This is a genomic window from Pseudomonas corrugata, assembly GCF_001269905.1.
Lineage (GTDB): Bacteria > Pseudomonadota > Gammaproteobacteria > Pseudomonadales > Pseudomonadaceae > Aquipseudomonas > Aquipseudomonas corrugata.
In genome coordinates this window covers 114157-171676 of record NZ_LHVK01000005.1, presented here as the reverse complement: position 1 = coordinate 171676, position 57520 = coordinate 114157, and the positions used below count along the sequence as shown (strand labels likewise).

The 57520-nt window shown below is 61.3% G+C and carries 53 protein-coding genes (2 of these 53 running past the window's edge); 24 read left to right on the top strand and 29 right to left on the bottom strand.

Translation table 11 applies throughout. The features are described from left to right. Both lexA and AD665_RS07550 read right to left on the bottom strand, forming a co-directional pair. Positions 1–208: the 5' end (the start) of a transcriptional repressor LexA gene (lexA, locus tag AD665_RS07555; protein ID WP_024781376.1), read on the bottom strand. The gene continues 410 nt to the left of window position 1, outside the view; the window shows 208 of its 618 coding nt (coding positions 1–208); it begins with the start codon at positions 206–208; the stop codon falls past the left edge of the window. Between the two features lie 132 nt (positions 209–340). Further along, positions 341–1378 carry an AraC family transcriptional regulator gene (locus AD665_RS07550; RefSeq protein ID WP_024781375.1) on the bottom strand — a complete coding sequence of 346 codons (1038 nt, stop codon included), beginning with the start codon at positions 1376–1378 and terminating at the stop codon, positions 341–343. Between the two features lie 206 nt (positions 1379–1584). On the opposite strand from AD665_RS07550, the gene AD665_RS07545 reads away from it, so the two are divergent. Then, entirely contained in the window at positions 1585–2529 is a 945-nt protein-coding gene (locus AD665_RS07545) for a SphA family protein (RefSeq protein ID WP_053191569.1), read from the top strand. Positions 2530–2675: 146 nt separating this feature from the next. Here AD665_RS07545 and AD665_RS07540 read toward each other — a convergent pair whose 3' ends face one another. From AD665_RS07540 to AD665_RS07525, 4 genes are all read right to left on the bottom strand, one after another. Beyond that, positions 2676–3884 carry a DSD1 family PLP-dependent enzyme gene (locus AD665_RS07540; RefSeq protein WP_162232178.1) on the bottom strand — a complete coding sequence of 403 codons (1209 nt, stop codon included), beginning with the start codon at positions 3882–3884 and terminating at the stop codon, positions 2676–2678. 74 nt (positions 3885–3958) lie between these two features. Further along, positions 3959–5257, bottom strand: a complete 1299-nt coding sequence (locus AD665_RS07535) for a D-arabinono-1,4-lactone oxidase (RefSeq protein WP_162232177.1) — start codon at positions 5255–5257, stop codon at positions 3959–3961. Between the two features lie 103 nt (positions 5258–5360). Then, positions 5361–5732, bottom strand: a complete 372-nt coding sequence (locus tag AD665_RS07530; RefSeq protein ID WP_024781371.1) for a c-type cytochrome — start codon at positions 5730–5732, stop codon at positions 5361–5363. A gap of 252 nt (positions 5733–5984) precedes the next feature. Beyond that, positions 5985–6869 (bottom strand): LysR family transcriptional regulator, encoded by an 885-nt coding sequence (locus AD665_RS07525; protein WP_024781370.1) that lies wholly within the window; start codon positions 6867–6869, stop codon positions 5985–5987. 118 nt (positions 6870–6987) lie between these two features. On the opposite strand from AD665_RS07525, the gene AD665_RS07520 reads away from it, so the two are divergent. After that, on the top strand, positions 6988–8631 hold the full coding sequence (locus tag AD665_RS07520; protein ID WP_053191562.1) for a GMC family oxidoreductase: 1644 nt from the start codon (positions 6988–6990) through the stop codon (positions 8629–8631). Positions 8632–8836: 205 nt separating this feature from the next. Next, a complete protein-coding gene (locus AD665_RS07515) occupies positions 8837–10459 on the top strand; it encodes an MFS transporter (protein WP_024781368.1) in 1623 nt (540 codons plus the stop codon). A gap of 170 nt (positions 10460–10629) precedes the next feature. On the opposite strand, the gene AD665_RS07510 is transcribed toward AD665_RS07515, so the two are convergent. Next, on the bottom strand, positions 10630–11037 hold the full coding sequence (locus AD665_RS07510) for a response regulator (RefSeq protein ID WP_024781367.1): 408 nt from the start codon (positions 11035–11037) through the stop codon (positions 10630–10632). A 235-nt stretch (positions 11038–11272) separates the two neighbouring features. On the opposite strand from AD665_RS07510, the gene AD665_RS07505 reads away from it, so the two are divergent. Continuing rightward, entirely contained in the window at positions 11273–13189 is a 1917-nt protein-coding gene (locus AD665_RS07505; protein WP_024781366.1) for a DNA topoisomerase III, read from the top strand. Positions 13190–13865: 676 nt separating this feature from the next. Then, on the top strand, positions 13866–14195 hold the full coding sequence (locus AD665_RS07500) for a hypothetical protein (RefSeq protein WP_024781365.1): 330 nt from the start codon (positions 13866–13868) through the stop codon (positions 14193–14195). Between the two features lie 90 nt (positions 14196–14285). Here the strand turns inward: AD665_RS07500 and glsB are convergent, their stop codons facing one another. Beyond that, entirely contained in the window at positions 14286–15194 is a 909-nt protein-coding gene (gene glsB, locus AD665_RS07495; protein WP_024781364.1) for a glutaminase B, read from the bottom strand. A gap of 257 nt (positions 15195–15451) precedes the next feature. On the opposite strand from glsB, the gene AD665_RS07490 reads away from it, so the two are divergent. Further along, positions 15452–15646: a hypothetical protein gene (locus tag AD665_RS07490; protein WP_024781363.1), complete on the top strand. Its 195-nt coding sequence runs from the start codon at positions 15452–15454 to the stop codon at positions 15644–15646. A gap of 9 nt (positions 15647–15655) precedes the next feature. On the opposite strand, the gene AD665_RS07485 is transcribed toward AD665_RS07490, so the two are convergent. The 8 genes from AD665_RS07485 to AD665_RS07450 form a co-directional block, all read right to left on the bottom strand. Then, entirely contained in the window at positions 15656–16669 is a 1014-nt protein-coding gene (locus AD665_RS07485) for a hypothetical protein (RefSeq protein ID WP_080996571.1), read from the bottom strand. 230 nt (positions 16670–16899) lie between these two features. Continuing rightward, entirely contained in the window at positions 16900–17829 is a 930-nt protein-coding gene (locus AD665_RS07480) for a ZIP family metal transporter (protein ID WP_053191558.1), read from the bottom strand. Positions 17830–17903: 74 nt separating this feature from the next. Next, positions 17904–18785 (bottom strand): manganese catalase family protein, encoded by an 882-nt coding sequence (locus tag AD665_RS07475; RefSeq protein WP_024781360.1) that lies wholly within the window; start codon positions 18783–18785, stop codon positions 17904–17906. A 243-nt stretch (positions 18786–19028) separates the two neighbouring features. Beyond that, a complete protein-coding gene (locus AD665_RS07470; protein ID WP_024781359.1) occupies positions 19029–19397 on the bottom strand; it encodes a con-10 family general stress protein in 369 nt (122 codons plus the stop codon). A 431-nt stretch (positions 19398–19828) separates the two neighbouring features. After that, complete coding sequence (locus tag AD665_RS07465; RefSeq protein ID WP_392397177.1) at positions 19829–20083, bottom strand: metallothionein; 255 nt, start codon at positions 20081–20083, stop codon at positions 19829–19831. A gap of 10 nt (positions 20084–20093) precedes the next feature. After that, positions 20094–20363, bottom strand: coding sequence for a hypothetical protein (locus tag AD665_RS07460; protein ID WP_024781357.1), 270 nt, complete (start codon positions 20361–20363; stop codon positions 20094–20096). 62 nt (positions 20364–20425) lie between these two features. Beyond that, positions 20426–20935 (bottom strand): ferritin-like domain-containing protein, encoded by a 510-nt coding sequence (locus tag AD665_RS07455; RefSeq protein WP_024781356.1) that lies wholly within the window; start codon positions 20933–20935, stop codon positions 20426–20428. Between the two features lie 163 nt (positions 20936–21098). Continuing rightward, a complete protein-coding gene (locus AD665_RS07450; protein ID WP_024781355.1) occupies positions 21099–22001 on the bottom strand; it encodes a LysR family transcriptional regulator in 903 nt (300 codons plus the stop codon). Between the two features lie 136 nt (positions 22002–22137). Here AD665_RS07450 and AD665_RS07445 point away from each other — a divergent pair, with 136 nt between their 5' ends. The 3 genes from AD665_RS07445 to AD665_RS07435 are packed head-to-tail and all read left to right on the top strand — an operon-like array spanning position 22138 to position 24729. After that, positions 22138–22836: a CoA transferase subunit A gene (locus AD665_RS07445; protein ID WP_041023642.1), complete on the top strand. Its 699-nt coding sequence runs from the start codon at positions 22138–22140 to the stop codon at positions 22834–22836. Between the two features lie 34 nt (positions 22837–22870). Further along, positions 22871–23536, top strand: coding sequence for a CoA transferase subunit B (locus tag AD665_RS07440; RefSeq protein WP_003180355.1), 666 nt, complete (start codon positions 22871–22873; stop codon positions 23534–23536). Between the two features lie 11 nt (positions 23537–23547). Continuing rightward, positions 23548–24729, top strand: coding sequence for an acetyl-CoA C-acetyltransferase (locus AD665_RS07435; protein ID WP_024781353.1), 1182 nt, complete (start codon positions 23548–23550; stop codon positions 24727–24729). Positions 24730–24926: 197 nt separating this feature from the next. On the opposite strand, the gene glgB is transcribed toward AD665_RS07435, so the two are convergent. From glgB to AD665_RS07420, 3 genes are all read right to left on the bottom strand, one after another. Beyond that, complete coding sequence (gene glgB, locus AD665_RS07430; protein ID WP_024781352.1) at positions 24927–27161, bottom strand: 1,4-alpha-glucan branching protein GlgB; 2235 nt, start codon at positions 27159–27161, stop codon at positions 24927–24929. A gap of 11 nt (positions 27162–27172) precedes the next feature. After that, complete coding sequence (treS, locus tag AD665_RS07425; RefSeq protein WP_024781351.1) at positions 27173–30517, bottom strand: maltose alpha-D-glucosyltransferase; 3345 nt, start codon at positions 30515–30517, stop codon at positions 27173–27175. A gap of 194 nt (positions 30518–30711) precedes the next feature. Beyond that, the gene (locus AD665_RS07420) at positions 30712–32709 is read right to left on the bottom strand and encodes an alpha-1,4-glucan--maltose-1-phosphate maltosyltransferase (protein ID WP_053191556.1); all 1998 of its coding nucleotides are present in this window, start codon (positions 32707–32709) and stop codon (positions 30712–30714) included. Positions 32710–32928: 219 nt separating this feature from the next. Here AD665_RS07420 and AD665_RS27570 point away from each other — a divergent pair, with 219 nt between their 5' ends. Then, positions 32929–33093: a hypothetical protein gene (locus AD665_RS27570; protein WP_167355733.1), complete on the top strand. Its 165-nt coding sequence runs from the start codon at positions 32929–32931 to the stop codon at positions 33091–33093. 137 nt (positions 33094–33230) lie between these two features. On the opposite strand, the gene AD665_RS07415 is transcribed toward AD665_RS27570, so the two are convergent. Next, the gene (locus tag AD665_RS07415; protein WP_024781349.1) at positions 33231–33731 is read right to left on the bottom strand and encodes an MgtC/SapB family protein; all 501 of its coding nucleotides are present in this window, start codon (positions 33729–33731) and stop codon (positions 33231–33233) included. 135 nt (positions 33732–33866) lie between these two features. Between AD665_RS07415 and AD665_RS07410 the strand changes: the two genes are divergently transcribed. The 3 genes from AD665_RS07410 (at position 33867) to mapR (ending at position 37291) form a co-directional block, all read left to right on the top strand. After that, positions 33867–34100 (top strand): DUF3203 family protein, encoded by a 234-nt coding sequence (locus tag AD665_RS07410; protein WP_024781348.1) that lies wholly within the window; start codon positions 33867–33869, stop codon positions 34098–34100. Between the two features lie 217 nt (positions 34101–34317). Further along, on the top strand, positions 34318–35730 hold the full coding sequence (gene ccoG, locus AD665_RS07405; protein ID WP_024781347.1) for a cytochrome c oxidase accessory protein CcoG: 1413 nt from the start codon (positions 34318–34320) through the stop codon (positions 35728–35730). 151 nt (positions 35731–35881) lie between these two features. Further along, complete coding sequence (gene mapR / locus AD665_RS07400) at positions 35882–37291, top strand: GntR family transcriptional regulator MpaR (protein WP_053191554.1); 1410 nt, start codon at positions 35882–35884, stop codon at positions 37289–37291. A gap of 134 nt (positions 37292–37425) precedes the next feature. Here the strand turns inward: mapR and AD665_RS07395 are convergent, their stop codons facing one another. After that, on the bottom strand, positions 37426–38172 hold the full coding sequence (locus tag AD665_RS07395; RefSeq protein WP_024781345.1) for an SDR family oxidoreductase: 747 nt from the start codon (positions 38170–38172) through the stop codon (positions 37426–37428). Positions 38173–38224: 52 nt separating this feature from the next. After that, on the bottom strand, positions 38225–39118 hold the full coding sequence (locus tag AD665_RS07390; protein WP_024781344.1) for a Dyp-type peroxidase: 894 nt from the start codon (positions 39116–39118) through the stop codon (positions 38225–38227). A 284-nt stretch (positions 39119–39402) separates the two neighbouring features. Between AD665_RS07390 and ampC the strand changes: the two genes are divergently transcribed. Continuing rightward, positions 39403–40551, top strand: a complete 1149-nt coding sequence (gene ampC, locus AD665_RS07385) for a class C beta-lactamase (protein ID WP_024781343.1) — start codon at positions 39403–39405, stop codon at positions 40549–40551. Between the two features lie 144 nt (positions 40552–40695). Here ampC and AD665_RS07380 read toward each other — a convergent pair whose 3' ends face one another. The 3 genes from AD665_RS07380 to AD665_RS07370 form a co-directional block, all read right to left on the bottom strand. Then, positions 40696–41244, bottom strand: coding sequence for a DUF4174 domain-containing protein (locus AD665_RS07380; RefSeq protein ID WP_053191552.1), 549 nt, complete (start codon positions 41242–41244; stop codon positions 40696–40698). Positions 41245–41540: 296 nt separating this feature from the next. Next, complete coding sequence (locus AD665_RS07375; protein WP_024781341.1) at positions 41541–42326, bottom strand: sulfite exporter TauE/SafE family protein; 786 nt, start codon at positions 42324–42326, stop codon at positions 41541–41543. A 110-nt stretch (positions 42327–42436) separates the two neighbouring features. Then, positions 42437–43162 (bottom strand): hypothetical protein, encoded by a 726-nt coding sequence (locus AD665_RS07370; protein WP_231995066.1) that lies wholly within the window; start codon positions 43160–43162, stop codon positions 42437–42439. Positions 43163–43483: 321 nt separating this feature from the next. Between AD665_RS07370 and AD665_RS07365 the strand changes: the two genes are divergently transcribed. Further along, entirely contained in the window at positions 43484–44635 is a 1152-nt protein-coding gene (locus tag AD665_RS07365) for an aldose epimerase family protein (RefSeq protein WP_024781339.1), read from the top strand. 212 nt (positions 44636–44847) lie between these two features. After that, positions 44848–45669, top strand: coding sequence for an aldo/keto reductase (locus AD665_RS07360; RefSeq protein WP_024781327.1), 822 nt, complete (start codon positions 44848–44850; stop codon positions 45667–45669). A gap of 27 nt (positions 45670–45696) precedes the next feature. On the opposite strand, the gene AD665_RS07355 is transcribed toward AD665_RS07360, so the two are convergent. Further along, positions 45697–46929 (bottom strand): MFS transporter, encoded by a 1233-nt coding sequence (locus tag AD665_RS07355; RefSeq protein ID WP_024781328.1) that lies wholly within the window; start codon positions 46927–46929, stop codon positions 45697–45699. Between the two features lie 448 nt (positions 46930–47377). Between AD665_RS07355 and AD665_RS07350 the strand changes: the two genes are divergently transcribed. Both AD665_RS07350 and AD665_RS07345 read left to right on the top strand, forming a co-directional pair. Then, positions 47378–48271, top strand: a complete 894-nt coding sequence (locus tag AD665_RS07350; protein WP_024781329.1) for a LysR family transcriptional regulator — start codon at positions 47378–47380, stop codon at positions 48269–48271. A gap of 124 nt (positions 48272–48395) precedes the next feature. Beyond that, entirely contained in the window at positions 48396–49322 is a 927-nt protein-coding gene (locus AD665_RS07345; protein WP_024781330.1) for an AEC family transporter, read from the top strand. A 9-nt stretch (positions 49323–49331) separates the two neighbouring features. Here AD665_RS07345 and AD665_RS07340 read toward each other — a convergent pair whose 3' ends face one another. After that, positions 49332–51695, bottom strand: coding sequence for a DNA polymerase II (locus AD665_RS07340; RefSeq protein WP_162232175.1), 2364 nt, complete (start codon positions 51693–51695; stop codon positions 49332–49334). Positions 51696–51910: 215 nt separating this feature from the next. On the opposite strand from AD665_RS07340, the gene AD665_RS07335 reads away from it, so the two are divergent. The 5 genes from AD665_RS07335 to AD665_RS07315 all read left to right on the top strand — a co-directional run bounded on the left by AD665_RS07335 (position 51911) and on the right by AD665_RS07315 (position 55858). Further along, a complete protein-coding gene (locus AD665_RS07335) occupies positions 51911–52351 on the top strand; it encodes a CBS domain-containing protein (protein WP_024781332.1) in 441 nt (146 codons plus the stop codon). A 70-nt stretch (positions 52352–52421) separates the two neighbouring features. After that, a complete protein-coding gene (locus AD665_RS07330) occupies positions 52422–53018 on the top strand; it encodes a paraquat-inducible protein A (RefSeq protein WP_024781333.1) in 597 nt (198 codons plus the stop codon). Further along, positions 53015–53674, top strand: a complete 660-nt coding sequence (locus AD665_RS07325; RefSeq protein WP_024781334.1) for a paraquat-inducible protein A — start codon at positions 53015–53017, stop codon at positions 53672–53674. Before AD665_RS07330 ends, AD665_RS07325 begins: the two co-directional genes overlap by 4 nt. Then, entirely contained in the window at positions 53655–55304 is a 1650-nt protein-coding gene (locus AD665_RS07320) for a PqiB family protein (protein ID WP_053191547.1), read from the top strand. The genes AD665_RS07325 and AD665_RS07320 overlap by 20 nt, the downstream gene beginning before the upstream one ends. A gap of 17 nt (positions 55305–55321) precedes the next feature. Next, positions 55322–55858, top strand: a complete 537-nt coding sequence (locus AD665_RS07315; protein WP_053191545.1) for a PqiC family protein — start codon at positions 55322–55324, stop codon at positions 55856–55858. Between the two features lie 14 nt (positions 55859–55872). Here AD665_RS07315 and AD665_RS07310 read toward each other — a convergent pair whose 3' ends face one another. Next, positions 55873–56502, bottom strand: coding sequence for a glutathione S-transferase family protein (locus AD665_RS07310; RefSeq protein ID WP_053191543.1), 630 nt, complete (start codon positions 56500–56502; stop codon positions 55873–55875). A 192-nt stretch (positions 56503–56694) separates the two neighbouring features. Here AD665_RS07310 and AD665_RS07305 point away from each other — a divergent pair, with 192 nt between their 5' ends. Beyond that, positions 56695–57129 (top strand): hypothetical protein, encoded by a 435-nt coding sequence (locus tag AD665_RS07305; protein WP_053191541.1) that lies wholly within the window; start codon positions 56695–56697, stop codon positions 57127–57129. Positions 57130–57197: 68 nt separating this feature from the next. On the opposite strand, the gene AD665_RS07300 is transcribed toward AD665_RS07305, so the two are convergent. Next, positions 57198–57520, bottom strand: the final stretch of a protein-coding gene (locus AD665_RS07300; RefSeq protein ID WP_053191539.1) for a DUF1615 domain-containing protein. 772 nt of this gene lie beyond the right edge of the window; 323 of the gene's 1095 nt are visible here — the last part of the coding sequence; its start codon lies beyond the right edge, outside the window; the stop codon is at positions 57198–57200.

Genomic DNA, 57520 nt, shown 5'->3' with positions numbered 1-57520 from the left:
GGATGCCTCGGGCCTGGTGCGGATTGACTTCGATAAAACCGGCTTCGGTCAACGCCAGCACATGCTTGCGGGCCACGCTGCGGGAGGCGAAACCGAACGCCTCGCTGATTTCAGCGAGGCTGGGAGGCTGGCCCTGTTCGGCGATACGTTCGCGGATGAAGGTCAGGATGGCGGTGCGGCGGGGAGTGAGAGTCGTCATGGAGTACATTTGTACTCCTGTCGGTTTTTTCTGACAAGCACCACCAGTCAGTTCACAGCCATGCACATCCCTTGTGGAAGCGGGCTTGCTCGCGAAAACGCTGGGTCAGCCGGTATTGATGGTGAGGGGGCTATCTGGCCACTAGCTCTCGGCCGCCTCGCTGCGAAATGCACTGGGGCTCATTCCGGTCCAGCGTCGGAAGGCCCGGCGGAAGCTGCGTACGTCGCTGTAGCCAACCTCTTCGGTGATGCGCTCGATGGACAGTTCGGGGTTGGCCAGCAAGCTCAGCGTCCGGCCGCGACGCACCTGTTCGAGCAAGGTTTCGAACGTCAGGTTGTGCTCGGTCAGGCGCCGTCGCAGGGTGCGACCGCTCATGTTGAGGTCGCCGGCTATTTTCTCGATGTGACTGCCCCGGGTCAGGTCCCGGGCAATCGCACGCTCCACTGCCTGGATCAGATCGATCTTCTGATGGACCTCGGCCGCTTCCTGTTCCAGCAAGGCCAATGCCTGGCGCAGGGCCAGCGGATGATGATTGGGCAGGCGCACGTCCAGCCAGTGGAGGTCGATCAGCATGCGATTGTATCGGCAACCGAAGCGCACATCCGGTCCCAGGACCCGTTGGTACTCCAAGGCATAGGACGGCGCCGCGTGCATGAACTCCACGGCTTGGGGCCTGAAATCCGGGCCCGCCAGTGCCCGACCATACACCATCAGGCTGGCGAAGAATTCTTCGACCGCAAACACCTGGACCTCGACGAAGGGCAAGCGACAGGTTGCGTCGACCATGATCCGGTCAGCGGTTTCTTCGACACTGCTCACTGCGATGCCGCCGGTGGTGTGTTGATAACGGATCCCCAGGGCAAAGGCATCGCGCAGGGTTTCGCACAGCGACAACACATGCCCCAGCAGACCCAGGGTACCGAGCACGTTGCGGTCGCCGACCCACAGCCCCAGTCCCTGATCCGGCAACAGCTTGAGTGCTCGTTGAATCATGACCACGGCCTGGCGATGGGAAATGCGCTGGGCGGGATCCTGCAGATCGTCGAGGCCGAACCCCAGGCCGCGACACAGACTGGCGGCATCGAAACCTTTGTCCGCCACGACTTCGGCCAAGGTCTGCAGTAGGAATGGCGAAACCAGCGCCAGCTCATAGGTGGGGTCGATGACTTTCATCTGCATGGCGGGTTCCGGGGCACGTTAGGTGGCGTTTTTGTAACCGGTTGTTTCATAAACGTTAGCACGCCCCCATGGGAAGAGGGATGCGAAATCTGGCCGCCCAAGCCCCCCTGTGTGGCCGCCAATACCCTGCCCGGCCGGCCGCGAACGGCTTATTTGTATGACTCGGACCTTCGGTGTACCTCCAACAATAATAATGAGCGCCTCACATGAACCCGATCCGCATGACGTTCGCCTTGCAAATGACCCTGGCCCTGGCCTGCTGCTCTGCGCTGCCCGCCCTGGCCACCGAAAACGGAGTCGACAACATCGGCCCCGGCACCGACGGCTTCTTGGTGTTGCCACTGGAAGTCGACAGCCTTCCGGACAACATGGTCGCGTTCAACCTCTACTACAACCATTACAAAGCCCGGACATTCGACATCAGCTCGTTGGGCGGCAAGGTACCGGGGGTGGAAATCGAGTCCACGGCGGTGATCCCGCGCATCGACTACCTGAGTCCGCTACGGTTCGCCGGCGGGCGACTGGGGATCTATGTCGCCCAGCCCTGGATCAAGCAGGAGGTTGCGTTGTTCGGCATGAGCGACACCCGGGAAGGCATGGGCGATACCACCATTTCGCCGATCGTGCTCTGGGACATGGGCAAGAACCTGACCCTGGCTGCCGCCGTGGAAATCACCGTGCCCACTGGCGAATACAGTCGCGACCGACTGGCCAACACCAGCAACAACTTCTACACCTACAAACCACTGTTTTCCTTCACCTGGCTGCCCACGGAAAACACCGAGGTGTCGATGAAAACCACCTACAGCTTCAACCGGAAGAACAAGGACACCGACTACCGCTCGGGGCAGATTTTCCACTTCGACTATTCCGCCAGCTACCGGCTGACCGACAACCTGAGGGTGGGGCTCAACGGCTACTACCTCAAGCAGACCACCGACGACAAACAGTTCGGTCGCACCGTGCAATTTGCCGGGCAGGATGTGGACGACGGCGTGCGCGGCCAGGTCTTTGCCATCGGCCCGGCGCTGCACCTGACCTTCCTCAAATACGCCAGCGCCGAGATCCGCTGGGCCAAGGAATTCGACGTGGAGAACCGCCCCGAAGGCGAGATGCTCTGGGCGAAGCTGAGTATTCCGTTTGAGCTATAAAACCCGGGCGAACACCTGCATCCCCTGTGGGAGCCGAGCTTGCTCGCGATGACGGCGGCACAATCAACATTCTCGCCAACTGATCCACCGCTATCGCGAGCAAGCTCGGCTCCCACAGGGATCGACAGTGGAGCATGAGTACACAGTCAGCTATAAACCGGCCACGTCTCGACAATCCGCCCCCCGCGCACCGCCAGCAGATCACCGAACTGCAGCAGCACCGACTCGACCTGGGTCGGCCTCAGGAACACCTGGTCCTCCACCGCCAGCCCCACCGCCTCGGAGCCGTTGGCCATTTCCTGATTGGAACTGCGACCATAGAGACTGTTGCTCTTCAAGCCGGCTGGGGATTCGAAATCGGCCATCCAGTTGCCACCGTAGAGAAAGAATGTCGCGCGCTGGTTCACGTCCCACCAGGAAAAAATCCGCGACTTGTCGTCCAGCGCCGGGATGTTCACCGCGCCAGTGCGTTTGAGTACCGGTGTCGCGATGTAGGCCGCCGGCACATGCTCGCTCAAGGATGGCAAGTCGTAATGACTGGGTTTGAGCATGGCCGTTCCCACCGACACTTCGGTACTCAGGCGTTCCTGTTCATGCAGGCGATAGCTGGGGCTGCCCGCGGTGTTGAGGGTCAGGCCCGGATGCCACAGGTCGGGGTAGCGCAACCGGACGAAATCCACCCGAGCGGTATAGGTCGCCATGACCCGCGCCAGCAGCGTTTCAGGGCTCGCCAACAGTTCGGGCACGCCCATGCCCACGAAGGGGTCATAGCCCATGAATCCGGCGAATTCCAGTTGCGCCGGATGGGCACGAATCAGCTTGAGCATCGCGTCCAGGCCCGCGTCATCGGCCACCCCGCCCCGGTGCAGGCCGACGTCCAGTTCGATATTGACCCGTATGCGCGTACCCAGCCCTTGGGCCAGGGTCTGGTATTGCTGAACGCGCTCGGGCGTATCCAGCAGCCACTGCAACTGACGCGACGGGTCGAACGGCCCTTTGTGAAGCTGATAGAAAAGCTCGGCGGAACGCACCGGCAGCGGCTTGCCCAGCAGGATATCGGCATCGGGAAACTGCAGCGCATCGTGGTTGAGAAACGGCTGGTGAAACGACATCAACCGCCGGGTCTCGGCCCGCTCGCCGATGTACTTCAGCAATTGAGGCGAAGGCAGAGACTTCTCCACCAGCCGCAACTGCTTGCCCGCGCGCCGGACCGAAGCCTTCACCACATCGATATTGTGATCGAGGCGATCCAAGTCGATCAGCATCACCGGACGCATGGGGCCATGGGCCTTGAGCTCACGGTTCAACTGACGGAAATAATCACTGTACGGCGCCCCTCGGTCATCCGGCCGCAGCCAGGCCCCGACACCGGCCAGCAACACCCCGGCGCCCAACGTTCCTTTCAGCAAACCACGACGATTGACAGCCATCAGCTCACCCCCAGGATCGTTGAAAGATGCCCATTCAGAAACTTCCCAGCGGGATCCAGGGCCTGGCGCACCTGGATGAATTCGTTCCAGCGCGGGTACAGTGCCTGGAGCGCCCTGGCGTTCAGGGAATGCAATTTCCCCCAGTGCGGTCGGCCCTGGTATTTCCAGAAGATCGGCTCGATGGCGGCGAAGAAATTGTGATGGTCCATCTGGTAATGCTGGTGGACGGAGATCGAACAACTGTCCCGTCCTTCGAACATGCTCAAGGGGATGTCGTCAGCCTTCACGTAGCGGTACTCGATGGGAAACCAGGTCCGCAGGTCCTTGTCGCGGATCAGCGCGAGGACCTCTCGCAGACACGCCGGTCCATGCTCGGCCGGCACTGAATACTCCATTTCGTTGAAACGCACGGTGCGGGCATTGGCGTAAATGTCATGGGAATCGCCGACCCGGTCGTCGAAGTCCGCCACCAGCCGCAGGCTGTTGAGCAACGACCGGCGGATCGCCGGAAAGTCGCTGCCGTACTTGTCGAGCTTCTCGATCAGGGTGACGAATTCGTTGCCGCCCTCCTCCTCGGGACTGATGGGCGGCGTGGCCGGATCGGTGGTTTCGTTCAGGGTGATCGACAATGCATAGTCGGAATGGGTGACCACCTGCATTTCCCAGTGCTGGTTGTCCCGGGTATTGGCGTCCACCTCTTCCAGCAGTTCTTCGGTTTTCGCCACCCATTGGCGCTCGCGCAACCGATAGGCAGCGCGGTTCTGCAAGCGCACACGGGTCAGCAACCCCAGCGCTCCGAGCGACACACGTCCCGCCTTGAACACCTCGGGATGACGCTTGGCATCGCAATCGAGCACCTCGCCGCTGGCCGTCACCAATTGCAGGCCGACGACCTGGGACGCATACGAGCCGAAGGCCTTGCCGGTACCGTGGGTAGAAGTGGCAATGGCGCCGGCCAGGGTCTGATAATCCACGTCAGCCATGTTCGGCAACGCCTGACCGATGACCTTGAGCGCCGGACCCATGCGGGACATCGGCGTGCCGCCGCCGAACTCGGCTTGCAGGCTGGCCGCGTCATGCTCCAGCAGGCCGCTGAAAAAACTCAGCGACAACAAGGTTCCGTCGGTGGGCACCAGAGCGCTGAAGGAATGACCGGAGCCCACCGGACGAATCCGTCCTTCGGCACGGGTCACCACTTGCACCAGTTCATCAAGGTCCTTGGGCGCCAAGCGCGCGGCCGGCAGGCAACTCTGTGCACCGGACCAGTTGCGCCATGGGATCAGGCGTGGCGCGCGCATCAGCTCGGCCAGGGCGCCCTGGCTGCCGAGTGCCGCGAAAGCGGCAACCACACCGGCCCGCTGCAGCCATTGGCGTCGTGAGTAGTCCATGGTCATGCCCCCGCTACTGAAATTGTTGGCCGGACATGAAGGCGATCAACGCCAGGAACTGCTCTTCGGAACAGTGCATGCACAAGCCCATCGGCGGCATGCCGTTGTAGCCGTTGATCGCGTGATCCAGCAGGGTGTCGGCGCCCTGGGCCACTCGCGGCGCCCAAGCATTGGCGTCGCCGGTCAGGGGCGCTCCGGCGCCGGGGTTGGCATGGCAGAGCTTGCAACTGCTGTCGTAGACCTGGGCCAGCGCCGCATCGGCGGGCATGGCGTTGAGGGTCGCGGGCGCAGGCGGCTTGGCCTCTTCGCCGCATCCAGCGAGCAGCGCGCCAAGCAGCGTGAGGGTCGCGATGTGAAACCGAACAGAAGGAATGCTTGCCGACATAAGGCCCCTCTCGGCGGCGCATGGCTGCACCTTTCTTGTTGTGGGTCTGGCAGTTCCCACGTTACGGCACGCCGGCGTGTCGGCTTGAGGTCATTGGGGGCCAGAAAAGGGGGCTTGGGCGGCCAGGGCTGATATCTGTCCATGAGGACCTGTGGCGAGGGGATTTATCCCCTCGCCACAAAAATCCCTTTGCCAGAGAAATTCCTTTGCCACAGAAATGCTTTGCACAGGGCCATGTCCACCCGATTCAGATCAGGGCAACAATGTCCCCTGCTCCCGCTCGCACAACTGCACCACGTAATCCCACAGCACCCGCAGGCGCACGGATTTGTGCAGTTCGCGACGGGTGCTGATCCAGTAGCTGCGGCGCAGGGTTTCGTCGGGTAGCAAGGGCACCAGCGCCGGGTCGTTGCTGGCCATGTAGCACGGCAGCACGGCGATCCCGAGGCCCGAGCGTGCAGCCTGTTGCTGGGCGATAACGCTGGTGCTGTGGAACACCACCCGCGGGTTGCGGCAAAAGCTGTTGAGGAACATCAGCTCCTGACTGAACAACAAGTCATCGACGTAACCGATCCAGGCGTGACGGGCCAGGTCCTCACGGCTGCGCAACGGCGGCGAGCGATCCAGGTAAGCCTGGCTGGCATACAGCGCCAGGCTGTAGTCGGTGAGCTTGCGGGTCACCAGCAGGTCGGCCGCAGGACGTTCGAGGTGAATGCTGATTTCCGCCTCACGGTTGAGGATGCTGACGAATCGCGGCACCGCCACCAGTTCCACCTCCAGCCCTGGATAGCGCTGGAACAATCCGTCCATGCGACTGGCAAGGAACATGATACCCAACCCCTCGGTCACCCCCAGGCGGATCTTGCCCAAAAGCGCGCTGGACTGGGTAATGTCCTCCTGGGCCAGCAACGCCACGTTCTCCATGGCCTCGGCGTGCTTGAGCAGCGTCTCGCCAGCCGGGGTCAGTTCATAGCCTTGGGCGTGCTGGATAAACAGCGCGGTCCCCAGGCTTTTCTCGATGGCTTCGATGTGCCGGGCCACGGTGGCATGGGTCGTGTTCAGCCGCCGTGCCGCGCTCAGCAGGCGGCCGCTGCGTTGCAGCTCCAGAAAATAACGCAGGTCATTCCAATCGAACATGAACGCTCCTTGCACATCGCTGTTTATAAACGCACAGCCGTTGCGCAAAAACTAACATTCTTTTAACGAAAACTAACAACTAGGATGGGTCAGACAAAAACAAAAAATGAGGTCGCGGATGCAACCTGTCGTCGATGAATACGATTACGTGATCGTGGGCGCCGGTCCTGCCGGATGCCTGCTGGCCAATCGGCTTTCGGCCAATCCCCAACATCGGGTGCTGCTGCTCGAAGCCGGCGGACGCGACAATTATCCATGGATTCACATCCCGGTCGGCTACCTGTTCTGTATCGGCAATCCACGTACCGATTGGTGCTTCAAGACCGAAGCACAACCCGGCCTGCAAGGGCGCGCCTTGAGTTATCCGCGCGGCAAGGTACTGGGCGGCTGCTCCTCCATCAACGGCATGATCTACATGCGCGGTCAGGCCGCGGACTACGACGGCTGGGCCGCCGATGGCAACTCCGGTTGGGCCTGGAAAGACGTGCTGCCGCTGTTCCGGCAAAGCGAAAATCACTTTGCCGGGGATTCCGAACTGCACGGTGCCGGCGGTGAATGGCGGGTCGAACGCCAACGCCTGTCATGGCCGATCCTCGACGCCTTCCGCAACGCCGCCGAACAGAGCGGCATACCCAATGTCGACGACTTCAACGGTGGCGACAATGAAGGCTGCGGCTACTTCCAGGTCAATCAGAAAGCCGGCGTGCGCTGGAATGCGGCCAAGGCCTTCCTGAAACCGGTTCGCCAGCGCGCCAACCTGACGATCCTCACCGAAGCCGAAGTCAACCGCGTTCTGCTACGCGATGACCGGGCCTACGCCGTCAGTGCCCGCTGGCAAGGCAAAGGCATGACCTTCAAGGCGCGCCAGGAAATCGTCCTGTGCGCCGGGGCCATTGGTTCGCCGGGTATCCTGCAGCGCTCCGGGATCGGCCCGCGCAACTTGCTGCAACGCTTGGGAATCGGCGTGGTGCATGAACTGCCGGGCGTAGGCGGCAACCTGCAGGACCACCTGCAACTACGGCTCATCTACCAGTTGGAAAATGCCCGGACCCTGAACCAGATTGCTGGCACGCTGTGGGGCAAGATGGGCATGGGCCTGCGCTACCTTTATGACCGCAGCGGCCCCCTGTCCATGGCGCCCAGCCAGCTCGGCGCGTTCGCCCGCTCGGGACCGGAGCAGACGTCGGCCAATCTTGAATACCATGTGCAGCCATTGTCCCTGGAACGCTTCGGCGAGCCCCTGCACAGTTTCCCGGCGTTCACCGCGTCAGTCTGTGACCTGCGTCCGCAAAGCCGCGGCCGGGTAGACATCCGTTCGGCCGACCCGCACGAGGCGCCGCTGATCCAGCCCAACTACCTGAGCCATCCCGAAGACCTGCGGGTCGCCGCCAACGCCATCCGCCTGACCCGACGCATCGTCGCCGCGCCCGCCCTGCAAGCGTTCAAGCCAAAGGAATACCTGCCGGGCCCAGGCCTGCAGAGCGAAGAAGAACTGCATCGGGCCGCCGCCCGCATCGGTACGACGATTTTCCATCCGGTGGGCACCTGCCGCATGGGCCAGGACGCTGACGCGGTGGTGGACGCGCAACTGCGGGTCCACGGCATCAAGGGCCTGCGCATCGCCGATGCCTCGATCATGCCGCGCATCACCTCGGGCAATACCTGCTCGCCGACGCTGATGATTGCCGAAAAGGCGGCGCGGATGATGCTGGCGACGAACGCGACAAGCACCGTCAGCACCAAGGAGACAGCAACGGTCTGAAGAACAACCAAGGTCCCTTGTGGGAGCGAGCCTGCTCGCGATGGCGATGTGTCAGTCAACCTATTCGTTAACAGGCATACCGCTATCGCGAGCAGGCTCGCTCCCACAGGAAACGGCAGTCACCCAAGGAATGCGTCAAAGCAGGAGATGCCAATCCGGCATCGACAGTGGAACAACAAAAACAATCACTGTGAGGGATACCGCTATGTCCGAGCATGTTCAGCCCCTGGAAGCCACGCGCAGCGTCGGCACCAGCCAGGAAACCCAGAAAGTCATCTTCGCCTCGTCCCTGGGGACGGTGTTCGAGTGGTACGACTTTTTTCTCTATGGCGCCCTGGCGGCGGTGATCAGCAAGCAGTTCTTCGCCGGCGTCAACGATACCACCGCGTTCATCTTCGCCCTGATGGCGTTCGCCGCCGGCTTCGTCGTGCGGCCATTCGGCGCATTGGTGTTCGGGCGGCTGGGGGACATGATCGGGCGCAAATACACGTTCCTTGCAACCATCATCCTTATGGGCCTGGCGACGTTCTGCGTCGGCCTGCTGCCCAACTACGCCAGCATCGGCATCGCCGCGCCCATCATTCTGGTCGCACTGCGTATGCTCCAGGGCCTGGCCCTGGGCGGTGAATACGGCGGCGCAGCGACCTACGTCGCCGAACACGCGCCCATCGGCAAGCGCGGCCTCCACACCAGCTGGATTCAGTCCACCGCCACCCTCGGGCTGCTGCTCTCGCTGTTGGTGATACTGGGCTGCCGTTACTTCACGGGCGATCAGTTCGAAGTCTGGGGCTGGCGCATTCCATTCCTGCTGTCGATCCTGCTGTTGGGCATTTCAACCTGGATCCGCATGAGCCTGCATGAATCACCGTCCTTCGTGAAAATGAAAGAAGAAGGCAAGTGCTGCAAGGCACCGATCCGTGAATCGTTCGGTCAATGGGAAAACCTCAAGGTGGTGCTGATCGCGCTGTTCAGCATCAATGCCGGGCAAGCGGTGACCTTCTATGCCGCGCAATTCTATGTGCTGTTTTTCCTCACCCAATTTCTGAAAATGGACCCGGCCCTGGCCAACAGCCTGCTGATCGTCAGCGTGGTAATCGGCGCGCCGTTCTTCATCTTCTTTGGCTGGCTCTCGGACAAGGTCGGGCGCAAACCGGTGCTGATGATCGGTCTGCTATTGGCAACGGCGTTGTACTTTCCGATCTTCAAGACCCTGGCCCACTACGCCAACCCGGCGATCGACCTGGCCAGTCGCCAGGCACCGATCAGCGTGATCGCCGACCCGGCCACCTGCACTTTCCAGTTCGACCCGGTGGGCAAGGCACGTTTCGATAGCCCCTGCGACAAGGTCAAGACGTTCCTGATCAAGCAAGGCCTGCCCTACAGCAGCGTCGCGGCACCGGCGGGCAGCACGGTGCAGGTCAACGTCGGTGACGTGAAGATCGACGGGTATGACGAAGCCGCCCTGCGCGGCGCGGTGACCCTGGCGGGCTACCCGCAGAAGGCCGATGCCCAGCAGATCAACCGGCCGATGATCGTCGCCTTGATCGTGGCGCTGATCATCATCTCGGCGATGTGCTACGGCCCGCTGGCGGCGTTGATGGTCGAGCTGTTTCCAACCCGCATCCGCTACACCTCCATGTCCCTGCCCTACCACATCGGCAACGGCTGGTTCGGTGGCTTCCTGCCCACCGTGTCGTTCGCTCTGGTGGTCTACACCGGGGATATTTTCTACGGGCTGTGGTACCCCGTGGTGATCACCGGGGTAAGCCTGGTGGTGGGCATGCTCTGCCTGCGGGAAACCAGGAATGTGGACCTGGACAAGAACTGAGAAACAGCAGCGTCACTCCTGTTTTTAGGAGCATAGCTTGCTCGCGATTGCGGTAAGTCGGCCAACAACAATGTTGACGGGTCTATCGCTATCGCAAGCAAGTTATGCTCCCACAGGTTCGTGGCTCAACTGACTGGCATCAGGCTCCCACAGATACTCATCTGTATCCGTCAATGGAGCTGGTGATCCTTCACCGTGCTCTCCACCAGGTCCAGCATCTGCCCCAGCGCCCAGGGCTTGGCGATGAATGCAGCGTGGTGCTTGATCCCGGCGCTTTCCGGCGTTTCGAAACCGGACATGATCAGCAACGGTATCTGTGGCCAGCGATCTCCGGTCAGGTTTGCCAGGTCCGCACCGTCCAACGTGCCCGGCATGGTGATATCGGTCAGCAACAGGTCGACAAAATCCGCGCTCTGCTCGAGGAATGTCAACGCCGAATCGGCGCTTTCCCGAGGCTCCACGACAAACCCTTCGTCCTCCAGGATTTCGCACAGGAATTCCAGTATCGTCGGGTCATCCTCAACAACGAGAATCAGACGCGTGGTGGCCTGTCCGTCGCCCTTCGGCATCGAATTCATAAAGTGACTCTCCTTGATCCCGCCAATGGTTACGCGGTTTCAGCCGCTCTGAAAGTTATGAGCGACGCACTCGCGAGAAATTCATTCCAAGTACAGACCGAACGCCGAACGTCACCCCGGACGCTCCAAACGCAGCGCAACGCTTTGTCTGTATATCCATACAGATAAAGCTTGCTCTCGGGCCGATCCCTGACCATGCTATCGCCCCATGAAACCTGCTCAGGAAAAGGGCGTTATGCGGTTGTACCTGTGTGAGAAACCGTCCCAGGCCAAGGACATCGCTGCGGTGCTCGGCGCCACACGGCGCGGTGACGGCTGTTGGCTGGGCGCGAATGTCACGGTGACCTGGTGCATCGGCCATCTGCTGGAAACCGCCCCACCCGACGCCTACGATGCCCGCTACAAGCGCTGGGTACTGGCCGACCTGCCCATCGTGCCGGCGCAATGGAAAATGACCGTCAAGCCAAAGACCGCCAGCCAGTACAAGGCGGTCAAGCGCCTGCTGGGGGAAGCCAAGGAACTGGTGATCGCCACCGACGCCGACCGGGAAGGCGAAATGATCGCCCGGGAACTGGTGGAACACTGCCGCTATCGCGGGCCGATCCAGCGGCTGTGGCTGTCGGCCCTCGACGAAGCCTCGATCCGCAAGGCCCTGGCCGCCCTCAAGCCGGGAGCCGAAACCTTCAACCTGTATCATTCGGCCCTGGGCCGCTCCCGGGCCGACTGGCTGATCGGCATGAACATGAGTCGCCTGTTCACCTTGCTGGGGCGGCAGTCCGGTTACCAGGGTGTGCTGCCGGTGGGCCGGGTACAGACGCCCACCCTGCGACTGGTGGTGGACCGCGACCGCAGCATCGCCGACTTCGTGCCGGTCGCCTATTGGGCCATCGATGTGCAACTGCGCCACGCTGGCACCGCTTTCACGGCCCAATGGCGTGCCGATCCTGACGCCTGCGACGATCAGGAGCGCTGCCTGAACCAGGCCCTGGCCCGCGATGCCGCCCAAGTCATGAGCAACGCCCATACCGCCCTGGTGACCAAGGTTCGCACCGAACGCCTGCGCGAAGCGGCACCGCTGCCATTCGACCTGGGCACCCTGCAGGAAATCTGCTCGAAGAAACTCGGTCTCGGCGCCCAGGAAACCCTGGATATCGCCCAGTCGCTTTACGAAACCTACAAAGTCATTACCTATCCCCGTAGCGATTGCGGCTACCTGCCCTTGAGCCAGCACAGCGAAGCCCCCGCCATCCTGGCTGCCCTCGCCCAGGCCGACCCGGGCCTCGCGCCGCTGCGTGAACACCTGCAACCGCAACGCAAGTCCCGGGCCTGGAACGACGCCAAGGTCAGCGCCCACCACGGCATCATTCCCACCGCCGCGGCGAAGAACCTCGACAAGCTCGCTGGCAAGCAACGGGCCGTCTATACACTGATTCGCGCGCGCTACCTCGCGCAGTTCCTGCCCAACCATGAATACGACCGGACCCAGGCCGACTTCGACTGCGCCGGCCAGGCGCTGCGGGCCGTGGGCAAGCAGATCGTCGAGCCCGGCTGGAAACGCGCCTTGCCCGAAGCCTTGGCCCCTGCCAAAGGACGTGAAGCGGCGCAGCCACAAACCTTGCCAGCACTGGCCGAAGGTCACGGCTGTGACGTGGACGAAGTGACCCTCAAGGACCTGTGGACCCAGCCTCCCAAGCCGTTCACCGAAGGCGACCTGATCAAGGCGATGAAGAACGTCGCCAAACTGGTGGAGGATCCACTGCTCAAGCAGAAGCTCAAGGACACCACCGGCATCGGCACCGAAGCGACCCGAGCTTCGATCATCCAGGGCTTGCTCGATCGCGGCTACCTGGTGAAGAACGGCAAGGCCTTGTCCGCGACCCCGGCGGCCTTCAGCCTGATCGATGCTGTCCCCCGCGCCATCGCTGACCCAGGCACCACCGCCATCTGGGAGCAGGCGCTGGACATGGTGCAAAGCGGTGAGATGAGCCTGGAAGAATTTGTCACTCGGCAAGCCGCCTGGATGAGCAAGCACATCGCCCGCTGCCAGGGCATGAGCCTGACCATCAGCGGCCCTGCCGGCCGCGCCGCTGCGCCCTGGAAGAAAAAGCGCAAGCCGGTCAAGCGCAAGCCCGCCAAAGCCAAAACAACCTGAAGCACCTTGTGGCGAGGGGATTTATCCCCGCTGGGGCGCGAAGCGGCCCTAAACACCAACACCTCGTATATCAGATAGATTGAGGCGACTCACTTGGGGCCGCTTCGCAGCCCAGCGGGGATAAATCCCCTCGCCACAAATAATCCAAAACCTGACCTGCCCCCACTGCGCGCTCCAAGATTTTTCATACCCAAACCATTTTGTCCGACAATATGTAGTGACCAAAAATAATCACTACAAAACCGTTGACGTCGCCGATTAGCCCTTGCATGATGCAGACGTCTCCCCGATCGGGAGTACAGGTAACCGTTTGAGCAAGCTCGTCTGACCGCCGAGCTGTTTTTTGGATAAGGGACTGCCCACAAGGCAGATTGAAGGTGCTGACCTGGCATGACCGTCCGGTAACAAGGACGAGAAACGTCGGTGAAGGTCCTCATGACGCGCGTGGTCGACCCTCGAAAGTTGACACTGCCTTAAGGTTCTTCGCTGTTTCTCTCCGTTGTAACGCATTTGCGTAGCAGCCCTTCGATAGCACTACACAACCGATGCACGACCCCGTCGAAGTCTGACGGACGAACGCTGACGGCCTGGTTTCGGTAGCAGGCAGGCACTTACCGAGAAGCGAAATCTTTGCGAACCACCAGACAGATCAACCAAATGGTCAAGGGGCTTACACATGAATCTGAACAATCAACCATCTATTGATGAACTGGCTCGCATGTTCGCAGCACACAAGGACACACTCGACAGCCATATCCTGTGGATCAGCAAGACTGGCCAGGTCCATATGGACTGCCTGTCGCCCTACACTCACGAAGACGAGTTCGAACAGAACCAGCAAGACCTGTGCGCCCGACTGAAGATGTACCGCCGCGGCCAAGGTTACGTGGGCAAGAAGGCTGCGGCCGATAAGGACTTCATCGGTCGCGTGCTGCAAACGCTGACCCAGGCCTGGCAGTCGATGCAAAACACTTCGCAAGTGCAAGTCATCGATCGCTTCTGCTGATTTCAGTTGAAAAAAATGGCCCGTTCCTCCATCAGGAACGGGCCATTTTTTCGGCCTGGTGACCTGTACTCGAATGAGCCACGCAGGCTGCTAGAACACTGACCAGCCGATTCGCTGGCTGAGCAATTCCAGCGCCGCCATGCCGGCCAGGGAATTTCCGGCGGCATTGAGCTCCGGCGACCAGACACACACCGTGAAGCGTCCCGGTACCACGGCGACAATCCCACCACCCACACCGCTCTTGCCAGGCAGGCCGACACGATAAGCAAAATTGCCGGCTTCGTCGTACAGCCCGCTGGTCGCCATGATGGAGTTGACCTGCTGGGTCTGGCGGGGACTCAGGATCTGTTCGCCGCTGTGCTTGCAGAAGCCGTCGTTGGCCAGGAAGCAGAACGCCCGGGCCAGGTCGATGCAGCTCATTCGCAACGCACAGTGACTGAAATAACTGCGCAATACCGCTTCCACGTCGTTATGGAAATTACCGAACGATTGCATCAAGTAAGCCATCGCCGCATTCCGGGCACGGTGCTGGTATTCCGACTCAGCAACCTTGCCATCCACCATCACCTGGGGATTGCCCGACAGACGTCGCACGAAATCGCGCATCGACAACGCAGGGGCGGCAAAACGCGACTGGTTGATATCGCAGATCACCAGGGCACCGGCGTTGATGAACGGGTTGCGTGGGCGACCGCGTTCGAACTCCAGTTGCACCAGGGAGTTGAATGGCTGGCCGGACGGCTCATGCCCAAGACGCTCCCAGATGGCTTCGCCGGAGTGCTCGATGGCCTGCACCAGGCTGAATACCTTGGAAATACTCTGTACTGAAAATGGCGTTTCGGCATCACCTGCGCAATACATCTCGCCATCGTTGCCATACACGGCAATGCCCAACTGATTGCCAGGCACGCTGCCCAGGGCCGGAATGTAGTTGGCCACCTTGCCCTGACCGATCAGGGGGCGAACCGCATCGAGGATCTCGTTCAACAGTGCTTGCATATGCGGGGGTCCAGTCATTCCCCGTTCGAGTGCGGGGATACAGACCCTAGACGCTGGCGGACGGGATCAGAGCACACTCATGTATCAAGCCGCTCACCTTTCGCTGGGAAGGAGAGTAGCTGTGTGCGAGGCTTTCCCGCGATGAAGTCCATGCGGCCCCTCCTGGAACCGAGTCGCTGCCTCGCGGGCAAACCATGCTCCCACAGAGCAAACAATCGAGCGGTCTATAGTGAAAGACCAACCGGCAGGAGGATACGATGCGTCAGATCATGCAAAAAGAACCCTGGTGGGCATCGCCGCCCAAGCCGGGGCAGGACGAAAGCGAGCTGGAATGGGGCTGGCTGGTGATCTACAGCGAAGGTGAGCCGCGTTTCGAATTCATCAGGGAGCGCCCCTCGGACGAGCAGATCCGTCATCGCAAGGGCTGTCGCGTCACGCTGGGCGCAGAATGAACCCGCCCGTCACGGTTTGATGTCCGGCAACACTACCGCCCGATTCGCCAGCTCCGCCTCTACCAGCTCGCCTTCGATCTCTTCGTCCAGGTAGTACACCGGTGCCAGTACACCACTGAGGGGATGCTTGAGTGACTTGTACCAGGCCTCATCGAAGGCGGCGCTCAGGCTTTTGCGAATCTGCGCTTCCATTTCCGGTCGCTCGCCTTCGTGGATGATCGCTCGAACGCCTGCCACGCCCACCGAAATCAATGCCCCCGCCGCCTTCCCGGCCACGGCGGCAGCCGCGCTGGCCGCACCTCTGGTGGCGAACTGGGCTTCGATCTTTTCGCTGGTACGTTGCGCCACCGTGGCGATCACCGCATCCGAGGGGCCGGCTCCCGTGGGAGCGGCCTTGCTGACATTATCAATCAACGCGGCGTAGGCCGGCAGGGTATTCAGCGGCTCAGTGTGGACCATCTCGTACAACGAAGCATTGCGCGCCGCCGGCGGGCCCAGGTTGATCGCGGGAATGCCGTGAAGGCGCCGGTTCATCAGTTCGTTCGGAATTTGATGCCTCTGTGCGATCACCCGGACCTGCTGATCCAGCAGGCGTACGTAATAGCTGGTCGCGGCGGCCCTGATGGCTTCGGGATCGATCTCCACGGCCACCGGTTCCAGCACACGCTCTCGGTATTGCTCTTGAAGATAGAGCGCCAGGCGATTGGAGGCGGAATCCACTTCGCCCTTGGCACTGGCGGCGTACCAGCTGACCTTCACCGCCATCCATTCCTGGGTCCAATAGCTGCTGAACCACGGGATGAACTCAGCCTCGGTGCGTTCATACACCAGCACCCGCCAATGTTCCATCGACCCGCGAGCATAGACTTCGGCTTGCCCGACAGCGCTTTTGGACGCAGCGATGATCTGCTGGTCGACCTGCCGCCAGGTGTCCTGGGCAACCGCGCTCACCTGCTGGCCGCGCGGGGGCGTGGCGCACCCCGCCATAGCGATCAAAACGGCCAGCACCAGCGAACGCAGCACGATCGCGCCACCCCGGACTCATGTCATCCATGGCATTGAGTATAGGTGGCAGGAAATAACAAAGCTGACCCAGCGCAATCGCGAGCAGGCTCGCTCCCACAGGGGATGTGCGGTGGACGCTGCGGTCATGAACACCTCAGAACCATTGTGAGAGCGAGCCTGCTCGCGATTGCGGCAGTCCATGCAACATCAATGCAGCTGGCGGCCCACCCTGTGCGGGGCATTACCCTTCAGCCCAGCGCCGTATCCAGGAACATCATCACCGCGAACCCCATCATCAAGCCCAGGGTCGCCGGAGTTTCATGACCGTTGCGGTGGGTTTCGGGAATCACCTCGTGGGACACCACGAAAATCATCGCTCCGGCCGCCAGGCCCAGGCTGATGGGATAGGCCACGGCCACGCCCGACGACATGCCCAGGCCGATAACCGCCCCCAGCGGCTCCATCAGCCCCGAGCCGATCGCGATCAACGCGGCACGCAGGGTGCTGATACCGGTGACCCGCAGTGCCATGGCAATGGCGAGTCCTTCTGGAATGTCCTGTATGGCAATCGCCGTGGTGAGGGGCAGGCCGACCTTGAAGTCACCACCGGCAAAACTGACGCCAATGGCCATGCCCTCCGGCAAGTTGTGCAAGGTAATTGCGAGCACGAACAGCCAGACGCGATTGATACGCTCGGCTTGCGGCCCACGCCGACCGCTCAATTCGTGTTCGTGGGGAACAAACCGGTCGAGGCCGACCATCAGCGCAACGCCCAACCCCAGGCCGAGCACCACGACAAACGCGGCAAGCAACTGATTGCCGCAAATCACTTGAGCGGCTTCGATGCCCGGCAATATCAGCGAAAACGAACTGGCGGCCAGCATCATGCCAGCGGCAAAGCCCAACATGATGTCCTGGGTGCGAGAGGAGATATCCCGCAATACCACTGCCATGATTGCGCCCAAGGCCGTGGCGGCAAATCCGGATGTCCCACCCAACACCGCATAGCCCAAATGGCGGGGGTCGGCGCCCACCAATGCGTTATAGCCGCTGTAGAGCAACAGCGCGGCGACAGCCAGCAACCCGAGCCAGAAGCTCGCACCCAGCAGCAGGTTGTTTTGCAGAGGATCCAGCCAGGTACGCCAGGGCGACCGGATCCGGGAAGTCGGCTGGTCCATCAAATATCCTTACAGGCTTTAGCCAGGCCCAATGGAAGGTTCAGCGAGGGAGCCCAGGCTCCCCCACCGCTTTCCTACAGTTTGTCACCTTGCATTCCCGAACCCAAGTCGGCCCCCGTGGTGGGGTCGCTCTCGGGGTTGGACATCGTCCGCGCCTTCATGTCCATCAACAGGGCTTCGTCTTTTTTACTCAGCTGTACGCTGGCCAGACCATCGCCGCCATCCACCGCCGGCGTGGGATTCTCGACGAACTCCCAATCGTCTCCCTGGTTCCATGGGCCGCGCACCGCGGGCTCGCCCTGGGACATGTTGAAGTAGACATTCGTAAACTCCGGCATGCCTGGCAATTTCCCTTGAGGGAAATTGGGCTGGATGGAATGCAAGGCTTTTTCAAATGACAACTGGTGTGCGATTTCCCGGGTCATCAAGAAACCCAACGCCTCTTTAACGCCCGGATCGTCAGTGACGTTCATCAGCCGTTCATAGACGATTTTCGCCCGGGCCTCAGCGGCAATGTTGGAGCGCATGTCTGCGGTCGGTTCGCCGATAGTGTCGATGTAGGCTGCGGTCCAAGGCACGCCCGCCGAGTTGGTCAGGGGGGAACCTGCGCCATACAGAACGCTGGTGATATGAGAGTCGTTGCCGGCACCGTTGATGTCCCGATACAACTGCCCTTCCTTTTCCACGCCTTCGGCCATCTTGCCCTTGGCGCCCTTGTTCAGCATCACAATGATCGAACCGATGATCTCCAGGTGGCTGAGCTCCTCGGTGGCAATATCCATGAGCAGATCCTTGCGACCCGGATCCTCCTCGGACAGCGCTTGGGTGAAATAACGGGATGCCGCCGCCAACTCCCCCTGGGCCCCACCGAACTGTTCCAGCAGCAAGTTGGCAAGGCCTGGGTTCGGTTCTGCCACACGCACGGTGTACTGCAGTCGCTTGTTATGTAGAAACATGATTGAACTCCTCGATCAGGGCACAACTTATGGGCCTACCGATAAACGGCGGGCTGACAAAAATCTGCATATATATGAAAGGAATTTAATTTACTTCATATGCAACAACGAAGATCGGCGGCAAATATGTATCCGCCCAACCTTCAGCCATTGAACAAAGGGCCAAAGGCCCACAATCTGTATCTTTTATATTTAACAATGCAGGCCCTGGCTTGGGACCGAGGGCCTGCACGTCATGGTGCATTACGACTTACGACCACCGCTTTCGCCACCCTTCTTGCCGGCTTCCGAAGCTTTTTCCCGGTCGTTTGCAAAATTGCCACCCGATGCCTGGCCACCTTTGCGGCCGGCTTGCGAAGCACGTTCAGGATCGTTGGCAAAATTGCCACCAGAAGCCTGCCCGCCCTTGCGGCCGGCCTCTGCAGCGCGTTGAGGGTTATTGGCAAAATTACCGCCGGACGCCTGTCCACCTTTGCGGCCGGCTTCCGAAGCGCGTTCAGGATTGTTGGCAAAATTGCCCCCGGACGCTTGCCCGCCTTTTTTCCCGGCTTCCGATGCCTTCTCACGATCGTTAGCGAAATTGCCAGGGTTGTTATTGCCTGTATTAGCCATTTCATTCACCTCGTTAGTTACTGTTCTCGAACCTGTCGGCTCGTAGTAATTCGGAGAACCCGATGCCGATAAGGTTTGAACGAAGTTCGGCAGAGGGCGACGAACGGTCAGCACTTGGAAAGTCATTTCAAATGTACAACCAAACGCTATCGAACCAGCGGTAGCCGATAAATTTATTCAAATAACTGAAGGTCTTTCGAGGGACCTCCATATCGCTCAATATTCAATAAACAGTGCGTGTCTTTCCACGCCGTCCGCCAAAGGCCAGATGGCGCCGGCACCCCACTGCACCGGTCTCGTCACCCATGCCTCGCGCCGTTCCAGGAAGTCAAAACTCGCGGGCTGCCGGCGTTATCTTGCACCACCGCACTGGCCGGCTTGCGGCGTCCGGACACCCTGTCACCGCTGCCCGGAGAAATATTTGCCGTTTATCAGGGAGAAATCGGATCACTGGCCGGAAAGGTTTCCTCCAGCGCGTCGTCCAGTTGTTTATTGGTGACGTCCCGCTCCCCAACCTTGCCACTGCGCCCGCAATGGCAATCGGGGGCCGGACAGGGTTCTCCATTGGGATGCTGCTCTGCGCAGGCCTGGCTGCAATAAGCCTCGCCGTCGTGGTTGAACATCCGCTGCGGATCCACCTCGCATTGGCAATCGGGGCAACCGCATTTCATCTTCGATTCGCTCATGCTTATTCTCCTAGGAGCCCACCAGCAACTGGACCTCGAGATTGGCGGCCGCGATACCGTGCTTGACCACATACACCTCGGCGCTCCAGCCTTTGGTCAGGTTGCGGTAGGACTGGACGCCAAGAGCCGTGCCGCTGCTCCATTCCATGACGTCACCGACGTCGATATCGTTGGCCGAACGCAGCTCGAGCACGGTATGACCATCCTCCTGCGCCACGTACACACCCACCATTGCGCTCTGTCGATTGATGGCGCGCACCTCACCACTGGTCTGATTCATACGCCTCCTCTACCCGGCAGGTTGGCGAACGGCCGGCCCTGAGGGTCGACCGCTCTTCACATTCAGCGCTTGGCTTCGGTATGGGGGTTGGCAGAACGTTCCAGGAAGGCCTGGGTGATCTCCGGCAAGTGGTCGCGCAGCCATTCGGCCATGGCGATCTCCTGTGGCAGGATCTGTTCGCAGGCCCGCTGAGTCTCGACATCGCCGGCCGCTTTCGCCGCCTCGATCAGCACGGTGTAGGAGGCAATTTCCAGATTCTCGAACACATAGCCACTCATCGCGCCCTTGACCACTTCATCGCTCATGGTCATGCCACCGACCGCCTGACCGAAAGCCATGAGTTTGCCGGCCATGTCCTTGAGCATCGATGTGCTGCCACCTAGGCGCTGGATACACTGCTCCACCAGCTTCTGTTGCCCGAGGGTTTCCTGCAGATGCTCTTCGATGCGTGCCTTGAGCACTGGATAGTGCTCCAGCCGCTCGGCCTGGGCCTTGAGCATTTTTTCCGCTTGCTGCTCCATGGCATGGGCGTCGTTGAGCCAGTCCAACAGGTTCTCTTTAGGCGTTGCCATTTCCTTCTCCTTTTCCGTGGTCGAGTGCACCGCAGCACGACGGTTCTGAAATACCGCACATAAAAGTGGATGTTCCAGGCAGTGGGAAAGTTTGAAGGAACCGCGATACAGGGCGACGAAAGGCGTTACGACAGACGCGAGCCCGCTCCCACAAGTCTTGAGCTCAGCGCATGCCCAATCGAACACCCAGATCCTGATCCTTGAAGGTATCGAACAGCGCCTGCGCCGCCGCCGAGAGCTCATGCCCCGGTTTGGTCAGCACACCGATGGCGCGCTCCACCACCGGATCGCCCAGGGTGATGCAGCGGGCCCCCAGCTCATGCATCTGCCCGACACACAGCGCCGGCACCGCGCTCACGCCCAGGCCGCTGGCGACCATGCGTCCGACCGTCGCCAATTGATGGCTCTCGAACTCCACCGGCAGCTTCATGCCTCGGGCCTGGAGATGCTCCTCCAGCATCACCCGCACGGTGGAGGGCCGCTGCAAGGTGATGAACGGTTGTTCCAGCAACGTCTGCCACTGGATTTCGCTGCGCTGGGCCAATGGTGAATCCAGCGGCACCACCGCAACGAAACGATCCAGGTACAACGGCGTGAACGCCAGGGACGAACCCTGCAGCGGCTCGAACGCAACGCCCAGTTCAACGTGACGATCACGCACCATCTCCAGCACCTGTTCGTTGATCACATCGTTGACCGTGACGTTGACATTCGGATAGCGGGCGCGGAAGGTCTTGAGGATCGGTGGCAACAGGTTGCCGGCAAACGAAGGCATCGCCGCCAGCGTCACGCGTCCGCGCTGCAAGGTGAAGCGCTGGCGCATCTCATCCTCGGCGTTGTCCCAGTCGGCAACCAACCGTCGGGCCAAAGGCAACAGGGATTCTCCCTCAGGCGTCAGTGCCACATTGCGGGTATTGCGGCTGAACAGGCGTCCGCCAAGCCCCTCTTCCAGGGCCTTGATGGTCAGGCTCAAGGCCGACTGGGACAGATGCAGTCGCTCACAGGCCACGGCGAAGCTCAGGCTCTGGGCCACGGCCAGAAAAGCACGGATCTGCTTGAGGGTCATGGATGGCCTCCTACAGGATTATTGGTAATTATTGAGATTTATCAATCAATCAAATCTAAAAATCAACTTAACAAATATATGACTTGGCGCAACACTGCATCCCATTGCGACCCCATCAAGAATAAAAGAGGTGTCTATGGCAGGTTTCGACAAACGTGTGAGTTCCTATGAAGAAGCGCTGGCTGGCTTGAAGGACGGCATGACCGTCATTGCCGGCGGCTTTGGCCTGTGCGGCATTCCGGAAAACCTGATCGCCGAGATCAAGCGCAAGGGCATCCGCGACCTCACCGTGGTCTCCAACAACTGCGGCGTCGACGGCTTCGGCCTCGGCGTGCTCCTGGAAGACCGGCAGATCCGCAAAGTGATTGCCTCCTACGTGGGCGAGAACGCCCTCTTCGAGCAGCAATTGTTGAGCGGCGAGATCGAAGTCCAGCTCACTCCCCAAGGCACCCTCGCGGAAAAAATGCGTGCCGGCGGTGCAGGCATCCCCGCGTTCTTCACCGCCACCGGCGTCGGTACTCCGGTGGCCGAGGGCAAGGAAGTGCGTGAATTCCACGGCCGCCAATACCTGATGGAAGAGTCCATTACCGGCGACTTCGCCATCGTCAAAGGCTGGAAAGCCGACCATTTCGGCAACGTGGTCTATCGCCACACCGCGCAGAACTTCAACCCGCTGGCCGCCACGGCAGGCAAGATCACCGTGGTCGAAGTCGAAGAGATCGTCGAACCCGGCGAGCTGGACCCGACGCAGATCCACACCCCTGGCATCTACGTCGACCGAGTCATCTGCGGCACGTTCGAGAAACGCATCGAACAGCGCACCGTACGCAAGTGATCCCCAGCCTCCAGCCAAAAGAAGGAATAACGACATGGCACTTTCCCGCGAACAAATGGCTCAACGCGTCGCCCGCGAAATGCAGGACGGCTACTACGTGAACCTGGGTATCGGCATTCCCACCCTGGTCGCCAACTACATCCCCGAAGGCATGGAAGTCATGCTGCAATCGGAAAACGGCTTGCTCGGCATGGGCGCGTTCCCCACCGAGGCCGAAGTCGATGCCGACATGATCAATGCCGGCAAGCAGACCGTCACCGCACGTATCGGCGCATCGATTTTCTCTTCGGCCGAATCGTTCGCCATGATCCGCGGCGGTCACATCGACCTGACCGTACTCGGTGCGTTCGAGGTGGACGTCGAAGGTAACATTGCCTCGTGGATGATCCCTGGCAAGCTGGTCAAGGGTATGGGCGGTGCGATGGATCTGGTGGCCGGTGCCGAGAACATCATCGTCACCATGACCCATGCGTCCAAGGACGGCGAATCGAAGCTGCTGCCCCGTTGCAGCCTGCCGCTGACCGGCGCCGGTTGCATCAAGCGCGTGCTGACCGACCTGGCTTACCTGGAAATCCAGGACGGAGCCTTCATCCTGAAAGAACGTGCCCCGGGCGTCAGCGTCGAGGAAATCGTCGCCAAGACCGCCGGCAAATTGATCGTGCCGGACCATGTTCCTGAAATGCAGTTCGCTGCCCAGTGAGGAGAGATTCGATGCAAGAAGTCGTGATTGTCGCCGCCACCCGTACCGCCATCGGCAGCTTCCAGGGTTCGCTGGCTTCCATTGCTGCACCGGAACTCGGCGCAGCGGTGATCCGCCGCCTGCTGGAGCAGACCGGGCTTTCCGGCGAGCAGGTCGATGAAGTGATTCTAGGCCAGGTACTGACCGCAGGCTCCGGGCAGAACCCGGCGCGCCAGGCGTCGATTCTGGCCGGGCTGCCCCATGCCGTACCCGCGATGACCCTGAACAAGGTTTGTGGCTCGGGCCTCAAGGCGTTGCACCTCGGTGCCCAGGCGATCCGCTGCGGCGATGCCGACGTCATCATTGCCGGCGGCATGGAAAACATGAGCCTGGCCCCCTACGTGCTGCCGGCCGCACGCACGGGCCTGCGCATGGGCCATGCACAGATGATCGACAGCATGATCACCGATGGTTTGTGGGACGCCTTCAACGATTACCACATGGGCATCACAGCCGAAAACCTGGTGGACAAGTACGGCATCAGTCGCGAGGAACAGGATGCCTTTGCCGCCGCGTCCCAGCAGAAAGCCGTGGCCGCGATTGAAGGTGGTCGCTTCGCCGATGAGATCACGCCGATCCTGATTCCCCAGCGCAAGGGCGATCCGCTGACCTTTGCCACCGACGAACAACCACGGGCCGGCACCACCGCCGAATCCCTGGGTAAACTCAAGCCCGCCTTCAAGAAGGACGGCAGCGTCACCGCTGGCAACGCTTCGTCGCTCAATGACGGTGCGGCGGCGGTGCTGTTGATGAGCGCTGAAAAAGCCAAGACCCTGGGCTTGCCAGTGCTGGCGAAAATCAGTGCCTACGCCAACGCCGGGGTCGACCCGGCCATCATGGGCATCGGCCCGGTCTCGGCCACCCGCCGCTGCCTGGACAAGGCCGGCTGGTCCCTGGAGCAACTGGACCTGATTGAAGCCAACGAAGCCTTTGCCGCCCAGTCGCTGGCCGTGGCCAGGGAGCTGAAGTGGGACATGGACAAGGTCAACGTCAATGGCGGTGCCATCGCCCTGGGCCACCCGATCGGTGCATCGGGCTGCCGGGTACTGGTGTCGCTGTTGCATGAGATGATCAAGCGCGACGCCAGCAAAGGCCTTGCAACGCTGTGCATCGGCGGCGGCCAGGGCGTAGCCCTGGCCCTGGAACGGCCTTAACCGGCAACGGGCTCAACGGTGGCTGAGCGGACCCACGAATATCCGCAAAGCCACCGGCAACACCACCGGCGCAACCTCGGTTGCGCCGGTTTTTTTTGCCTGCTGACTGTCAGAGCGATGTTGGCTGTGACGAACGCTGTCGCGAGCAGGCTCGTCCCACTTTCGGCCAGGTCAGACTTACCGGATCACGCAGGAGGCTACCCCTCCGGGCGCAAGATCAATACCGCCAGCGGCGGCAGGTTCAGCTCAAGGGACAACGCCTGGCCATGGCTGGGCACTGCTTCGGTGGAGGCACCGCCGCCGTTGCCGTAGTTGGAGCCGGCATAGGTGTCGGCATCGCTGTTGAGCAATTCCACCCAACGCCCGGCGAAAGGCACGCCAACGCGATAGGCCTCACGAGGCACCGGCGTGAAGTTGGCGACCACCAACACCGGTCGGCCCTCCTTGCTCCAGCGTAGCCAGGCGTAGACGCTGTTCATTGCGTCGTCGCCGATCAACCACTGGAACCCTTGGGGCGCGTCATCCTGATCGTGCAGCGCCGGCTCCTCGCGATAGAGTCGGTTCAGGTCGCCCACCAGCTTCTGCACCCCACGGTGTTCGGCGTATTGCGTCAGGTACCAGTCCAGTTGCTGGTCATGGTTCCACTCGCGCCACTGACCGAACTCGCAGCCCATGAACAACAGCTTCTTGCCCGGATGGCCCCACATGAAACTGAGGTAGGCGCGCAGGTTGGCGAATTTCTGCCAGCGGTCACCGGGCATCTTGTCGATCAGCGAGCGTTTGCCATGAACCACTTCGTCATGGGAAATCGGCAAGACGAACCGCTCGGACCAGGCGTACACCAGGCCAAAGCTCAATTCGTTGTGATGATGGGCGCGGTACACAGGATCCTGTTGGATGTAATGCAGCGAATCGTGCATCCAGCCCATGTTCCACTTGTAGGCGAAGCCCAGGCCACCCTGTTGCGTGCTCTGGCTGACACCTGGCCACGCGGTAGACTCTTCGGCGATGACCAGCGCGCCCGGCGCCTCCAGAGCGACCACATCGTTGAGGTGGCGCAGGAAATCGATGGCCTCCAGGTTCTCGCGCCCACCGTGGCGGTTAGGCACCCATTCCCCGGCCTTGCGCGAATAGTCGCGATACAACATCGACGCCACGGCATCCACACGCAGGCCGTCGACATGGAAATGCTTCAACCAGTGCAGGGCCGAAGCCAGCATGAAGCCGTGGACCTCGGTGCGTCCCAGGTTATAGATCAGGGTGTCCCAATCCTGGTGGAAGCCTTCCAGCGGATTGCCATACTCGTACAACGCCGTGCCGTCGAACTGGGCCAGGCCGTGGGTGTCGGTGGGGAAATGCGCCGGCACCCAGTCGAGAATCACGCCGAGGTCGGCCTGGTGGCAGGCATTGACGAACGCGGCAAAATCGTCCGGAGAGCCGAAGCGCGCCGTCGGCGCGAACTGAGACAAGGGCTGATAACCCCAGGAGCCGCCGAACGGGTGCTCCATGATCGGCATCAGCTCGATGTGGGTAAAGCCCAGCTCCTTGACGTAGGGAATGAGCCGCTCGGCCAGCTCATGCCAGTTGTATTGCCGGGCCACCTCCCCGGCCTCGTCGATTTCGCATTGCCAGGAACCGGCGTGCAATTCATAGATCGACAACGGTGCACTGGGCACCTGGCGTTCGCGACGGTGCTGCATCCATTCGCCGTCCTGCCATTCGATTTTCAACGGCGAAGCGACTTTCGACGCGGTGTCCGGAGGCATCTGGCTGGCCAGCGCCACCGGGTCGGCCTTGAGCGGCAGGATGCCGTGAGCGCCAAGGACTTCATACTTGTAGGCTTCTCCAGCCCCCAGGCGCGGGATAAACAACTCCCATACGCCCGACGGATAACGGATGCGCATCGGATGCCGGCGTCCGTCCCAGGCGTTGAAGTCACCGACCACCGACACCCGTCGAGCATTCGGCGCCCAGACGGCGAACCGCACGCCGTCGACACCATCGACGGTGGTCAGTTGCGCTCCCAGGCAGGAACTGAGATCGCGATGATTACCTTCGGCAAACAGGTAGAGATCCATTTCCCCCAGCAACGGCCCGAAGCTGTAGGGATCTTCGGCCACCTGCTCACCACCGGCCCAGCGGGTGCGCAGCAGATAAGGCTGGGCATGATCGAAGTGGCCGACGAACAGTCCCGGCGTGTCGCCCAGATGCAGCTCGCCCAACTCCTCGGCGCCGTCACGGGCGATCACGTGCACGCTCAGCGCACCGGGCAGGTACGCCCGGATGAACTGTCCGCCGCTACCGTCACCGTGTGGCCCCAGGATGGAAAACGGATCGTGATGTTCGGCACGCACCAGCGCGTCGATATCACGGGGGGACGGCAGCAAAGATTCTTTGGCCTGTCCCTGTGGTTCCTTGTTCGAGACGCTCATGATGCTCTCCACTAAATCGGTCCGCCCAAGTCGGAAAAGGGTTCAAGCCCACTCAATAACCCGTACAGACCGTGCAACGGCACGGGCAGCCAGGCGGGGCGATTCTCGGCTTCATAGGCCACTTCATAGGCCGCCTTCTCCAGGCCGAACAACGCCAGCGCGGCGTCTTCGCCTTCAGCATCCTTCCACTCATGGGCAAGACTAGCTGCCGCCAGTCGATATGCCTGGATAAATGCCTGACGCGCCTCAGTTAAATAACGATCTGCGACGCGTTGCCGCGCCGCGTCGGCATCGGCCGTGCTGTCGACAGTGTGCAAGTGAATCGCCATGGCCGCCGCGTAGTCGAAGGAGCGCAGCACGCCGCTGACATCCTTGTACGGGCTGTGCTTGCCCCGACGCTCATGCAACGGCCGCGCCGGTTCGCCCTCGAAGTCGATCAGGTAGGCATCGCCTTTGATCACCAGCACCTGTCCCAGATGCAAGTCGCCATGAACCCGGATGCGCAAGCCACCGACGGCCTTGCCAGCCAACTCCTGAACGTGGGCCAGGACGGTTTTTTTCTGCTCCAGCAAGCGTGCGACCATGGCTTGGTCCGCCGGGTTCAATCGGCCTTGGTGCTGCTTGAGCAAACGCAAGGCGTTTTCCACCTGGGCGGCCACGTCGCGGCCGATGGCTTGGGCGTCCCTGGCCGTGGTTTTCTGCGGGGCGAAGTCAGGGTTCTCGGTGGCCTGGGCGAGCACTTGGTGCATTTCACCCAGTCGCTGGCCGAGCATGCCGGCGAAGTCCTTCAGTTCACCCAAGGCGTTGTAATGCTGCTCCTGCTCGGACACCGCATCAGCCAGCTCATCGCGCAAGGCTCGCTCAAGGTTGTTCTGGGTCCACTCCCAAGCGTCACCCTGGTTGCTCAGGTAGCCTTGGGCGATCATCAACAGCGCATCGTCACCCTGAGCGTCGCGACGGATCACCGAACCCAGCAGCGGTGAAATATTGCTGAAACCCGCGGCGGTCAGGTAGGCACTCATCTCCAGTTCCGGGTGCACCCCGGAAGCGACCTTGCGGATCAGCTTGAGCACCAGGCTGCCGCCCACCACCACCGAACTGTTGGACTGCTCCGCGGACAGGTAACGCACCTGCGGCTCGGCGCCCAGGTTCAGCGCAGCCAACCCCTCGGTGGGTTCGAAACGCAACTCGCCATCGGTGCATGGCAGCACCGTGGCCGCCTGCATGCTGTTCAGCACTGCCCGGATGAAGCTTTCCAGGCTGAACGCATCGGTGATCAACCCCACCTGACGCACCCGACGGACCCGGGATAGCGCCAGTTGTTGCGGAAGCGCCGCGCCGACCTGATCTTCTGCCAGGAGACCGAAGGGCAGTTGATAACGCAGCGTCTGACCGCCGCTGGTGACGTCGATTTCGCTGAGCAGCACCGGGTGCTGAGGATCACCGAAGCGCACGCCATAGACGATGTCGACCTTCTCGATGGCACTGTCCTTGCCGGCGAACCAGCGCCGGTTCTGCAACCAGCTCGGCAGGATGGTCTGCTCCAGGGTGGTGCGCGAAGGCGCTTCGAGCAACTCTTCCAGGCGTTTTTTCAAGACCAGAGTGGTGAAGTCCGGCAGGCTCTGGGCCGGCTCCACGTGCCAACTCGGCATCTGGTTTTCCGCCGCCAGGGCGAACCAATAGAAGCCATAAGGCGCCAGGGTCAGGAGGAAATTCAGATGGCCAATGGGCGGGAAGGCATTACCTCCCAGCATCTCCACCGGGACCATGCCGGCGTAAGCCGACAGGTCCAGTTCGGCGGCCTGGGCGCTGCGGGACACGTTGGCCACGCACAGGATGATTTCATGCTTGCCATCCGCTCCGGTGTATTCGCGGGTATAGGCCAGGATCCGCCGGTTACTCGGCGACAGCATCTTCAGGGTGCCACGACCGAAAGCCTTGGACTGCTTGCGCACCGCCAGCATCCGCCGGGTCCAGTTGAGCAGCGAATGCGGATCGCCCGCCTGGGTTTCGACGTTGACCGACTGATAGCCGTATTGCGGGTCCATGATCGGTGGCAGCACCAGGCTGGCCGGGTCGGCCCGGGAGAAGCCGCCATTGCGGTCGATGGACCACTGCATCGGCGTGCGCACACCGTCGCGGTCACCCAGGTAGATGTTGTCGCCCATGCCGATTTCGTCACCGTAGTACAAGGTCGGCGTGCCGGGCATCGACAGCAGCAGGCTGTTGAGCAATTCGACCCGACGACGGTCGCGCTCCACCAGCGGCGCCAGGCGTCGACGGATGCCCAGGTTGATGCGCGCCCGACGGTCGGACGCGTAGTAGTTCCACAGATAATCGCGCTCCTTGTCGGTGACCATTTCCAGGGTCAACTCATCGTGGTTGCGCAGGAAAATCGCCCATTGGCAATTGGCCGGGATCTCGGGCGTCTGGCGCAGGATGTCGGTGATGGGGAAGCGGTCTTCCTGGGCCAGCGCCATGTACATGCGCGGCATCAGCGGGAAGTGGAACGCCATGTGGCATTCGTCACCGTTCAGTCCCTGGGCATCGACATCGCCGAAGTACAGTTGGGTGTCCTCCGGCCATTGATTGGCTTCGGCCAGCAGCATGCGGTCGGGGTAGTTGGCGTCGATCTCGGCGCGGATCAGCTTGAGGACATCATGGGTCTCGGGCAGGTTTTCGTTATTGGTGCCATCGCGCTCGATCAGGTACGGGATCGCGTCCAGGCGCAGGCCGTCGATGCCCATGTCCAGCCAATAGCGCATCACCGACAGCACGGCCTTGATGACCTGCGGATTATCGAAGTTGAGGTCGGGCTGGTGGGAATAGAAGCGGTGCCAGAAGTACTGGCCGGCCACCGGGTCCCAGGTCCAGTTGGACTTCTCGGTGTCGAGGAAAATGATCCGGGTGCCGTCGTACTTGTGGTCATCATCGGACCAGACGTAGAAATCCCGCGCCTTGGAACCGCGCTTGGCCTTGCGTGCCCGCTGGAACCACGGGTGCTGGTCGGAGGTGTGGTTGATGACCAGTTCGGTGATGACCCTCAGGTTGCGCTTGTGGGCTTCGGCGATGAAACGCCGCGCATCGGCCATGGTGCCGTAGTCGGGACTGACGCCACGGTACTCGGCAATGTCATAACCATCGTCGCGCCGGGGCGATGGATAGAACGGCAGCAGCCAGATGGTGTTGACGCCCAGGTCGGCGATGTAGTCCAGCTTGGCGATCAGACCAGGAAAGTCGCCGATACCGTCGTTGTTGGAATCGAAATACGATTTGACGTGTACCTGATAGATCACCGCGTCCTTGTACCAGAGCGGGTCCTTGATGAAGGTGGCTGACCGCGGTTTCTTCGCCATGTGCAACTCCTGATGAATTCAATAAAGCCGCTGGGACGGGCTTGCGCTGTTCTTTAGGGCAAGAGGATCTGTCTGTGGGAGCAAAGCTTGCTCGCGATACAGGCGCCTCGGTTTCTGGAAGATCGCGTCAGCTTCATCGCGGGCAAGCCTTGCTCCCACAGGTTGCCTCACCATTGCGCTCGCCATAGAACCTCTCAAGACGTGCTGATCCGCCAGATCCCGAACGGTTGGTACCCCGGGTCAATGCGCATGAACTGGTACTTGCCATACCAGGTCCAGCGGTGCCCGTTCATCAAGTCCTCGCCCTGGGTCTGGGCGTCGTCCGGCAGGCCCATCTCCCACAACGGCAGTTCGAAATCGGCTTCCTGGGGGTTGTGCGGATCGAGGCTGACCGCCACCAGGATGAAATTGCTGCCGTCAGGCGTGCGCTTGCCGAAAAACAGAATGTTGTCGTTCCAGGCGTTGTAGATTTTCAGGCCCAGGTGCGTATGCAGCGCGGGGTTCTGGCGACGGATACGGTTGAGCTGGGCGATTTCGGCAATGATGTTGCCCGGTGCGGTGAATTCCCTCGGCCGGATTTCGTACTTTTCCGAATCGAGGTATTCCTCCTTGCCCGGCACCGGCGCCGACTCGCAGAGTTCGAAGCCCGAATACATCCCCCACAGGCCCGAGCCCATGGTCGCCAGCGCCGCACGGATCAGAAAACCCGCGCGCCCCGACTCATGGAGAAAAGCCGGATTGATGTCGGGCGTATTGACGAAGAAGTTCGGTCGATAGCACTCGCGCCACGGCGACTGGTTGAGCTCGCTGAGGTAGGTCGCCAGCTCGGTCTTGGTGTTGCGCCAGGTGAAATAGGTGTAGCTCTGGGAATAGCCGACCTTGCCCAGCCGGGCCATCATCGCCGGCGTGGTAAAGGCTTCGGCGAGGAAGATCACCTCGGGATGTCGGGCCCGCACATCAGCGATCAGCCACTGCCAGAACGGCAGGGGTTTGGTATGGGGATTGTCGACGCGGAACATCTTCACGCCTTCGTTGACCCACCCCACCACAATGTCCCGCAACTCCGTCCACAAGCTGGGAATTGCCTCCGCCGCGTAGAAGTCGACATTGACGATATCCTGATATTTCTTCGGCGGATTTTCCGCGTACTTGATCGTGCCGTCCGGCCGCCAACTGAACCAGCCCGGATGCTGCTTGAGCCAGGGGTGGTCCTGGGAACACTGGATGGCGAAATCGAGGGCGATTTCCAGGCCATGGGCCTGCGCCGCCGCCACCAGGCGCCGAAAGTCTTCCCGGCTGCCCAGTTGCGGATGGATTGCCTCATGCCCACCCTCCTCGCTACCGATAGCATAAGGGCTACCAGGATCGTCGGGGCCGGCGGTGAGGGAGTTGTTCGGCCCTTTGCGAAAGCTGCGCCCAATGGGATGAATCGGTGGGAAATACAGGACGTCAAAGCCCATGTCCTGGATCATCGCCAGGCGCGAATGCACATCGTTGAACGTGCCGTGACGACTGGGATCATCAGTGATCGAGCGGGGAAACAGTTCATACCAACTGGCGAACTCGGCCCGTTCTCGCTCGACATCCAGCGGGTACTCGGGGCTGATGCTCAGGTAAGGCCGGTGATCGGCAAGAGACATCAGCTCGGCACTGTGCGGTATGAGGAACAAGGCCACCTGCTCGGCCGGCAACAACCCCGAAAGCTCGTGATGCAACGCGGCCAGTTGTTCGCGCAACTCGCCCTCGCTGCGCTCGGCGGCCTGTAGCACATGATTGCGCCCTTCCTGCAACTCCAGGCTGATGGGGACGCCGGCGCTGTACTTCTTTTCCAATTCGTAGCAGAAACTGGCGAACTGGTCGAACCACGCCTCGATGCAAAATACATATCGACCCTGGGCAGGCACATTGAACTGGCCCCGCCAGCCATTGTTGCCCAGGTCGGTCATGACCTCGCTGTTCCACGCCTCATCGTCCAGTGCACGCCAGCGGATTCGCACGGCCAGTTTGTCATGGCCATCGGTGAAGACCTTGCTGGTCACCGTGACGTCCTGCCCCGCCACGGCCTTGGCGGCAAACTGCCCGCCGTCGATCACCGGCATGGTGTCTTCAATCGCAATACGTGGCAGCAACAAGGCGTGGGACAGCGGTAGATTCGGGTTGTACGCCAAGTCGGTCGGGTGTTCGGCAGTCATCGAGCATCGCTCCTTTTACGCCCCATGGACGTTATGGCGGTGAAGGCCCACTGGTCTTTGAAAATTGGTCCCTGAAAGAACTCACTTAAACTCCGAACCGGACCGGCAGGGAAAAGTTCAGCGGGATTTGCCTGGCGGTGACCGGGATAAAACCCGGCCCAGGGTGGTCAACAGCAGTAAGCACGACTCAAGCCATGTGTGTCACGGAGACCCGTCCTGATGAATATTCCCATCCCGGCCGAAACCCCCGATCCCAATATCGACGACCCCACCCTGCCGCCTCCGGGTCCCGACCCGGAACCTATTCCGGAGAAAGACCCTCCACTCGCCCCACAGCAGCCGGTGGGCGATCCACCGAACGAGGCGCCGCCGGAACGGGTGTGAAAGACAAGCGTAGTGGAGAACCTGTGGGAGCGAGCCTGCTCGCGATGACGGAATGCCAGGCGCCCCATCTGTGACTGACATACCGCTTCGCGAGCAGGCTCGCTCCCACAGGTGTTGTATTGAGGCTTAACACCGGATCACGGCTTGTCATCCTTGTCCAGCGCCCGGACGATCACCGGCATCACACTGAAGACCGCCAATGCCAGCAACGTGCTCAGCACTGCGGTCGCTTCCCGGCCCAACCCGGCGGCGACACCGATGGCCGCCGTCATCCACAGGCCGGCGGCAGTGGTCAGGCCCTTTACGTGACTTTCATCCCCCTGGTTGTTCTTCAGGATCGTGCCCGCCCCCAGGAAACCGATGCCGGCGATCACGCCCTGCACCACCCTGCTCATGGCGTCATCCTGGGAGCCGGACATCTGCGGCACCAGCACGAAAAGCGCCGCGCCAATCGCTACGAGCATGTGGGTGCGCACGCCGGCAGCCTTACCCTTGTGTTCACGCTCGAACCCCAGAATGCCACCGAGCAGCGCGGCCATCAGCAGGCGCACCGTGACCCGCGTCATCTGTTCGGTATCGCCGATGTCGGCGAATTCCGATTGCAGGGTGATCCAGACCTGATGCCACCACGCCTCCATACGCCCCCTCCTCATGCAGTCGATAAACGATGGACCGCAACGGACGCCAGAGGTGCACCGACCGCTGATCCGGCGCAACGAACCCTGGCAAGCGGGAGGCGCCTAACGCTCAGGACATCAGGAAGGAGCAACACCATGACCGTAACCATCGACCGCCAGACCTGTAGTTTCGATACCCCCAATGGCCCGAGACACTATTGCGCCAGCGAGCTGATGATCATCACCGACGCGGATAAGGCCATGTCGGCGGTGGAGCTCGATGGCGAGCGCGTCTACATCACCGAGGCTGAAGCTGATGCCTTGACCGTGGCCGGCGCGACCGATGAGCGCAAGCACCTCAAGGCCAGCGACAGCGGCTCGGCGATTTGAGCACCACCTTGTCGGCAAGTGGGCACCTTGTGGCGGGGGATTCATCCCCTCGCCACAGATAAACCCTCACCATGGGGAAATAAGGGTGCTTCAACCTGTCGCAGTATCTGGCCTCCAGGCCATCTGATCCGGTTTTTATCGAAACACCTGAGTCTGTTATGAAAACAGTTCGATGGTCATAGTGCGCAGGCCAGATAAGGCTGATGAGCGACCGACCATGAGCGATAGAATCCCCGTCCAGTTGATACAGACCTTCGAACCTGCGCCCGTGAAGATCAAGGCCAGGACCACCGACAACCTGATCCACACCCGCAGCTTCAGCGGTTTGTTCCGCACCTTGCGCATCAGCGGCGCCGGCGTGCTGTTTCTGCTGTTCTTCGGCACGGTGTGGTTGAACTGGGGCGGACGCCAGGCGGTGCTCTGGGATCTGGCCGAAAGCAAATTCCACATTTTCGGCGCAACCTTCTGGCCCCAGGATTTCATCCTGCTGTCGGCGCTGCTGATCATCGCCGCCTTCGGCCTGTTTGCGATCACCGTATTCGCCGGCCGGGTGTGGTGCGGCTACACCTGCCCGCAGAGCTCCTGGACCTGGATCTTCATGTGGTGCGAGAAGATCACCGAGGGTGATCGCAACCAACGCATCAAGCTGCACGCCGCGCCCTGGAGCCTGAATAAACTGCTGCGCCGCTCGGCCAAGCACACATTGTGGCTGGCGATCAGCCTGCTCACCGGTCTGACCTTCGTCGGCTACTTCACGCCGATCCGCCCCCTGGCCGAAGAGCTACTGACCCTGCAGATGGCCGGTGTCAGCCTGTTCTGGGTCCTGTTCTTCACCGGAGCCACCTACCTCAATGCCGGCTGGCTGCGTGAAGCGGTGTGCATGCACATGTGCCCCTATGCACGGTTTCAGAGCGTGATGTTCGACAAGGACACCCTGACCATTTCCTACGATGCGGCCCGCGGCGAAATCCGCGGCCCCCGCAAGCGCGACGTGAACCCGGCCAATCTCGGCCTGGGGGACTGCATTGACTGCCAGATGTGCGTGCAGGTCTGCCCGACCGGTATCGATATCCGCGACGGCCTGCAAATGGAATGTATCGGCTGCGCGGCCTGCATCGACGCCTGCGATTCGATCATGGACAAGATGGGTTACGCCCGCGGGCTGGTCAAATACACCTCCGAACGTCAGTTGCAGGGCGGCAAGACTCACCTGCTGCGACCGCGGCTGATTGGTTATACCGCCGTGCTGCTGGTGATGATCGCCGCACTGGTGGTGGCGTTGGTGGAGCGGCCCATGGTATCCCTGGACGTGAGCAAGGACCGTGGCCTGTTCCGCGAAAACAGTCAGGGCCTGATCGAGAACATCTACAGCCTGAAGATCATCAATAAGACCCAGCAACACCAGGACTATCAGCTTTCCCTGGTGGACGGCGACGACTTCGTCCTGCAGGGCAAGACCCGGCTGAGCCTGGCGCCGGGGGAAATCGTCGATGTACCGGTGTCGGTGGCGATGCTCAGCGAACACCCCCGCAGCGGTTCACAGGAAATTGTCTTCAAGGTGGCCGACAGCGACGAACCTGCCATCCATAGCGTGGCGAAAAGCCGCTTTGTCGCACCGATGAATCGCTGAGGCCTTAAGATGCAGAGCTATTTTTTGTGGGAGCGAGCCTGCTCGCGATAGCGGACCGTCAGACACATCAAGGTTGATTGTACTGGCCTCATCGCGAGCAGGCTCCCCCACAGTTGATGCGCAACCTGAACCGTTGATGACTGGACCGGAAATGAAACGCTACGAGAAATTCGCCGACGACATCGCTGAACTGATCCGCTCCGGCATGCTGGGACCGGGACAGCGAGTGCCGTCGGTGCGCTACGCCAGCCAGACCTACGGCGTCAGCCCGTCGACGGTGTTCCAGGCGTACTACCTGCTTGAACGGCGCGGTCTGATTCGCGCCCGGCCGCGTTCGGGCTACTTCGTCAATAACCATGCGCCAAGACCATTTTCCGAGCCGGTCATCAGTAGCCAGGTGCACGAATCCACTGAGGTCGATGTCAGCGAACTGGTGTTCTCGGTACTGAATTCAATCAAGGATCCGGGCACCGTGCCCTTCGGATCGGCCTTTCCCAGCCCGACACTGTTCCCGCTGCAACGGTTGTCCCGCTCACTGTCCAGCGCCACGCGGAATATGGACCCGCGGGTGGTGGTCACCGACATGTCGCCGGGCAACCCGCAATTGCGCCGCCAGATCGCCCTGCGCTACATGATCGGTGGGCTGATGCTACCCATGGAGGAACTGCTGGTCACCAACGGCGCCCTGGAAGCCTTGAACCTGTGCCTGCAAGCCGTGACCGAGCCCGGCGACCTGGTGGCCATCGAGGCACCGGCCTTCTATGCCAGCCTGCAAGTGCTGGAACGGCTCAAGCTCAAGGCCGTGGAGATCCCCGTGCATCCGCGCGATGGCATCGACCTGGACGTACTGGAGCAAACCCTGGAACGCCATCCGATCAAAGCGTGCTGGTGCATGACCAGTTTCCAGAACCCCATGGGCGCGACCATGCCCGAGGAACGGAAACAGGCACTGGTGGCGCTGTTGCGTCGCCATCAGGTGCCATTGATCGAGGATGACGTGTACGCCGAACTCTATTACGGGCAGCAGGCTCCGAAGCCGGCCAAGGCGTTCGACACCGAAGGATTGGTGATGCACTGCGGATCGTTTGCCAAGAGCCTGGCACCGGGATACCGCATCGGCTGGGTTGCCGCCGGCCGCTACGCGCAGAAAATCGAGCGCCTGAAACTCATGACCTCGCTGTGCGCCTCGATGCCGGCCCAGGCCGCCATCGCCGATTACCTGCAGCACGGCGGCTACGACCGTCACCTGCGCAAACTGCGCTACGCCCTGGAAGAACAGCAAAGCGCCATGCTCGCCGCCATCGCCCGCCATTTCCCGGCCCAGACCCGCGTCAGCCACCCGGCCGGGGGTTACTTCCTGTGGCTGGAACTGCCGGAACAGATAGACTCGCTGAAATTGTTCCAGATGGCTCTGGCCCAAGGCATCAGCATCGCCCCGGGCCCGATATTTTCAGCGACCCGGCGGTTCAGGAACTGCATTCGCTTGAACTACGGCAGCCCTTGGAACGAAGCTTCGGAAAAGGCCATGGAGACGTTGGGACGGATTATCCGGTCGTTCTGAGATCGGGCTGTCGCTGGCGGCTCCATCGCGAGCAGGCTCGCTCCCACATGACCCGCTGTGAACCTGAGTACAAGACCACCGGAGATTCATTGTGGGAGCGAGCCCGTTCGCGATGGGGCGGGTACTGACGAAACTCAGCGCCCCCCACCCAAATCCACAAACGTCCCGGTGGCATACGAAGCCTTGTCCGACAGCAGCCAGATAATCGCTTCGGCCACTTCATCCGGACGACCGCCCCGGGCCATGGGGATTGCCGATTCCAGCTTGCTGACCCGCTCCGGATCGCCGCTGAGTGCATGGAAATCGGTGTAGATGTAACCCGGACGAACCGCATTGACGCGGATACCCTCGCCAGCCACTTCCTTTGACAAGCCAATGGTGAAGGTATCCAGCGCGCCCTTGGAAGCGGCATAGTCGACGTATTCGTTCGGCGAGCCCAGACGGGCGGCCACCGATGACACGTTGACGATACTGCCGCCCTGCCCGCCATGCCGGGGGGACATGCGCAGCACGGCGTGCTTGGCGCAGAGAATGGGCCCCAGCACGTTGGTCTTCATGATCTTGAGGATGCGGAACTCGGACATCTCATCGAGCCGGGACTTGTGCGCGACGGTACCGGCGTTGTTCACCAGTGCCGTGACGCGCCCCAGCTCCGCATCCACCCGGTTGAACAGGCCGATCACCTCATCCTCGATGCTCACGTCGGCGCGCACGGCAATGGCCTGCGCGCCCTTGGCGCGGACCTGCGCCAGCACATCCTGCGCGGCGTTTTCATCGGACTGGTAGTTGATGCAGATCCGATACCCCAGTTCGGCAGCCAGTAACGCCGTAGCCGCCCCGATACCACGGCCACCACCGGTGATCACGATGACTTTATCCACGCTGCTTCCCCTGTTTCACGGTAGACATCCGGGGCCAAGAATAGCGTTCACGTCACGCTTTTGCACAACCCCCGACCAGGGCCCGCAGATCCAGGCGCCCGTCCAGCAACGGCGGGCACCAGTAGTAGCCGCCGGTAATTGGCCGACTCATGCGATACAAGCCATCGGTGATGCCATCTTCAAGACCGCTCATGCGCCGCAGTTGCGCCTCGAAAGCGTCGAGGGAGAAACCGAACGCGAGAAACATCAGGCCGGCCCGATCCCCCTCGATCCACGGCATGGAGCGGCGCACGACGAAGGCTTCTGGCGCGAAGCTTTCCTGGGCGGTGCGTTTGACGTGGGCCGACTCCGGCGCATCGTCGAGCTCTTCGTTGTCGCTCAACCGCCGACCCATGATGTTGTCGCGCTCGTGGGGTTGCAGGGCCGCAAAGCCGTCCAGATCGTGCTGCCACTGCTGGATCGCCGCGAAACTGCCGCCTCGCAGCCCGTCGGCGCCCTGTGCCAGGGCCGCGGCGATGGCGGCTTCGTCGTGCGGGTTCTCGGTGCCGTCTTCGTAACCCGTCAGGTCGTGGCCGGTCATGTGGCGGAAGGTTTCGTTCATTTGCACCAGGCGCAACGCCGGTGCCAGCGCCGCCTCGATGGCGCGGCTGCGGTGCAGCAGTTCGCCACGGTCTTCGCCGTGCAGCCAGCACCACAATGCGTGCTGGGTCGAAGGATTGTCCACGCCCACGCCCGCCAGGGCAGGAAACGCCCGCAAGCCTTCGATCTGCGCGCCCAACGCCTGGACCAGCGACTCGCCAAGACCGATCACCTCACGACCGTCCAGTTGCAGCACCAACCTGTCGATCGCAGCCGGCAGCGCCTCGACCGATTCCAGGGCGAAAAACAAGTGACGGGCCTGAGGCGGAACAGGGGTGGCAAGAATGCCGGGCTGGTAGTAACTCATGTGAACTCCTCTGGAAAGAGCGCAAGTCTACCCGGAGGCCATGGATTTGTGGTGGTTTGCCAATGGACAACCGGCCTGCGCGACCCAGGCTTTTTGTAGGATTGCTCTTTCTCCCTCGTCGGATGACTCGGAACCTGCCCTCAAGCGGAAGGCCTCGGGTTGCCTGGTCACCGAAAACTTCCTAGAGTGCGCTCCAAAGCATGCACCCCAACAGTGCATTGAGCCGTCAAGGCTGCCGGATGCAGAGCGGCTTGAACTCTTGCCATTCATGGAGAACGGTCAATATGCAAATGACCCGATCGATACTCGCAGGCACCTTTTTGCTGGGGTGTGGAATCATGCCGGGCTTTGCCCAGGATCGCCTCGAAGACACCGTCAATGCGGTTATCGAACCCTTGATGAAACGACAGGACATCGCCGGCATGGCCGTGGCGATCACGCTGGACGGCCAGCCCCATTATTTCAATTACGGCGTGACCTCCAGGGAGACGAAACAGCCGGTCACAGACCAGACCCTCTTTGAAATAGGCTCGGTCAGCAAGACCTTCACCGCGACCCTCGGCGCCTATGCCCAGGCCCGGGGCAAGCTGTCGCTATCGGATCCGGCCGGCCGCTACGCCCCCGAGTTGCACGGTGCAGCCCTGGAAAACATCAGTCTTCTCAACCTCGCCACCTACACCGCGGGTGGGTTGCCGTTGCAATTTCCCGACGCCGCGGATCACCCGGACCGGATGTTCGATTATTACAAGGCCTGGAACCCGCTTTACCCGGCGGGCACCCAACGACTCTATTCGAACCCGAGTATCGGCCTGTTCGGCTATCTGGCAGCCCGCAGCCTGGATCGCCCCTTCGATGAGGCGATGGAGCAGACGTTGATGCCGGGCCTGGGCCTCAAGCACAGTTACCTGCGAGTGCCGGCATCAGAGGCGAACCGATATGCCCAAGGCTACGCTAAGGACGGCAAACCAGTCCGGGTCGGTCCCGGGGCAATGGACTCCGAGGCCTATGGTGTGAAAACCAGCGCCTCGGACCTGATCCGTTTCGTGGAGGCCAACCTGCGGCCGGAAAAACTCGACCCTGATCTGCAGCAAGCCATCTCCACCACCCACACCGGGTTCTACAAGGTTGGCGGCATGACCCAGGGACTGGGCTGGGAGTTCTACCCTTACCCGGTGACAGTAAGCGAGCTGCTGGCTGGTAATTCGGTGGAAGTTGCCATGAAGCCGAACAAGGTCGAACCTCTTGACCCGCCCCGCCCGGCCCCGAACGGCGCGTGGATCAACAAGACCGGGTCGACCGGTGGCTTCGGCGCCTATGCGGCTTTCGTGCCTGGCAAGAACATGGGCATCGTGCTGTTGGCGAACAGGAACTACCCCATCGAGGAACGGGTGAAGGCCGCGCACCGGATCCTGACGGCACTGGAAGACCGATAAGGCAAGGGATCGCTGCCGGAGCAAACTGTGGGAGCAAAGCTTGCTCGCGATACAGGCACCGCGATTCCGCTGAAGAACGTATCGTCCTCATCGCGGGCAAGCCTTGCTCCCACAACCGCCGCCAGGAAAGTCATCTCCTTGAAGTCAATCATCCAACGGCTTGGGTGCAGCCGCAGGCTTGGCTGCCTTGCCGGCTTTCGCGCCCTTCGCATCCTTGGCCGGTGCGACTTCAGGCGCTGGAGCTGGCGCGGGCGGCGTTGCTTCTTTCTCCGCCGCGGGAAGCTTGTCGACGGTGTCGAAGAGTTCCTTCAGTTCGATCGCCCCGGAATGCTCAAGCTTCTTTTCTCCATCCTTGCCCACCAGGATGATCTTGGTCTGGGCACCAGCCCCCAGCTTGAGCGAACGGATCAGCGCCATGGTGCTTTGGGGATCCAGATCCTTGCCGTCGCGCTGCCCGATGGTGTTGAGCACGGTGTAGAGCACCATGTTGCGCTCGGAAAAACCCTGCTTGCCCGCCGGTTCGCCCAGGGCTTTCTTCAGGCTGACCCATGCAGGGTCCACGGTACTGGGCGCGATGACGATCAGGGAGCGGGACCGGCCCACCTCCGCCGCCAGGGGTGAGTCACCATCAGCGGCGAACAGGGGGCCGGCGACGGCCAGCAAGGTTGCCAAGGTCAACGACCGAATGAGCATGCGCCTCTCCTTTTGATATTCACGCTGTACTGATTGCACAGGGCGACAATTGTTCCGCGAGAGAGTCGCCCAATATTGCGCCAGCCTGCCATGAAGCTTAGGTCAGCGGGGTTATTGCGCAACCATGGTGCGGGAGGGAGTCAGTCGATGCAGAGGCAGACACGGACTACTGTGTGCGAGCCTGCTCGCGATGACGGTGTGTCAGTCGACATCAATGCTGATTGACCCACCGCTATCGCGAGCAGGCTCCCACAGGGTCTTGTGAAATGCCTGAGAGCTGTGTCCGGCCACAGCAATCAGAACGCCAATTTGAACCCGATCATCGCCAGCATTACCGCCAGGCATGGGCGCAGCAGTTCATCGGAGATGCGTCCCGACAAATGACTGCCCAGGTAGATACCCGGCAACGAGCCAACCAGCAGATAACCGAGGATGTGCCAGTCCATGTTGCCCATGCTTGCATGGCCGAGGCCGGCAACGAGGGTCAGTGGCACAGCGTGGGCGATTTCGGTGCCTACCAGGCGCTTGGTGACCAGGAACGGGTAGAGAATGAACAAGGCGACGGTGCCCAGGGCGCCGGCACCAATGGAGGTCAACGCGACCATTGTGCCCAGCACCAGGCCGGTAACGACCGTAAGCACATTGAGTCGCGTGCCGGAGGGATTGTAGTGACCGCCAGCGCGATCATGGGCGAATTGCAACAGACGTTTCTTGAACAGGATTGCCAGGGCAGTGACGAACAGCACGAAACCCAGGGCCTGCTTGATGACGGCGTTCATGGCATCCGGCGAACTGTGCAGGCTGCTGAGAAACCACAGCGTCAGCCCGACCGCCGGCACACTGCCCAAGGTCAGCCAACCAGTGATTGCCCAATCGATATTGCGATTCCTGGCATGCACCAGCACACCACCGGATTTGGTAATGGCCGCGTACAGCAAGTCCGTCCCCACCGCAGTCGCAGGGTTGATACCGAACCACAGCAGAATGGGAGTCATCAGCGAACCGCCGCCGACACCGGTCATTCCGACGATGAAGCCGACCACCAGGCCAGCTGCGACTAAACCGACATTACCGAAATCCATCAAACCCGTCTCAGCATAACCGCGTGGAAAATCTCGCCGCGAGCATAGCGATTTTTCTTATAACCGACCTATAACGTTGTGATCTATCTTTATGCCTTTTCCCCCGAAGCCTACTGAACCGGCAAGAAGTTGAGAAACAGCAGACTCTGCGCATAGTTCAGCCCGATCCGCCGATAACGCTCATCCAGCATCTGTGTCAGCAAGTCCAGCCGTGCGACGATCTTCCCGAACTCCACAGCGAAACTCAGATTGCTGCCCTCCTCCGAGATTTCGTTGGAAAACAGCAGCAGGTTGCCGTCCTTATCCTGTCGCTGACTCAGTATCCAGGTAGCTTTTTCGATATTGCGCGCCGCGTTGCTGACAAAGCGCGGGTCAATGGTGTCGGTCATGTAGAACTCGAGCCGATTGCCATGGGCGGTCACCAGCATGCTGCCGATGGCATAGATGAACGCACCGACCCGATCACCGAGAAACTCCGGGCTCATGGCGTAGCTCAGGGCCGCCAGGTCCTTCTTGCCGCCCAGGGTCGGCAAGGGTTGCTGCTGCTCGATAGCCATGCGCACCTGCTTTTCCGCCGTGCGGGCATCGAGGAAGCCGGATTTGCGCAACTCCTGGGGATTGCGCAGGTAAAGCTTGCTCATCAACAGGTAGAGACTCTGCAGGTTGTCGTGCATCGACAACGTGGCCATGCGATCGACGCTGGTCTGCAAGAACTCCTGGGGCCGAGTGTTGCTGAACTGAGTGACCATGTCCTGGCCCTGCTGGCGGCTGCAACCACCACTGAGCAATATCAACGCCCCACCCAGGAGCGCGGGACAGCAACGTCGTAACACCATCAGACAATAGGAAACACCGGCCATTGAATCTCGATCTGGGCAGGGGAAGCGGTGGGGAGTCGCCGCTTCCTGGCCATGGATAGAGCGACAAAAACCCTAAAAGTGCAGTACTGCGTGTGGCATCTGACGCTTGGGCAAGACTCGTCTCGCTTAATTAGTATTACTTTTTAATTGATAAATTTCGATTTGTGGCTATAAATCCCTTCTAATCCGTCAAATAGATAGACTACTGAACAAAAAAAACCTTACCGCTGTCCGACCAAGTAATCGACTCGACCCGCGTTCAAAACAACAACAAAACCACAGGAAGGAAGGTCTACCATGCTTGAATCCAGACATCTGCTCACGGCCCTCGGAGTGTCTCTGATGATCGCCACCTCTGCCTCCCAGGCCGCCGGCCTGACCAATGAACGCGCTGCGTTCGGCAAGACCGACGATGGCACCGCAGTAGAGAAATATGTGTTGCGCAACAGTCATGGGATGGAGGCCACCGTCATCACTTACGGCGGGATTCTCCAGTCATTGATCGTGCCGGACAAACACGGCAAGGCCGCCGACGTGGTACTCGGCTTCGATGATGTCCAGGGCTATCAGAAGAACGGCAATGTGTACTTCGGCGCGACCATTGGCCGCTTCGGCAATCGTCTGGCCGACGGTGCATTCGAACTGGACGGCAAGCGCTACCAGGTCCCCCAGAATGATCACGGCAACTCCCTGCACGGCGGACCGCAAGGGTTCGACAAACGTGTCTGGAAAGCCGAGCCCCATAACGGCAAGGACTCGGTGGGCGTGACCCTGACCTACCTGTCGGCGGACGGTGAGATGGGCTTCCCGGGTGCCCTGAAGACCGACGTCACCTACAGCCTCACCGAACAGAACGAGCTGCGTATCGACTACAAGGCAACCACCGACAAACCCACGGTGCTGAACCTGACCAACCACAGCTATTTCAACCTCGCAGGTGCCGGTAACGGCGACATCCTGAAACAGGTCGCCACCCTGTACGCCACCCACTACACCCCTGTGACCGCCAAGCTCATCCCCACCGGCGAACTGGCGCCCGTGGCCGGCACGCCCATGGATTTCACCAAGCCCACCGCCTTCGGCACCCACATCAAGGCTGACCATCCACAACTCAAGTTCGCTGAACCGAAACAGGGTGGCTTCGATTTCAACTGGGTCCTGGACACCCAAGGTGATGTGAACAAACCGGCCGCCGATGTCTACGATCCGCAGTCGGGGCGCCGCTTGCAGCTCTACACCACCGAGCCCGGTGTGCAGCTCTACACCAGCAACTTCCTCGACGGCACCATCAAGGGCAAGCAGGGCAAAGTCTATCCTCACTGGGGTGCGTTCACCCTGGAAACCCAGCATTTCCCCGACTCGCCGAACCAGCCGAAATTCCCATCCACGCGACTTGATCCGGGTCAGACCTACACCCAGACCATGGTGCTGAAGTTCTCTGCGAAATAACCCTCTGATCGCTCCCACATTGGCCGTCTGAAGTGTGGGAGCGAGCCTGCTCGCGATGACGGTGTGTCCACCGACATCTTTGCCAATTGACCCACCGCTATCGCGAGCAGGCTCGCTCCCACAAGAACGGCGCAGGCTTCTCGTCGATCGGCCTGAACACTTGGACTATCCTGCTGCCACATGTCTGATGTTCAAGCATATAGGAGACCGGCATGAAGACTCTGGAGTTGGCTGGCGTGTCCGTTCCCATGATCGGCCAGGGCACCTGGCACATGGGTGAGGAACCGTCCGCTCACAAGAAAGAAGTAGCTGCCCTGCGCCTGGGCATCGAACTGGGCATGACCTTGATCGACACGGCGGAAATGTACGCCGAGGGCGGTGCCGAAGTCGTCGTTGGCGAGGCGATCACCGGCCTGCGGGACCAGGTGTTCCTGGTCAGCAAGGTCTACCCTCACAACGCCAGCCGCAAAGGCATCCCGCTGGCCTGCGAACGCAGCCTGCGGCGACTCGACACCGACTACATCGACTTGTACCTGCTGCACTGGCGCGGCCAATACCCGCTGGAAGAAACCGTCGAAGCCTTCGAACGCCTGCGCGAAGAAGGCAAGATTGGCCGCTGGGGTGTATCGAACTTTGATGTGGAGGATCTTGAAGAGCTGGCTTCGCCGGCCTGCGCCACCAACCAGGTGCTGTACAACCTGCAGGAGCGGGGTATCGAATTCGATCTGCTGCCCTGGTGCCAGCAACACGCCATGCCGCTCATGGCCTATTGTCCGGTCGGCCAGGGTGGGCGTCTGCTCAAGGACCACACCCTGCGGCAGATCGCCGAGCGCCACGGTGCGACGTCGGCGCAGATTGCACTGGCCTGGTTGCTGCGCCAGGACAAGGTCATCGCCATTCCCAAGGCTGTGCAACCCGAACATGTGCGCTTGAACGCCGAAGCGGCGAACCTGCAATTGGCACCCCAGGACCTGGCAGCCCTGGACCTGATTTTTCCACAGCCCCAGGACAAGCAGCGACTGGCGATGGTTTGACGCCTCCCTGCCCGCCAGAACCAAGCTTCATGCCTGGCGGGAGGAAAGGATGAATCCGGTGACACCCAGTACCGGACCCGGTATCAGTAGCCACAGCGCGTCGATACCGATGCGCTCGAACAACCAGCTGGTGACGGCAATCGAGACAACGGTGATGGCAAAGCCGATGCTATTCTGGATGGCCAGGGCGCTGCCGACGGCCTCGCGCGGGCAGGCCTGGGCCGCGAGTGCAGAGAACTGCGGCGAATCGGCCACCACCGACGCGCCCCAGACACCCAATAGCGCCAACAGGGCCCACGCCGGAAAATGCTCGGCCCAGAGGACAAACAGCAGTCCGCAGGCCCCGGACAGGCTCAACGCTCCCAGCGCCACCTTGGCGCTGCCTGTACGCTGGGACAACAGCCCCCCCAGGATCGTCCCCACTGCCCCCAGCGCCATGATGCAGAACGACAGGCCCGCCACACCCAAGGCCGGGAAAGAAGACGCCAACCCGGTACGGCTCACGATCAGCGGCACCAGCGTCCAGAACGCGTAAAGCTCCCACATGTGGCCGAAGTAGCCTAGGGTTGCCGCCCGAAAGCGACCGATCCTGAAGGCACCGAGAATCGCTCCTGGTCGCGGGGTCTTGCCGGGTTCAGGGGCGGTGCCGATACGAGCATGGGGGCCCTCGCCCAACACACCGATCAGCACCGCACCGGCGAGCGCCAGCACCGAGGATGCGGTGATGATTGCCTGCCACGGCCAGTCGGCACCCACCATCCGCAAGGCATGGGGCAGCGCGGTGCCCAGGGTCAGCATCGACACCAGTTGAGCCAGGGCCAGGCCGGTACGCTGCGGCGCCCAGCCCACGATCAGTTTCATGCCCATGGGGTAGATACCGGCCAACGTGATACCCACACCGAATCGCAGCATTGCACCGCTCAGCAGCCCCTCCGCCAGCCAGGCAAAACCCAGGTTGAACAGCGCGCCGACGATGGCGCTGCATACGAACAGCGTGCTCGCGCGAAAACGGTCGGCTGCGCCACTGAGCGACAGGCTCAATGTGCCGAGAATGAAGCCCAACTGCACGGCGTTGGTCAGCCAGCCGATGTCGGTGGACGTCGCGTTCCAGGCGCGCATCAGCTCTTCGGCGGTACTGTTGGCACTGAACCACAGCGAGGTGCCGAACAGCTGGGCCACGGCAATCGTCGCCACGGGCCCCATCGAACGGATGAGCAGGCCACGCAAACCTGAAGGCGTGGCGACTACGGAGTGATTCATTTCAAGTCACCAGGGCGCTAGCCGCACGATGGATGAATGGAAGGTTCGTACTACATCCCCTGCGGGAGCGATCTGCTCACGATGGCGGAATACCAGGCAACACTTTCGTCGACGGACACGCCGCTTCGCGAGCAGGCTCGTTTCCATATGGATCACACCGTACCGCATCATGGGCCACCGCTCGGGGATGTTCACGGTTGAGTCGCAGATCGTGCATCAGATTCTCCTTGAAGTGTGGTACTTGGCGGGGTGAAGAGGTTTTATTCCTCCCGAATGAATGAAAAGCCTTGATTTTCAGGTTTGAGATAAATTTTCATGACGCTTTCGCAACCAGGCCTTCACGCACGCTCCGCTCCCACAAGGAATTATGCAGATAGCGTTTTCGACGGCTAGGGGCCTGTTTGAACCGTACAGGCCACTAGCGTTTTCCATCCAAGAGCGAATCACAATGTCCCTACGAGCACTGCGCACACTGGTCGCCATCGCCCGGCACGGCTCATTTGCACGAGCCGCCGAAGCGGTGCACCTGACTCAGTCCGCGGTGAGTCTGCATGTCAAAAGCCTGGAAGATGAGTTCAACGCGCCGTTGTTCGATCGGTCTCGACGCTTGCCGGTGCTCACCGAGGCCGGACACCTGGCGGTGGAAAGAGCCAACGAAATCCTTGCACTGTATGACAGCATCGCTGCGGACGTCGGCGAGAACAGTGAGCTGCGCGGGCGCCTGCGAGTCGGGGCGATCCACACTGCGCTGGCCGGCATACTCCCGGCAGCCCTGGCGGCGCTGAGCAAAAGTCATCCGCATCTGCGCATCAATGTGGCGTCCGGGATGTCGGCGGAACTGGCGACGCGGGTCGAAGCCGGCGAACTGGACGCCGCCGTGACCACACAACCGGTCAAACCCCATCCCTACGGGCTGGTGAGTACACCGCTGTATCAGGAAGCGTTCTGGATCATTGCGCCCCCGCATCTCAAGGATCTGCCCCTGAGACAATTGCTCCAGGAGCAGCCCTTCATTCGCTTTGACCGGCGCGCATGGGCAGGACGAACCATCGAGCGGGAACTGCGTCGCATGCGCCTGCGGGTCCAGACAGCCATGGAGCTGGACAGCCAGGAAGCTATCATCCACATGGTTTCGGGTGGACTCGGCGTGGCCGTGGTGCCTTTGTCGGCACGGGATCTCGAGTATCTGCAGGACTTGGATATACGTCCATTCGGTGAACCGCAAGGCCTGCGCCAAGTGGTCCTGCTAGAACGCGAGGACCGTCCCGTCGCTCGTCTGGCTGCGGCCTTGGCACAGGCAATTCGCAACTGTCGGAGTGGCGGCGTGACCGATGAGAAATAATTGACCATCGATCAATTTATTATCGTTTTTTATTCACTGTCCCCCGAAGGAATAATACAACCCCCTGGGCTGTACAGCAGCCTTGAAGAGACTCTGTTCTCCTTGATTGATTGGTGAATGCAAGATGACCCTGGCGTTGCTGCTTGCCCTCTTTCCCATTGCCTTGTTGATCGCATTGGGCGCCTGGCTCAGGCAATCGAACTTCCTGGCCGACAGTTTCTGGCCCCAGGCCGAGCGGCTGGGCTACTACGTGCTGTTGCCGTCGCTGTTCGTCCATGGCCTTGCAACCGCCCAGCTCGGTGATGTCCCGGTGGGCGGGATGATTCTGGCGCTGGTATTGTCGACCGTCACGGTGGCGGTATTGCTGGTGGGGTCGCGAGGTCTCTTCCCAGGTAATGACGCAGCCTTCACCTCAGTCTTCCAGGGCGGCGTGCGCTTCAATAATTATGTGGGGGTATCCGCGGCCGTCGGATTGTTCGGCACATCCGGCGTTACCTTGGCAGCGGTTGCCAACGCGGCGATTGTGCCAACGGTCAATATCCTTTGCGTGCTGGTGTTCGCCCGTTTTGGTCCCGGGGGACGGTTACCGATAAAGCTCATCGCCAGGCAATTGGCAACGAACCCACTGATACTGGCGTGTCTGGCCGGCATCTTCTTGCAAGGGACAGGGATAGGAATACCTCGTGGGCCGGAAGCCGTACTCAAGGCACTCGGCCAGGCGTCACTGCCCCTGGGCCTGCTGTGTGTCGGTGCGGCCCTGAACCTGAAGACGGCGCACAGCTGGTTGAGACCGATGGGTATGTCCTCGTTCACCAAGTTCGTGATCATGCCGGTCGTGACCTTGATCGCCTGCCGGCTGACCGGCCTGCAGGGCGATGCAGCGATTGCGGTGCTGCTTTTCCAATCCCTGCCGACGGCATCGTCGTCCTACATCATGGCCCGGCAAATGGGCGGTGATGCCCCCCTGATGGCCGGCATCATCGCCGGCCAGACGCTGCTCGCCGCGCTTGCCCTGCCGGTCGCCGTCATCACCCTTTCGTCATGGGTATGACGAGCATCCTCAGAACAAGCCCATCTGCCCGCCCACCAACGTCAGAAAATCATCCCCCACAAACGGCAGGATCGCATCCGCCACCGGTTGCAGCTGCTTGCTCACGTAGTGGTCATAGTCGATAGCGGCGCTGCGGGTTTCCAGGGGCTCGGGGCCGGCGACGGTGATGACGTAGCTGATCCAGCCGCCGTTCTGGTATTGCCGCGGGCGACCCTGGCGATGGTTGAACGCGTCGGCAGTCCGCGCCGCTCGCACGTGGGGCGGAACATTGCGCTCGTAGTCATCCAGCGGCCGACGCAAGCGCTTGCGGTAGACCAGTCGCTCATCGAACGCACCGGCGAGGGTCTGGTGGACGTAATCGCGCACGTAATCCTGGTAAGGCTTGCGGTGGAAGATGCGCTCGTACAGTTCCTGCTGGAATTGCCGGGCCAGCGGCGACCAGTCGGTGCGCACGGCCTCCAGCCCCTTGTAGACGATTTCATCGCGGCCGTCGGCACGGGTCACCAACCCGGCGTAGCGTTTCTTGCTGCCCTCCTCGGCGCCACGAATCGTCGGCATCAAAAAACGCTTGAAGTGGGTTTCGAATTGCAGTTCCAACGCACTCTGCAACCCGAACGTCTCATGCACGTATTCGCGCCACCACTGGTTGACGTAAGCCACCAGCTCACGACCGATGCTGGCTGCCTCCTCCTGGCCATGGGCCCGGCGCAACCAGACGAAGGTGGAGTCGGTATCGCCATAGATCACCACATGCCCCCGTGCTTCGATCAACTGCCGGGTCTGCTGCATGATCTGGTGGCCGCGCAAGGTAATGGATGAGGCCAGCCTTGGATCGAAGAAGCGGCAACCGCTGGAGCCGAGTACGCCGTAGAAGGCGTTCATGATGATCTTCAAGGCCTGGGACAGCGGCGCGTTGTGTTCGCGCTTGGCAGTTTCCCGGCCTTCGGCAACGCGTGCCACGATGGACGGCAGGCAATGGCGGGTGCGCGAGAACCGTGCGCCGCGAAAGCCCGGCACCGACTCGCTATCGTCCGGATGCCTCAGGCCTTCGATCAGACCCACCGGGTCGATGAGAAACGTGCGGATGATCGACGGATACAGGCTCTTGTAGTCCAGCACCAGGACCGACTCGTAGAGCCCGGGCTGGGAATCCATGACAAAGCCGCCCGGGCTGGCCTGGGGCGGGCGCTGGCCAAGATTCGGAGCAACAAACCCCTGGCGGTGCATCAGCGGCATGTACAGGTGCGTGAAGGCCGCCACCGAACCGCCACTGCGGTCCGCCGGCAGGCCGGTAACACTGGCCCGCTCCAGCAGGAACTTGAGCAGCTCGGTCTTGGCGAAGATCCGCGTCACCAGCTCGCAGTCCTTGAGGTTGTAGCGGGCCAGGGCCGGCTTGTCCTCGGCGAACATGCGATTGATTTCGTCCATGCGCTGATAAGGGGTGCCGATGGCCTTGCCCTCCCCCAACAACGTCTGGGCGACGTTTTCCAGGCTGAACGAAGGGAAGCTCCAGGTGGCCGAGCGCAGGGACTCGATGCCATCGATGATCAGTCGTCCAGCCGCCGAGGCAAAGAAGTGGTTGTTGCGCGCACCGTGCTCACGCCACTGCATCTCCTCCCCACCTCGCCCCAGGCGCAACGGCACGGCCAGCCGCCGGGCATGCTCGTGCAGCACACGCAGATCGAACTGCACCAGGTTCCAGCCAATGATCGCGTCGGGGTCGAAACGGGCGAACCAGTCGTTGAGTTTCTTCAGCAGCACCGTGCGGGAATCACAGTATTCAAGCTGGAAATCCACATCGCTGTCGTCGCCGTTGGGCGGGCCGAGCATGTACACCTGGCGCTCGCCGCAGCCTTCCAGGGCAATGGAATACAGTTCACCCTGGGCCGTGGTCTCGATATCCAGGGACACCAGGCGCAACGCCGGACGGTAATCGGGGGCCGGTTTCATCTGGGCATCCAGCAACAGGCCGTCGGTGCCCGGCGTACCGCTGAACCAGACCGGCGCGGTGATGAATCGCTCCATCAGGTAGCGCTCCGGCGGCCGGATATCGGCCTCGAACACGTCCACGCCCGCCCGCCGCAAGGTCGTGTCCAGGCGCATCAGTTGGGCGTGTTGGCGGCAATACAGGCCCAACACCGGTCGATGCTCAAAATCCAGCAGGTCGAGGGGGCGCAGTTCAATGTCCTTTTCCCCTTGCAGCAGGGCTTCGGCCTGGCCACGCTGGAGCTGCGGCACGAACGCCACCGACGGCTGCACCGCCAGCCGCACGCGCCGTGGCCCGGCGTCTGTCGCCAGCCAGAATTCGACTTCGGTGCCCGCTGGGGTATCGCGCCAATGCCGGGTCAGGACGAAGCCCTGCTGTAAATCCACCGCTGTGACCTCGAATCTTGGGTAAGGGGTGATTCTACCCGCCATCTCTCAGGGAAACAGTGAACCTGTGTGGCGAGGGGATTTATCCCCTCGCCACAATGATAAATTCACCGCCGATGGCGTTTTTGGACGACTGGCCGCCGTTTTACCGCTTGCCCTGCGCCGCTGGGTCTACGATTCTTTAACAACACCTGCAAAACACCCCGAGGCCCCCAATGAAAACCGTCGCGCAGTTGCTCCGGATGAAGGACGAGAAGAACCAGCAAGTGCACACCATCTCACCGGACGACATGGTATTGCAGGCGTTGATGCGCATGGCCGAGAAAAACGTCGGCGCCTTGTTGGTGGTGAAGAACGATGAAGTGCTGGGCATCATCAGCGAGCGCGACTATGCGCGCAAAATGGTTTTGCACGGCCGCTCATCGGTAGGTACGAAGGTCAGCGACATCATGGTATCCCCCGTGATCACCATTGATCCGCACCAGACCGTCGAGACCTGCCTGAGCATCATGACCGAAAAACACCTGCGACATTTGCCCGTGGTCGACGACGGCAGACTCGTCGGCCTGCTGTCCATCGGTGACCTGGTCAAGGAAGCCATTGCCGAACAGGCGAACCTGATCCAACAACTGGAGCAATACATTCGCGGCGAATGATCGACTCGTCAGGTTGCTCATTCCCAACCCACTTCTATATTGAAGGGGTTGTCCCTGCCCGAGCACCCCGATGGCCGACGCCGAGCGACTGATCATTTGCGAACATTGCGATGCGGTGTACGAGCCGGTGGAGCTCGTCCCGCATCAGAAGGCCTCGTGCGTACGGTGTGGCGCGGTGATCCAGCGCTATAACGGGCTGACCATCGAAAAACGCCTGGCCTTGAGCGTGACGGCAGCGGTGCTGTGGGCATTCGCCAACGTCTACCCGGTGATGAGCATCCGCTTCCAGGGCCTGAGCAACAGCGCTACCCTGTGGGATTCCATCGTGGCCCTGAGCCAGGGGCCGATTGCTTTCATCGCCCTGGTGGCAGCGGTGGCTATCATCATCGCACCGGTCCTGCAATTGGCACTCCTGCTCTGGGTGTTGGGCCATGCCTACGCCAATCGTCGTGCGCCCGGGTTCAACCTGTGCATGCGCAGCCTGGAAACGCTGCGGCCGTGGAGCATGCTGGAGGTCTGCCTGCTGGGCGCGCTGGTGGCGGTGATCAAACTTGCCGGGATGCTCGACGTACTGCCGGGCATCGGTCTGTTCGCCCTGGCAGCCTTGAGCCTGCTGATGATCCGGATCGCCGGGCGCGACGTGCGCGACCTGTGGAGCAGCCTGTGAACGGCGAACCGGCGACTACCCCGCCGCTGGCCGGTGATCTGGAGCTGTGCCTGTGCCACGGCTGTGGCCTGGCCTGCGACATGACCGATGAGCCAGAGACCTGCCCGCGTTGCGACGCCACCCTGCACCGACGCAAACCCGATGCCCTCACCCGGACCTGGGCCTACATGCTGGCCGCGCTGGTGTTCTATATTCCGGCCAACCTGCTGCCGGTGATGAACACCCGAATGCTCGGGGACGGTGCCGACAGCACGATCATCAGTGGCGTGATCGAATTCTGGCGCAGCGGCGCCTGGGACATCGCGCTGATCATTTTCATCGCCAGCATCGCCGTGCCCGGCATCAAGTTCGTGGTCCTGACTCTGCTGCTGGTCACCGTGCAACGACGCAGCACCTGGGCCCAGTTGCAGCGGGCCAAGCTGTACCGGCTGGTCGAGGTCATCGGCTACTGGTCGATGCTCGACGTGCTGGTGGTGGCCCTGGTGGCGGCGCTGGTGAAGTTCCAGGCACTGAGCGATATCGAACCGCGACCGGGAATCCTGTTCTTCGGCCTCGTAGTGCTGTTCACCATGCTTTCGGCCATGAGTTTCGACCCGCGGCTGATCTGGGATACCCCCCCACCCGAGGAGGCCATGGATGAAGTCGCAAGTCACTGACGAACCGCAACCTGCGCCGGGTCGCGCCCACGTCACCAGCAGTCGCTGGTCGGTGTCGCTGGTGTGGATCGTCCCGATCATAGCGGTGCTGGTGGGCCTGTCGCTGGTGGTCCACAACTGGCTGCAGGAAGGCCCGACCATCACCATTACCTTCAAGACCGGCGAAGGCCTGACCGCCAACAAGACCGCGGTGAAATACCGCAACGTGGTGATCGGCCAGGTCACGGACGTGCAATTGAGCGACGACCAGAAGAACGTCACCGCCACGGTCAAGCTTGCCAAGAACGCGGATACCTTCACTCACGAAGACTCGGTGTTCTGGGTGGTCCGGCCGCGCATCGGCGCCGGTGGCATTTCCGGGATCGATACGTTGCTGTCCGGGGACTTCATCGGGGCCGACGCCGGACATTCGAAAGTACGCGCCAAGTCGTTCATCGGCCTCGAGGCTCCGCCGCCGATCACCTACGGCGAACCAGGCAAGCGCTTTACTCTGCACTCCCAGGACCTCGGTTCACTGGACATTGGCTCGCCGGTTTACCTGCGCAAGATCCCGGTGGGTCAGGTGGTTTCCTACGCCCTGGATGCCGACGGCAAAGGGGTCAATATTGAAGTGTTCATCAACGCACCGAACGACGCCTATGTCACCGAAAACACCCGATTCTGGAACGTCAGCGGCGTGGACCTGAACGTCGGCGCCAATGGCTTCGCGGTCAGGACCGAATCACTCTCGGCGTTGCTGGTTGGCGGCATCGCGTTCAGGGCTCCGGCATACAGCCCCAACGATGCGCCGGCAGCCGAAGACAAGAACTATGAACTGTTCGCCAATCAGCAAAGCGCTCTGGCGCCGCCCAGTGGCAAGGCACAATACCTGGCGCTGCGTTTCGACCAGGCGTTGCGCGGATTGAAGGTCGATGCACCGGTGGAGTTCCTCGGTGTCGAAGTGGGCAGGGTCGTCGCCATCAACCTGGATTTTGACGAGAAGCAGCGCAGTTTCCCAGTCAACGTCGGTGTAGTGATCTACCCCCAGCGCTTGGGCAAAGCCCACGAGAAACTGCTCAAGGCCCTCAATCACGACCCGGAAGACGAAGCGGCCTCGGCCCGTCTGATCGGCAGTTTCGTCGAACGAGGCTTGCGCGCCCAGGCCCGCAGCGGCAGCCTGCTGACCGGGCAGTTGTACATTTCCCTGGACTTTTATCCCAAGGCTGAAAAAGTCGCTTTCGACCCCAACGCCCGCCCCGTCAGCATCCCGACCATTCCCGGCAGCCTCCAGCAATTGCAGGAGCAACTGCAGTCGGTGGTCGAGCGGATCAACAAGCTGCCCCTGGAAAGCATCGCCAGCAACCTGGATGGCAGCCTTGTGGAGTTGCGCAAGGGCTTGAAGCAATTCAACGGCAAGACGCTGCCTGGCGTGCAGAACACCCTGCACGACGTCAGCAAGACCCTGCAATCGGCCAACGCCACGCTGGCCGAAGACTCGCCGCAGCGCGAACAGTTGACCCAGACCCTCGATGATCTCGGCCGCATGTCGCGCTCGCTGCGTGAACTGTCCGACTACTTGAGCCGTCATCCCGAATCGCTGCTGCGCGGCCGTCCCAAGGACGCCCCTCTCACATTCCCGGTGGAAGAATGATTACAGGAGCGCGTGCCATGCCGCCGATACTGAGACTCACCCTGGTCGCCACGATGTTGCTGCTCGGTGCCTGCCGCAGCGATCCTATTCATTACCACACGCTGAGCCCGGTCCAACCAACGGGTAAACCACTCTCCAGCCTCGACATCCGGATCGAGCAGCTCAGTGTCCCGCCTCAGGTGGATCGCACCCAGATGGTCATTCGCCAAGGCAACAGCGGGTTGGCGATCCTGGAGACCGAGTGGTGGGGCGCCAGCCTGGCGGATGAGCTGCGCAGCAGTCTGGAGGAACAACTGAGCAATCCCGGCGCGCCGAAAGCGTTACTGCGGATAGACGTACAACGCTTCGACTCGATCCCCGGCCGGTACGCCCGCATGGACGTGCAGTGGCGCCTGCGCATCCTGAGCGGCGAAGCCCACGCCTTTACCTGCCGCAGCGTCCTGCAGACGTCTGCCGCAAACACCCTCGACGAACTGGTGCTGGCTCATCAGGATAATGTCCGGCAGCTCGCCAACCTCATCGCCCAGGCTATCACTCGAAAGGCATGCCCATGACCTTTCGGACACGTCTACGCAGGCCAATGCAGTGACAGCACCGGGGCCACACGCGGATGCTGGTCGATGCGTTCCAGCACCGCATGAAATTCCGGTCGGGCGCTGAGCATCGCCTCTCGCGTTCCGGCCCACTTGGTAATCACCGCAGCGAGAATATCCAGCGCTCCCGGCTCGGCGCCGCTGAAGAACGGTTGCGCCGCAAACTGATCGGCAAACAACGCCCAGTTGCGATACAGGCGTTGCTTCGTGCCCGACACCAGTTGCTGCCGTGTCGCCTCATCCGCCTCGACCAACCAGCGCTCCGGAAAATCGATGATACCGATGGGTGTGTAGCAATTGGCGGCGATATAAACCAGGCCCCGTATGGTTTGTGCACGCTGGACCTGGTCTTCGGGCAGCAACTTCGATTCCGGATAGGTCAACCCGAGGTGAATGAGGATGGCCGCGGCTTCAGTCAGCACCGAGCCGTCCGGCATCCGCAAGGTCGGAACCTGTTTCTGAGGATTCAACGCCTCAAGTGCTTTGGCCGCTTCATTATCTTCGGTCGAATAGGCATCGACCCGGCGATAAGGCACACCACATAGGCACAGGGCAATCTCCACCGCCGAAGAACCGGATTGCCTGTAGCCGAATAAATGAAACATAGCCTGCCTCCTGGGAAGGTTCAGTCGATAGAACTTCGAGGGCGACCGATGTTCCAGTCCGTGGACGAGCTGCACATCCACCAGCTATCACCGCCATCGATGTTCACCATCACGCCAATGAAGTTCTCATGATGACTGTCCGACGCAACAATGGCCCCACACAAACCCACTGCACCCCCGGAGCACACCATCATGAAACGCCAAATCATCCTCAGCCTCGCTTTCTCGGTTCTCGCAGCCAACGTATTTGCCGCTTCTTCCCATCAGGTCGTTGCCGAAGGCGGTTCCGATCGACTGATTGAAAACCGTGTGGCCGAAGGTGGTTCGGATCGTCTGAACCAGAACCGTGTGGCTGAAGGTGGCTCGGATCGTCTGAACCAGAATCGCGTAGCTGAAGGTGGCTCGGATCGTCTGAACCAGAATCGCGTGGCTGAAGGTGGCTCCGATCGTCTGAACCAGAATCGCGTGGCTGAAGGTGGCTCGGATAGTCTGAACCAGAATCGCGTGGCTGAAGGTGGCTCCGATCGCCTGAACCAGAACCGCGTGGCTGAAGGTGGCTCCGATCGCCTGAACCAGAACCGCGTGGCTGAAAGTGGTTCCGATCGTTTGACCCAGAACCGCGCATGACTTGCCGCCCTGCTCTGCCCGACAAAGGCCCGGCCTCATCCGCCGGGCTTTTTTCATGATCCTGCTCGCTACCGTCCCGCCGACCGTGTCATGCACCGCTGATAACGTTCATCCACGCGCTTGGCAAACCATGCGGTGGTCAGCTTACGGGTGATTTTCGGGCTTTTGAGCACGATCCCCGGCAACACCGCACGGGGCAACGGCTTACCCTCGGCCTTGTCGGCCAGTTCGAAGACGCGCCTGTAGAGTTTGCTGTCCTCGAACGCCAGGCTGTCGCCCTGCTCCAACTGATCGCGAATGGTCGGGTTGCGCATTCCCAATGATTTCCCAAGCGTGCGCACCGCCAGCTCGGTGCTGCCAGGCATGATGGAGTCATGCCGGATCAGGTCCC

Bases quoted from the DNA above. Each gene is read 5' to 3' on its own strand.
- AD665_RS07330 (WP_024781333.1), top strand. From the start codon at position 52,422: ATGGCCGACGCCGAGCGACTGATCATTTGCGAACATTGCGATGCGGTG.
- AD665_RS07310 (WP_053191543.1), bottom strand. From the start codon at position 56,502: ATGTTTCATTTATTCGGCTACAGGCAATCCGGTTCTTCGGCGGTGGAG.
- AD665_RS07530 (WP_024781371.1), bottom strand. From the start codon at position 5,732: ATGTCGGCAAGCATTCCTTCTGTTCGGTTTCACATCGCGACCCTCACG.
- mapR (WP_053191554.1), top strand. From the start codon at position 35,882: ATGAAACGCTACGAGAAATTCGCCGACGACATCGCTGAACTGATCCGC.
- AD665_RS07420 (WP_053191556.1), bottom strand. From the start codon at position 32,709: ATGACTGCCGAACACCCGACCGACTTGGCGTACAACCCGAATCTACCG.
- AD665_RS07525 (WP_024781370.1), bottom strand. From the start codon at position 6,869: ATGTTCGATTGGAATGACCTGCGTTATTTTCTGGAGCTGCAACGCAGC.
- AD665_RS07350 (WP_024781329.1), top strand. From the start codon at position 47,378: ATGTCCCTACGAGCACTGCGCACACTGGTCGCCATCGCCCGGCACGGC.
- AD665_RS07355 (WP_024781328.1), bottom strand. From the start codon at position 46,929: ATGAATCACTCCGTAGTCGCCACGCCTTCAGGTTTGCGTGGCCTGCTC.
- AD665_RS07505 (WP_024781366.1), top strand. From the start codon at position 11,273: ATGCGGTTGTACCTGTGTGAGAAACCGTCCCAGGCCAAGGACATCGCT.
- treS (WP_024781351.1), bottom strand. From the start codon at position 30,517: ATGGCGAAGAAACCGCGGTCAGCCACCTTCATCAAGGACCCGCTCTGG.
- AD665_RS07470 (WP_024781359.1), bottom strand. From the start codon at position 19,397: ATGGCTAATACAGGCAATAACAACCCTGGCAATTTCGCTAACGATCGT.
- ccoG (WP_024781347.1), top strand. From the start codon at position 34,318: ATGAGCGATAGAATCCCCGTCCAGTTGATACAGACCTTCGAACCTGCG.
- glsB (WP_024781364.1), bottom strand. From the start codon at position 15,194: ATGCAAGCACTGTTGAACGAGATCCTCGATGCGGTTCGCCCCCTGATC.
- AD665_RS07450 (WP_024781355.1), bottom strand. From the start codon at position 22,001: ATGACCCTCAAGCAGATCCGTGCTTTTCTGGCCGTGGCCCAGAGCCTG.
- AD665_RS07335 (WP_024781332.1), top strand. From the start codon at position 51,911: ATGAAAACCGTCGCGCAGTTGCTCCGGATGAAGGACGAGAAGAACCAG.
- AD665_RS07415 (WP_024781349.1), bottom strand. From the start codon at position 33,731: ATGGAGGCGTGGTGGCATCAGGTCTGGATCACCCTGCAATCGGAATTC.
- AD665_RS07465 (WP_392397177.1), bottom strand. From the start codon at position 20,083: ATGAGCGAATCGAAGATGAAATGCGGTTGCCCCGATTGCCAATGCGAG.
- AD665_RS07345 (WP_024781330.1), top strand. From the start codon at position 48,396: ATGACCCTGGCGTTGCTGCTTGCCCTCTTTCCCATTGCCTTGTTGATC.
- AD665_RS07490 (WP_024781363.1), top strand. From the start codon at position 15,452: ATGCGTCAGATCATGCAAAAAGAACCCTGGTGGGCATCGCCGCCCAAG.
- AD665_RS07315 (WP_053191545.1), top strand. From the start codon at position 55,322: ATGCCGCCGATACTGAGACTCACCCTGGTCGCCACGATGTTGCTGCTC.
- AD665_RS07550 (WP_024781375.1), bottom strand. From the start codon at position 1,378: ATGCAGATGAAAGTCATCGACCCCACCTATGAGCTGGCGCTGGTTTCG.
- AD665_RS07445 (WP_041023642.1), top strand. From the start codon at position 22,138: ATGGCAGGTTTCGACAAACGTGTGAGTTCCTATGAAGAAGCGCTGGCT.
- AD665_RS07390 (WP_024781344.1), bottom strand. From the start codon at position 39,118: ATGAGTTACTACCAGCCCGGCATTCTTGCCACCCCTGTTCCGCCTCAG.
- AD665_RS07545 (WP_053191569.1), top strand. From the start codon at position 1,585: ATGAACCCGATCCGCATGACGTTCGCCTTGCAAATGACCCTGGCCCTG.
- AD665_RS07535 (WP_162232177.1), bottom strand. From the start codon at position 5,257: ATGCGCGCGCCACGCCTGATCCCATGGCGCAACTGGTCCGGTGCACAG.
- AD665_RS07375 (WP_024781341.1), bottom strand. From the start codon at position 42,326: ATGGATTTCGGTAATGTCGGTTTAGTCGCAGCTGGCCTGGTGGTCGGC.
- AD665_RS07370 (WP_231995066.1), bottom strand. From the start codon at position 43,162: ATGGTGTTACGACGTTGCTGTCCCGCGCTCCTGGGTGGGGCGTTGATA.
- AD665_RS07410 (WP_024781348.1), top strand. From the start codon at position 33,867: ATGACCGTAACCATCGACCGCCAGACCTGTAGTTTCGATACCCCCAAT.
- AD665_RS27570 (WP_167355733.1), top strand. From the start codon at position 32,929: ATGAATATTCCCATCCCGGCCGAAACCCCCGATCCCAATATCGACGAC.
- ampC (WP_024781343.1), top strand. From the start codon at position 39,403: ATGCAAATGACCCGATCGATACTCGCAGGCACCTTTTTGCTGGGGTGT.
- AD665_RS07510 (WP_024781367.1), bottom strand. From the start codon at position 11,037: ATGAATTCGATGCCGAAGGGCGACGGACAGGCCACCACGCGTCTGATT.
- AD665_RS07475 (WP_024781360.1), bottom strand. From the start codon at position 18,785: ATGTTTCTACATAACAAGCGACTGCAGTACACCGTGCGTGTGGCAGAA.
- AD665_RS07515 (WP_024781368.1), top strand. From the start codon at position 8,837: ATGTCCGAGCATGTTCAGCCCCTGGAAGCCACGCGCAGCGTCGGCACC.
- AD665_RS07380 (WP_053191552.1), bottom strand. From the start codon at position 41,244: ATGCTCATTCGGTCGTTGACCTTGGCAACCTTGCTGGCCGTCGCCGGC.
- glgB (WP_024781352.1), bottom strand. From the start codon at position 27,161: ATGAGCGTCTCGAACAAGGAACCACAGGGACAGGCCAAAGAATCTTTG.
- AD665_RS07455 (WP_024781356.1), bottom strand. From the start codon at position 20,935: ATGGCAACGCCTAAAGAGAACCTGTTGGACTGGCTCAACGACGCCCAT.
- AD665_RS07500 (WP_024781365.1), top strand. From the start codon at position 13,866: ATGAATCTGAACAATCAACCATCTATTGATGAACTGGCTCGCATGTTC.
- AD665_RS07320 (WP_053191547.1), top strand. From the start codon at position 53,655: ATGAAGTCGCAAGTCACTGACGAACCGCAACCTGCGCCGGGTCGCGCC.
- AD665_RS07360 (WP_024781327.1), top strand. From the start codon at position 44,848: ATGAAGACTCTGGAGTTGGCTGGCGTGTCCGTTCCCATGATCGGCCAG.
- AD665_RS07365 (WP_024781339.1), top strand. From the start codon at position 43,484: ATGCTTGAATCCAGACATCTGCTCACGGCCCTCGGAGTGTCTCTGATG.
- AD665_RS07520 (WP_053191562.1), top strand. From the start codon at position 6,988: ATGCAACCTGTCGTCGATGAATACGATTACGTGATCGTGGGCGCCGGT.
- AD665_RS07460 (WP_024781357.1), bottom strand. From the start codon at position 20,363: ATGAATCAGACCAGTGGTGAGGTGCGCGCCATCAATCGACAGAGCGCA.
- AD665_RS07305 (WP_053191541.1), top strand. From the start codon at position 56,695: ATGAAACGCCAAATCATCCTCAGCCTCGCTTTCTCGGTTCTCGCAGCC.
- AD665_RS07440 (WP_003180355.1), top strand. From the start codon at position 22,871: ATGGCACTTTCCCGCGAACAAATGGCTCAACGCGTCGCCCGCGAAATG.
- AD665_RS07435 (WP_024781353.1), top strand. From the start codon at position 23,548: ATGCAAGAAGTCGTGATTGTCGCCGCCACCCGTACCGCCATCGGCAGC.
- AD665_RS07480 (WP_053191558.1), bottom strand. From the start codon at position 17,829: ATGGACCAGCCGACTTCCCGGATCCGGTCGCCCTGGCGTACCTGGCTG.